Raw genomic sequence first — 57,671 nt, 5'->3', positions numbered from 1 at the left:
TCGGGAATAGCGCTATCAAACTGACAATAGCCATGACAACTGTAGTGACAACTCCCAGCAGTTTGTTGTTATTCTTTTTCATCATCTATCTCCTTTCTTGAATGTACCGGTAGCAATCAAATAGATAATGCTGATCACAAAGATGATAAGCATTAGTACGACACCAAGTGCAGCTCCGAAGCCCATGTCATTTTGCTGAATACCTTGCTGGTATATATAGGCCGCAATCGAAAGGCCGATGTTACCAGGAGATCCTACAGCCCAGAAAACATAACTTTCTTCGAACATACGGAAGCCGTTGATGATTGTAATCGTACTAACGAAAATAATGATCGGCTTCAGCATCGGCATCGTTATGAAACGGAAGCGCTGCAATCTGGTGGCGCCATCAATTTCAGCAGCTTCGTACATCTCATCCGGTACATTTTGTAAGGCTGCTAAGAAGTAGAGGATATTCACGCCGATCCAGCGCCAGCAGGCAAGCAAGACCATAAGACCGATTGCTGCCCATGGAGTAAACATCCACTTGAGTGGATCAAAGCCGAACACCCCAATGAGTTGGTTTGCGACCGCCCCTTGCTGCTCACTAAACATGAAGCGGAAAATCATACCACCGACGATCGTCGATGTAAGAGCCGGGATAAAGAGTGAAGCTCTGAAAAGCGTCCGGAAGCGGACATGCTTCGAGTTCAGGATAACCGCAAGTACCATCGGAATGATGGTCAGAATTATTACGGTAAGAACCACGTAAGCCGTCGTATTCGACACAGCCCGATAAAATGTCGGATTCAGTACTCGCTCATAGTTACTCATTCCGATGAATTCCACTTGTCCAGGAAGCACGCTCTGGAAACTCATGATTACTCCCTGAATAGCCGGATACACTGTGAAAAGGAGCAGAGACAGTACAAATGGCGATATGAAAACGAATGGTACTACCTTTTTTGAATTCAGAAACCGGAGGAACTTATTCTGTTTCTTCCGTGTTCTCACCGGTGATACTGGCGTAACTGTATTCATTACAATCCCCCCTCACCCTTAATTTGTTCTGGCTTTTTGCAGCCGGATAACATTCCAGGAAGTCCGATTCAATTGTGCCTTTAGTCTGCCGTCTACCAAACTTGATTCTCCTTTGCCATGCGGTGCAACGCGTGTCGTGTCCTTTGTATTGGCAGCCTTCAGATCGTGATGCTCAAGCACGATATGCTCTGCAATTTCATATCCTTCAAAACTCCTGACATCCACATCGAGCGGGATAGATTCTTCCAAGTGCTTATTTACTAGGAAAATCGTCAATGCTTCTTCCTGCTCATCATAGACAGCAGCACTATCAATGAACGGTACATCTGTAAAGTCTTTGCTATCATACTTAGGAGAAGAAAGGATTGGCTGCAAGCTGATTCCTCGACCGTAAACGGATGCGTGCAAATAAGGATAATAGATTGTCTGTTTCCAAGATTGGCCATTGTTTTCAGTCATAATCGGCGCAATGACGTTCACTAGCTGTGCCATGCAAGCCATCTTCACGCGATCAGCATGACGGAGCAAAGTGATGAGCATGCTTCCTACTAAAAGCGCGTCTTCGAAATTGTAGACGTCCTCCAGCTGTGGTGGTGCGACTGTCCATGGATCCAGCTTTTCATCATGCTCTCTGGAGTGATACCATACGTTCCATTCATCAAAGCTCAAGTTGATTGTTTTCTTACTGCGATGCTTTGCTTTAATGTAATCACAGGTAGCGGTTACAGTCTTGATGAAATGATCCATATCCATGTTCTTCGCCAAATAGTTGGCCGGGTCATTGGAGCTGTTTCCGTAATATTGATGCAGTGAAATATAATCCACTTCGTCATATGCGATATCAAGCGTTGTCGCCTCGTACTCCGGGAAAGTCGGCATATCCGTATTTGAGCTGCCGCACGCTACAAGTTCAATACTCGGATCAACGAGTTTCATAGCCTTGCCTGTCTCTTTGGCTATTCTGCCGTATTCAGCTGCTGTTTTATGCCCTACCTGCCACGGTCCATCCATTTCATTTCCTAAACACCAGGTCTTGATGTTATGCGGCTGCTCATATCCATGCTCCCTGCGCAAATCACTCCAGTACGTACCGCTCGGATGATTTGTATATTCAATCAGATTACGCGCTGCATCAATACCTCGCGTACCAAGGTTCACTGCCATCATGACTTCCGCTTGTGCTTTTTTCGCCCAATCCACAAATTCATTTGTTCCTATTTCATTCGTCTCTATTGTGCGCCAAGCCAGCTCCAGCCGCTTTGGTCGACTTTCCTTTGGTCCGACACCATCTTCCCAGTTGTAAGCTGATACCATATTTCCACCAGGATAACGAACGATAGGCACTTGCAGCTCTTTCACCAAGTCAATAACATCTTTTCGAAAACCTTGTTCATCTGCATCGGGATGGTCTGGCTCGTAAATACCGCCATACACTGCTCTTCCTAGATGTTCAATAAATGATCCGTAAATTCGCTTGTCGACTTCGCTTATTTGATAACTCTTATCTAAAACCATCTTCGCTTGCAATTTTTCTGCCATTTATCCCCACTCCTCTTTCTTTTTTTTGATAACGCTTACAATTAAGGTAAAAAAAGAAGGTGACACATATCGCATCACGTACGAACATATTCCACCTAATATCTCCACAACCAGAAATATGTACGTATAAGTTTATATATTCAGTATAGACAGATGTGTCTGTAAAAACAAGCGTTTTTTGCATTAGATGGAAGAAATATAAAAACCCCAAGCTGCTGAATTGCTGCTTGGGGTTTTAGAGTCCTAGTTATTACTTCATACTACTTTCAATTTTATCAGCAGCTTCTTTCATTGCTTCCTCAGGAGTCTTATTCTTCTGCCTCAGCACAGAATCTGCAATTATGGTATTATACTCCGTTGAAACATCCGGTGTATTTTCGGTAATATTCAGTGTGTTGATCTCATCCTTTATCTCCAAGAGCATATCGAAGATACCTTCACCAAAGAATTGATAATACTCGTTATCTTCTCTGACTGCTTCACTTTCCCATACATCCCAGCGAGGCGGGTCAAATCCGAGAACCTTCCATAGGTTGATGCTTCCCTCTTCCGAGATCTTTGTATAAGCCAGGAATTCCTTCGCCAAGTCCGGCTCTTCTGACTGATTGGTTACGACTGTTCCTGTACCACCCATACCAGCCGATCTTTTACCGCCTTCTTCCCAAGCAGGAAGCGGCTTGATGGCAATTTTACCTTCCATTTCCGGCATGTTATCAAGGAAACGTCCCATGTACCAAAGCGGCGCTAGGATAGCAGCTGATTTTCCTTCTGAATAATACTTATAGAAATCCTCTGATTGGTTCATTCCACCAGGAGTAAGTTCAGCAATTTTTTCTGTATAAATGGCATCATACAAGAATTGAAGGGTATTTACATTGGTTTCGTTATCCAATGTCAAATTTCCTTCCGTATCAAAGAAATCTGAATCCTGCTGTGAAACCATCGGCCACAAATCCATCAGAAAGTCACCTGTACCGACGTTCCACATAACTGCATCTGTCTTTTCCGTCACTTGTTTACCGGCTTCTACGAAGTCATCCCACGTCTGAATGGAATCGATATCCACTCCAGCTTGATCCATAATTTCTGTATTATAATACATGACAGTTGCACCTACATGAGTCGGAACGCCATAATAATCGCCCTCTTTAGCATATAGATCAAAACGAGCCTCAACGGAATCAGCAAGTACCGGCTCTACATATTCGTTCATTGGCTCAAGCTGCGGTGTTCCTTGTAAAAAGTTCGGAAACTTACTTAATTCGATATCCGCAATATCCGGTGCACCTTTACCTGATTGCAGACTAAGCAGCAGGTTATTATGCATATTATCGTATGGATACGTTTCAGCTACGAGTTTGATTGGTCGATCCGGAAATTCTTCATTCCAGCGTTCGGCTGAATCCTTGAATAAATCCATATGTTGACCAACAAATGTCCAATAAGTCAATTCTGTTGCATTCTCCAGATCTGCACCGACAACTTCTGTTTCATCCGCTTCACTGCCTCCACCACCACTGCCTTTGCTACAAGCAACCAGTACGATGATCATCAAACCGATCATCAGTGCCTTCAAGACCTTCTTCATAAAGCTACCCCCTCATTTTTAGACTCAACAAGCAGTATTTGAAAGCGTTTACTAAAGAGGTCATACCTCCCTTTCCGTACTCGGCCAACTCGGGAACAGTCTAGATGATAGCGCATACATTTTGGAGTGTCGGCCTATACGATGCGTGTTACATATATCCTATCACCGCTCCCCTAATCAGTCAATAAGTTTTACAATATTATCTTTACAACTTATACGAACAAGATTTTATAATGAGAAATGATACAGATTACTTATTCAACAAGTTATAAAAAAATGGAGCTGATTAACTCAGCTCCATCTGTTTACTTTATTTTTTCCAATGCATCTGCTTTAATGGCTTGGGTTGACTGCCTTGTTACTAGCTTTGTCGGGAAGACAACACTCTCAATCGCCCCTTCAGAGCCTTTGCCCTGATTACTCTCGATTAGATCCAGAATCAATTTACCAGCCGCCTTGCCAAGCTCTGCTTTCGGGTGTTCAACAGAAGTCAGTTTCACTTCCGATAATTCAGTCAGGAAGGAATTATCAAAGCCTACAATCGACATATCCTGCGGAATTTTCATATTACGTTCTCGCAGCACATTGATCAGTTTGATAGCCAGTTCATCATTATAGCATACCAATCCAGTTGGCTTGGCATCTGTTTGATTCAATAATGCTTCAAGCTCCTGTATTGGTTTGTCATGTTTCTCCTCCGTACTGTATGTCACGATATGCTTTGGATTAATTGGCACTTTATATTCGCGATGCGCCTTTAAATAACCTTTCATCCGCAGCGTTCCCTGCATGTCGTCCGTTTTGAAGAAACCGATAATATCCTGGTGTCCTTGCTTGATGAGATGCTCTGTTTGCAAAAAAGCACCACGCTCGTCATCGACAAGTACTCGATACGGCTCCAGAGCATCATAATAAGCATTAATCATAATATACGGAATTTGCAGCCGCTCCAAATTCAAATAATAGTTGATATTCGGGTTGGCAGATGCACTCTTGGTTGGCTCAATAATAGCACCGTCAAATCCTGTAGTGATAATCCGCTCTAAATACTCCCGCTCTTTTTCATGATCATTATTCGTATTGAACAGGCTCACATTATAGCCGCGATCACTTAAATACGCTTCTGCTCCGCGAATGATCGATGGGAAAATATAATCGGAGATATACGTCGTTACGATGGCAATATTTTTATTTTGCATAGCGTTCTGCTGCAGCTGATGTTTCGACCGATCAGCACAGAATGTACCAGCACCTTGTTCTCTGTAAAGCCAGCCTTCATTTACCAACTCACCAATTGCCAGCCGTACCGTATGACGGCTCACATCGAATTGCTTCATCATCTCGCTCTCAGACGGAATCTTTGCATGTGGCTCATACGTACCATCGAGGATTTTGGACTTGATTGCCTGTTTTACAATTGCATACTTTGTCTGCATAACTTACACCAGCTTCCTTCACATGTTCGTATAAGTTAGCATAACACATGAGAGAGGATTGGGCACTATGTTGCTATAAATACATTCCATCAAAAGCCAGGTGATGGTAAGGGGAAGATTTCTACCGTCTTTTGCCGATTAGATAACGATATGATACGATCGGGACATATGTCCTTTCCTTTTCAATCTACGTACATATAATATAAGTAAAAGGCAGGCCTGTGTATGCAACTTATACATGACGAAACGCTGCTAGAATTTTATATAGAGAAATATGGAATCAGGCAGCACTTCCCATCTGAAGTTATGAATCATTTTTGTTTATACAGCGCCAGTATCGGTGATGCTATCTGCGCACAAGGAGAACACGTAACGCAGCTGTATCTGCTCGTTAAAGGGAAAGCCACTGTATCCTATGTTGCAGAGAATGGCAAAAAACTGATTGTTTCATTCAAGCAAGCTTTTGAATTATTTGGTGATATAGAATATATCAAACAGATAGATGCATTACATACAGTAGAGGCTGCGAGTGTTGTCCATCTGATCGGGATACCAATTGATTCACTTCATACATACGCGGCTACATATCCGCCATTTCTGCAGCTCCTGCTCTGCGAAGTAACAGAGAAATTCCAGCTGAAATCAAGAGCGTTCAGTTTCAGTCTGACACACGGAGCACTCACTAGGTTAGCTAGCTATCTAATGCTTGTGATGACAGCAGATGACGGCAGACAGCTGACCGGCCCCTTGCCAACTAGCCGAACAAGCGATATTGCGGATCATATCGGGACGACCTCTCGGCATGTGAACCGTTTACTTTCTACATTAGCAAAGGAAGACATTATTGAACGCCGCAAAGGGGCAATATCTATAAAAGACTGGGAAAAGCTTGAGCAGCTAGCACATCAATCAATCTATTCCTAATAACTGGAGGAAGACAACATGACAAAACAATATGATGCTTTATTTTTTGACGTTGACAACACCATTCTAGACTTCACAAAAACCGAGCAAGAAGCTCTGCCGCTTCTATTCAACCAGCACGGTCTGCCATCAGATGAAGCAGCTATGACTGCGTACCGCACCATCAACCAGCGGTTGTGGAGTTCTTTTGAAAAAGGGGAAATCAATCGTGATACTGTTGTTAGTTCCAGATTCACAGAATTCTTCGCCCTCTATGACCAGCAAGTAGACGGAGCTGATTTGGATGCTGCTTATCGCGAGCTGCTCGCACAAGGAAGACATATGATAGCTGGCGCAGCAGAAGTGTTGGAAAAACTGTCCGAGCACTATCCCTTATACATCGTGACAAACGGCGTTTCTGAGACACAATTCCGCCGTCTGAAAGCGACCGGACTGCTTCCTTACTTCCAGTCTGTTTTTGTTTCTGAAGATACCGGATTCCAAAAACCGATGGCAGGTTTCTTTGATTATGTGTTTGAACGCGTTTCTGGAATTGAACCAGAACGTTCATTGATCATCGGAGATTCCTTAGTAGCAGATATCCAAGGAGGAAATATGGCTGGTATGGACACCTGCTGGTTCAACCCAGGCAGACTGCCGAATCACCTTCCGCTTCATCCGGATTTTGAAATAAACAAATTAGAGGATTTACTGGATATTCTAAAGTAAAAAAAGGTGTGTGCACTACTTTAATTTATAATCGAAATTTAACTAAAAAGAGTGCGACAAAAAAAAGGGGCTTCTACGCCCCTTTTTGGTTTTTTTTTCGATTTTATAAAGAATGACAAATTGATCTTATTTCCATACCAACTGGTTCCACTGCAACTCTTTCCGGAACTGTTTTAGGTTTGTATTATTATCAATCGTCACACATTCAATGCCGACCAATTCCGCAAAGTCCTCAAGCTGCTCTGCTGTGAGCGCAAACGACAACGCCGTGTGATGGGCACCACCAGCATAGATCCACGCTTCGGTTGCTTCGCTCAAGGACGGCTGCGGCTTCCAAAGTACTTTGGCAACCGGTAGATTCGGTGTTTCTTTTTCAGATTCGACAGCGTCCACTTTGTTGATAATCATGCGGAAACGTCCGCCGAGCTCGATAATTGAGACATTGACCGCTTCACCGGCAATACCGTCAAATACAATGCGAGCCGGATCTTCCTTGCCGCCGATACCGAGCGGATGCACTTGGATGGATGGTCGATTTGCTGCCACTGTCGGACAGACCTCCAGCATGTGTGATCCAAGAATTAGTTCATTACCTTCTTCTAAATGATACGTGTAATCCTCCATAAAGGATGTCCTATCATTATTTGCCATCGCCTTCAGCAAACGCACAAGTGCTGCTGTACGCCAGTCTCCTTCTCCGGCAAAGCCATAGCCCTGTGCCATTAGATGCTGGACAGCAAGACCTGGGAGCTGCTTCATACCGTGCAGATCTTCAAAGTTTGTGCTGAATGCCTGATAACCTCCGCGATCTAAGAAACGCTTCAATGCAACTCCAATACGCGCCTGCTCCCGAACAGAAGTTAGCTGATCTTCTTCTGTCGGAAGATCATAAACTTCCTTATACGTCGATATCAATTCATCAATGTCAGATTCACTAACTTCCTTCATTTCGGCAACAAGATCACCGATACCGTAATAATCAACAGTCCAGCCAAATTTAATCTGAGCTTCGACCTTATCACCGTCTGTGACCGCTACCGTGCGCATATTATCACCAAAGCGTGCTACTTTGATCTGCTGACTCTCATTAAATCCTACGGCAGTCGTCATCCAATCCGCGACCCGATTTTGTATGTCTTTGTTGCCCCAATATCCAACAATGACTTTTCTAGCTTTATTGAGACGCGTTCCCATGAAGCCATATTCGCGGTCACCATGAGCGGATTGGTTCAGGTTCATAAAGTCCATATCGATTGTATCCCATGGCACATCACGGTTGTATTGCGTGTGCAAATGCAGCAATGGTTTCTGTAATGTCTTCAATCCGCCAATCCACATCTTTGCAGGTGAAAATGTGTGCATCCAAGTGATCAGCCCTGCACATTCTGGATCCGCATTCGCTTCCAGACTTACACGCTGAATATCAGCTGCATTCGTCAGCACTTCCTTGAAGGCGATTGGAAACGGTAATGTTCCTTGTTCATTCAGTTTGTTTACTAGATCCTCGGAGTTCCCCTGCACTTGATTAAGCGTTTCTTCTCCGTATAAGTGCTGGCTTCCTGTCACGAACCAGAAAACATATGGCTTTACTTGCAACATCATAGCTCCCCCTTTATTTTTGTACTGTGAGTTTTCTTTCAGACTGCGACCTGATTGTTTTCAAGCGCTTCATCACGTCGTTGGATCCCCTGCCAAAGTAATCGTGCAGTGTGTTATATTCCTGATAAATAAGCTCATAGATCTCCACATTTTCCGGTATCGGCTGGATAACTTCTTCCTTCACTCTGGCCATTCTTTCAGCCGCATCAAGGATGCTGTCATATCCGCCTGCTTCTGCACCAGCAGCTACAGCACCGAACATTGCTGCACCGACAGCTGGCGTTTGCACGGAGTCAGCAATATAAATAGGTCGGTTCGTTACGTCTGCGAAAATTTGCATGAGCAATTTATTCTTCTGCGGCAAACCGCCGCATGCATAAAGCTCTTCTACCGCAACACCACTTTGATGGAAAGCGTCTACAATTTTACGTGTACCAAATGCTGTTGCTTCGAGCAATGCGCGATACACTTCTTCAGGCTTTGTCGCCAGCGTCAGTCCGAGCACCATCCCGCTTAATTCTGTGTCAACGAGTACCGAACGGTTACCGTTCATCCAGTCCAGCGCCAACAATCCTGTTTCTCCCGGACGATACGTACTAGCTCGCTCCTCCAGCCATTGATGCACATTCTGCCCGGCAGCTTCTGCCTGACGATAGACATAAGCCGGCACTTGCTCGTCGACGAACCAGCCAAAAATGTCCCCAACAGCAGACTGTCCAGCTTCATAGCCATAGTAGCCTTCGATAATGCCATCCTCGACAACACCGCACATTCCTTCAACAGTCCGCTCTTCTGTACCAAGCAGCATGTGACATATGGATGTGCCCATTGCCATAACAAGTTTTCCAGGAGTCACAACACCCATTGCAGGAACTGCTGCATGGGCATCGACATTTCCTACTGCAATTGCAATACCTGGTGATAGATTCATAGATGCTGCAAATGAGTTCTGGAGTTCTCCAGCTTTTGTTCCGAGAGGATAAACTTCTCCACGCAGCTTCGTATCAGCCAAATCCTGCATTGCTGGGTGCAGGCTTTCGAAAAAGTCTGCGGTTGGGTAGCCGTCCTGCTTATGCCAGATTGCTTTATAACCAGCTGTGCAGCTGTTTCGTTTCAGTTCACCTGTCAGCTGGGAGATGACCCAATCTGTTGCTTCGATAAATTGATCAGCAGCCTCATAAATTTCAGGAGCTTCATCAGCTATTTGCCATATCTTCGGTATCATCCATTCCGAGCTGATTTTCCCGCCATAGCGAGCTAAGAATTCCTCTCCACGCTCACCAGCAATGTCATTCAGCTTATTCGCTTCTTCCTGCGCAGCATGATGCTTCCAAAGCTTTACCCAGCTGTGCGGATTATCACGAAATGCCGGATCGAAGCATAGTGGTTCAAGATTTACATCCACCGGTAAAATTGTACAAGCAGTAAAATCTATTCCGAGTCCAATAACCTCAGCCGGATCTACTCCCACAGCCTGCATAACCGCCGGCACTGATTGGCGCAGTACATCGAGGTAGTCCATTGGATGCTGCAGCGCCCATTCATAGCCAAGTGCTTTATCCAAATGCGGCAGTTTTACATCCATTACACCATGACGATATTCTGTCACATGCTCTGCCATTTCCATTCCATCTTGAAGCCGGACGAGCACAGCTCTGCCGGATTGTGTTCCATAATCAATTCCAATCGAATATTTTTCCGTACCCATGGAATTCTCCTCCTAAGTGGTCTGGCCGTAGTATGCGTCAGCCCCGTGTTTTCGTAGATAATGTTTATCCAAAAGCTGCTGGTCCATATCCTCTATCTGCTGATCCAGCTGATAAGACAGATGTGCAATCTTAGCCACTTCTTCCAGCACTACAGCGTTATGTACCGCTTCGGCCGGTGTTTTTCCCCAATTGAAAGGAGCATGTTTGTGTACAAGCACACTCGGCACCTGATTTGGATCAAGCCCCTTCGTCCGGAATGTCTCTACAATCACATTACCTGTCTCCAGCTCATAGTCCTTTTGAATCTCTTGTCCGGTCATCGGCCGGGTGCAAGGGACAGTTCCATAGAAGTAGTCCGCATGAGTTGTACCAAGTGCAGGCACCCCTTTGCCTGATTGTGCAAAGGATGTTGCCCACGTAGAATGCGTATGGACGATTCCGCCAATATCTTCAAAATGCTTATACAAAACCAAATGAGTCGCGGTATCTGATGAAGGCTTCATGTCGCCTTCTACTACTTCGCCATCCAGGTTAACAACTACCATATCCTTTACCGTCAGCTTCTCATATGCCACACCACTCGGCTTGATAACCACCAGCCCGGCATCTCTATTGATACCGCTTACATTTCCCCACGTAAAAGTTACCAGCTCATGCTTTGGAAGGTCTAAATTCGCTTGCAGTACCTGTTCCTTTAATTCCTCCAGCATTAGGTCCACCTCTTCTTGTACGTATATTTGATTTCATATTGTGATTTTACCTCAATTGGTACGTACAATCAATCACTTTTTCTCAACATAAACGTACAAGTTGAATAATTGGCATAAAAAAAGAAGACATTTCCGAGGAAACGTCTTCTTGAACTTATTTTTTTCTTTTAATTGGAGCAGGTTTCGTATCGGATGGAATCAATGATCTATACGTTTCTCCGCCAAGATTGGTCTGGTGTTCTGCCTTTATTCCTTCGATTAGCTCAGGCTTCTCTAATAATTCTATAGCAGATGCAGCCAGCACCTTACCTGTGAACAGCATGCCTTTATGGGCAATAGATGTTTTTCCTTGCGTAACAAGCTGCCAGCTATGGAATGGTGTTGCATAAGCACAGGTAGTAACATAGATCTGACCGGTAGGGACAAGCCAGCTGACGTCACCTACATCTGTTGATCCTTTGAAGAAGCCTGGTACTGGAGGGAAGTCTAAGATACCTTGTGCGAGCACTTTATTATCATTTTTCTGTATTACAGCTTTTTCTTCTGCACTGAATGTCTGCTGTACCTCTTGGGCAAATGCAAACTCTTCTTCTGAATAGTTAGGAGCATCAGTTGCTACCAAATGCTTATGTATCAGCTTTCCTAGCATTTCATTTGGAATCAGATCTGCTGAAGCCGCATCGAATTGGATTTCCAATTTGGTTCCTGTCATCAAGGCTGCTCCTCTTGCTACGTCTTTGACCCGCTCTAGAATCTCTTCAACCTGACCCATTTTAGGAGCACGGATTTTGTAAAGTACCTCTGCATTAGCCTGTACAACATTCGGACTCAATCCACCAGTATCGGTAATCGCATAATGCAGCTGTCCTTCTGGAATGATATGCTCACGCAGGAAATTGGAACCGATGTTCATCAGCTCAACTGCATCCAACGCGCTTCTGCCAAGGTGCGGACTGAAAGCTGCGTGACTGCTTGTCCCAGTAAAACGGAAATATACTTGGCATGTCGCCAGCATTCTAGCATGATAGACTTGATTTTCATCCCATGGATGCCATGTTAGCGCCACATCTACATCATCGAAGAGACCCGCTCGAGCCATAAAGGCCTTACCGCCTCCGCCTTCTTCTGCCGGACACCCATAATAACGCACTGTTCCTTCCAGTCCGGTTTCTTCCATCAGCTGTTTCACTGCAATCGCAGCCGCCATCGCGCCTGTACCAAGCAGGTTATGTCCGCAGCCATGTCCATTGCCGCCTTCTTCTATCGGATCCTTCGTTGCGCTGTCTGCTTGCTGACTCAAACCAGATAATGCATCGTACTCGCCTAGGAATGCAATGACCGGCTTCCCGCTTCCGAAGCTAGCAACAAATGCTGTCTCAATATCCCCTGCATTTCGCTGCACCTCAAAACCTTCTTCTTCCAAAGTGGCCGCTAATATTTCTGCAGATTGGACCTCTTCGTATCTCGTCTCTGCAAAACCCCATATTCGATCGCTGACAGCAGTCAACTCTTTACTTTTACCTTCTAGAATTTCCGATATCCTCGTATACACATCGTGACTTGTTTGCAAGATAGGGTTCCTCCTGATAGTAGAATTGTTCACCCCTATTATAACATTTATAATTCTGAAAATTTAGTCGTTAATATCTCAATCGTAAATAGACTCAAGCATTGGCTTGAGTCTATTTTAGTCTTATTGATAAGTGTTCTGATGCTGCTCATTATTTTGAGTGTTGATCTATTTTGACGGGAAGCAATTCTGTACACAGTGCCAAAAACTCACTCGCCATTATCTTGATAGTTTCACTAGATAACATCTGATCCTCCGCATGTGCAAGAAGCAGTGAAAACGGCAGCATTTCCCCTGTGGCTTCTCGCTGAATAAAGGAAACATGCACCTTATGAATCTGGTTATATGCTTTATCTCCTGATGCCATTGCAGATTTTGCTCCCTCAAAATCTCTTCCTCTTGCCAATCGCATGGCTTCTACGTAATGACTGCGAGCATCCCCTGCATGCGCTATGATCTGGAAGGCTGCCTGCTGCATTTCTTCTAATGTCTCTTTCACCAGATCCCCTCCTATTGTCGCTGACTTGCTAACTGCAGCGCTTTTTCCAATAACTTCTCTCCGTCAGCAGTGCCGTACAATTTTACATCCATTACATCCACAGGAATACCATATGGTGCTGCTCGCTTTTCTGTCGCTCGTTTAGCAAATCTGACTTGAGGACCTAACATGATGACGACCACTTCATCGTGATGTGCTTGCAATTCTTCCTCTATTGCTCCTTCCGGGATAGCATAGATATAATACTCCTCTCCCCCTAAAGCATCTGCTGCCTTTTTCATCTTTGATACAACCATCGATGTTGACATACCTGCTGAGCAGGCTAGTAGAATTCGCTTCATACTGTTACCCCCTATTATTTGTATTCCATATCTGCACAGTTCAGTAACCTTGAATGGATGACTTGCTGATACGTCACATCTGCCGCCGTTTTTCCACGTAATCGTCAATCTGATGAATGACAGTAGAGCAAGATCTAGTAACTATCCTATCTTTGTACTACTTTCATCTTTGTTACCTTCATCTAGTCTGCGTGTGCGGTTCGCGATGAAAATGAAAGGCAGGTAGATCAAAATGGAAGCAGCTATACAAATCAACTGGGTAACAACCGCTCCCCAGCTGCCGCCTGTAGATAACCATGCGTTAATAATCGGCGGCGTTGTCCACGGAACCATGACGACAGCTTTATCTGCAAATCCGATAACAGTTGCAATATATCCAATTGTACCCGTAATTAGCGGAGTAATGATGAATGGAATCGCCAGAATAGGATTCAACATGACTGGTACACCGAAAATGACAGGCTCATTAATGTTGAATACACCCGGTCCTGCGGATAGCTTTGCAATACTGCGCATCTCCTGCTTTTTCCCTGCAATGAATATCGCAGCCAAAAGTCCGATTGTGACACCCGAGCCTCCAATGTTCATGTAAACATCCCAGAAAGGCATCGTGATGATATTTGGGATTTCCTCACCGGCAGCGTAAGCATTCATATTGACTGCTATAGACCCGAGTAAAAGCGGTTCCCGTATCGGCTTGATCATCTGGTTCCCATGAATACCGATTACCCAGAAGAATTGTGCAACGAACATTAGCAATAAGATTCCCGGCAAGCCTTGGATAGCAGACTCCAAGGGACGCTGTATCACGTTATAGACTGCTTCATGTAAATAAATACCTGTTAATCGATGGAATGCAAACCCAAAGCTGGCAATAATCGTTACCGTAATAATCGATGGAAATAAAGAAGCAAACGATGTCGTTACATTGGATGGAACACTGTCAGGCATCTTAATCGTAAGTTTATCCATCTTGGAAAACCAGGTGAACAGCTCTACAGATATGAGAGCAATGAACATGCCAAGGAAAAGACTTTTCGGATCTGAGAACTCCCTAGCTAATACATTGACCACTTCCTGCAAAGAACCGTCTACCTCTAGTAATACCGTTGTTGGTATGACGGAGATATACGAGATCAAGGCCATCAAGCCTGGGAATAATGATTTGTGACCATTGATTCTCCCAAGTTCTATCCCGATCAGTACCACTGCTGCAATGGTAATGAAATTCAATGTTGCATAATTTATTGCGCCCATGATTCCTTGTAATTCAGCCAAGAATGAAAACATACTGAAGGCTGCTAAACCAGTCTCCGGATCCAGAATCATATTCTCGACCAGGACTGCAAACGCCCCGACAATAATGACTGGCATCAAGGTTACGAATGATTGCTTAATCGCCTTTATGTGCTTCTGGTTGGATATGGTATAAGCTACGCTTTCCAAGGCACCTGTGAATTTATCCATTTTCTTGCCCATCTGACTCTCCCCCTTCGCTTATACCAGAGTCTATTATAAAAGCGCTTACATTTACATACATTGTTTTTCCTCATTCATAGGAAAACTATCAGCTTAACAGGGGGAGACAGGCTGCTAAATCCTGTGCGTGTATAAGCTGTTTCACTTTCTGTCTATCTTCGATGAAAACGACCATACTTTCGTAAAGCTGCTGCAAACCCTCATTATATTGTTTTGGTATACAGAAAAGGAATATGACTTGTACTTCATTTCCTCCCCAATCAATAGGCTGCTGCAGCGTACAACAGAGCACCACTGGTTCATCCATAACTGGATAAATAGGATGTGGGACTGCAACAAGGTTTTCCTGGAATGTCGGAGCCATCTCTTCTCGTTCCTTTATAAGTGCCAGTAGATTAGATGGGACAACGAAGCGCTTTTCCATTTGCTCAACCAGAAACTGCAAAACATCATCCCGATTCGTATAGGTTTGTTGTAAAAAGATATGATCTGCCCGGATATAGGCTGATAGGGTTTGCTTTCTATCCGTAAGTATACGTTCAATCTGACCTACATCAGACTCCCGAAGCAATGTATGAACATTTACAATTGGTGTAGACAAGGTACTCGTCAACGGCACTGTGCTGATAATAAGATCAATATCTTCAAGTGACCGTCTTTGTAAATCTGCAGCACTGCACGTACCTGCAACTTCCATCCTCCCGCTAAATCGTGCTCGCAGTTTATAGTACAGCAGCTGCGAACTAGCTATCCCAGTTGCACATACGACCAGAGCACGCTTCTTTACACGCTGACTTTCTTGTCTTGCCATCGCAGCTCCGACATGTAAAGCTAAGTAGCCTAGTTCATCTTGATTAATCGCTACATCTGTCAGTTCCTGCAATTTCTTACCCATCAATACGCTGGCATCAAACGCTTCTGGATATGCTTGCTTTATCTCTGAAAGCATTGGATTCCGAATTGTTAGTCCGTATTTGAAGCGGTTCAATGCTGGTTTAAGATGCAGAGCGATACCACAGAGCAGCTCATTATCCGTCGAAAGTGCAAGCTGCATATGGTTATCCACGATACGTAGCAGCTCTCTTGAGATTTCCATGACTCGGGGCTCTACAACTTTCGTAAAATCTTTCACTCCTTTTTCTTCATAAGAAACCGACTTAGCTCCTAGTATATGCATTGTCATGTATACAATCTCGTCTTTTGGCAGGTCTACTCCCAGTACAATCCCAACACTTTTCGCAAGCTTTTGTGCCACTTGGTATTCCTTCGATCGAGTAATAGATTCCTGATCTGATTGGGATATATCTGCAACTAAACCTGCATCCATCCGTTCGCTAGCAATCCAAATATGAATTACTAGATTATCCACACCTATATCCGTTACTAATGTATCTTCTTCCTTGAGTACTGAAACGACTAACTCCCGAAGCTCTTGATACCGTTTATCCTTAAGTCCAGGTATAATAGCATCTGCTTCAAGAAATGAACGATACACATTTCGCAGCTGTCGTTCAGATCCAATAATACGTATCCCATATTTCGGCTTTGTGATAACAGCCAGACCTCTGGATTCCAAATCTTTTTTTAGTACTCTCAGATCATTCTTAACGGTAGATTCGCTAACATACAGTGTTTCTGCAGCTTCCTCTAATTTCAAGAAAGTCTTTCTTTGTAACAGTAAAAGGGCTAACTTTACAACACGGTCTGATTGATCCTCCATCTCTTGCGTCTGCATTTTCATACGATTATAAGCTTCAGGATCATGCACGGTCAGTCTATAACCCTTGCCCCTTTTCGAATCGATGACCGCTCCGAAAGTTGATAAGGTACTAGACAACACGCGCATATCAGCCCTTACTGTTCTCGCTGTTACGCCTAGCATACCTGCAATCTGTTCACCAGTATACTCGTCCCCGAGTTCCATCAATTCAAGAATTCCAATCTGTCTCTTTGACAGCAAATTCTATCACCCCGATCTATTGAATCCGCTCATACAGTACGGATCCCGACACCATATTTTCTATTCCATAGAAAAGAGGCATACATAGTAAATGCCTCCTTATGCCACAGTAAAGCTGTCTACCTCGATGAAACAATAGAACCTTCTTTAAAAAACCTATACCATCTATCAATCTTCTCGTCTTCCCGTACAGCCAGCATTTTCAAGATATCTTGCGCAAATTCCAAAGGTGCGGTTCCATTAGCTGTAATCAAGTTTCCATCTCGGACTGATTGTGCATCAATATAATCTTCTTCCCCAGTATAAATTGGAGCACCTTCCTTCAGATATTCCAAGGTATTGCTTGTATGCTTCCGGCCTTCCAAGAAACCATACCTTCCAAGAAAAACAGTTGCATCACAAATGGCTGCCACAGGAATATTGTTTGCCACACAGTGTGCAACCAGCTCTTTTACTGGGACAGTTTCGGGCTGTCTCCACGTGTTGCCGCCTGGCAAGATAAGCATGTGAAAGTCGATAGTCTTTGTTTCTGCTAAACTATAATCTGGGAGAACCTTGAATCCTCCTATAGATGAAACTGGCTTTCCATCCAGCGTGACAGTCTTCACCTGATACTCTGAATGCGGTGCTTGCAGTTCTGCTGCTACATAGCTCACTTCCCAATCCGCATATTGGTCAGTAAGAAAAATAAGAACTGTTTTTTTCATTCATGCACCTCTTTTCTACTATTTTTAAACGTCCCTGCTCATGAACATAATTCTCTCAATCTCCTTGAACCCGTTTCGCTTATAAAAAGTTTCTGCTGGCAATCCACGGTCTGTCAGCAAGGAGATTGTCTCTGCATCTGTAGTTCCAATAAGGTACTCCATAAGAGCCTTGCCGACGCCTTTACTCTGCTGGTCAGTTCGTACACACATCTCGTTTATAAAGAATTCATCACCAGACCACCATTTCCTTTTCACACCGAAGAGAAAGCCAATCACTTTCTCATTTTCTGTCGCAACAATCCCTGTAAAACCAGGTGTTTGATAAAAATCAATCAAGTAAGAAAATGCAGTTTCTGTAGTCCAGGCTTCATTCCATGGAGCTTCATTGAAAACTTTGGCATAAGTATCACTGCATGCTTTCAAATCATCATCTTTACATAAACGTATTCCCATATGATTCCCACCTCAAAGTTTCTTTGTCTTCACCATTGATACCGTCTCATAACCTAGCCGACTATATACATGCTGCGCATCCGCGTTGTTAGCAAATACATTCAGTGCAATTGTGCCAATACCTTCTTTTTTCGCCACTTCTTCTAAAAGAGTCAGCGCAGCACTGGCATAGCCCCTCTTCCGGAATGTTTCAAATATGTAGATGTGGAAAATAAAAATCCTGTCTCTTTCTGGCTGAATGTTGTACCAAATGATACCAACATTCTCTTTCTTATCTTCGCAAACTACGTGCCCAATAAAATGATCTTTCTTTCTGTTTTCTTCTGTTAATAAACTGTGCAGCTGTTTGTCGGCATCTTTAAGAGCTGTCTCTTTTGGAATACCGAGATTAGCAGATACATTTTCCGCATAGTTAGGAATTTCAAAATCAATATACTGCTGTACTTCTTCAGTGTTCATTTCCTCGAATGTGACTGACATTAAGTAGGCCTCCTGAATTCCATATTTTTCTTTTTATTGTACAGGAATGACATATAGAAAAGAACCCACCCAAAAAATAGGCAGGCTTACTTAATTCCTTATCCATCTTGAAATAGATGCTTCAAATACCCTTCCGGATTCTGCAAAAACCCTCTCGTAATCTGATAATGCTCCGTCTCTTCATAATCCACAGACCGGATTCCTTCCTCACTGAAGTGCAAAATCTCCGCTCCCGGATAACCAAGCAAGATTGGTGAATGGGTAGCAATGATAAATTGCACTTCCCCTGTCTTCTCTAAATCATGGATGATACGGAGAAACGTAAGCTGGCGTTGCGGTGATAGTGCTGCCTCCGGCTCATCGAGTAAGTAAATTGCCTTGCCTCCAAAGCGATTCTGAAACAAAGAAAGAAAAGCTTCCCCGTGGGATTGATGATGCAGCGATTTTCCGCCGTAGGCATGAATGGAGCCGATGTCATCTATATGCGAAGCAAAATGATAGAAAGATTCTGCCCGCAGGAAGAAGCCCTTGGTCACCTTAGGCAGCCAGGATAGCCGAATATGATCAGAAAGCGCAGCTTCAGATGCTTCCAGGTCATATGTATTGTTACGCCCGCCCCCAGCTGTGTTGAATCCGCACAAATCTGCGATTGCTTCCATTAATGTCGATTTCCCGCTGCCATTTTCACCGACGAAGAAGGTGACAGGTTTCTTGAAATCCAGTTCATTCAGTTGCTGGAGAGCTGGTATGGTAAATGGATAGGCATTGGAATTATAGCTATTTTCCTGCAGCAGTTTTACTCTTTTCAAAAACATGACTTACCTCCTTATTAGAAAATGCCGTTTATCACCTCTATTCCATGATACGAAAATGAATAGAAACTATCCAGAGGTCTTGAGCATTCTGATCAAAGAAGATAGAGAACGAATTGACTGTAGATGAAATAGAGAGGACCAAAAAAAATTAGGCTGCCGTATACCATAAGGATTCGATAGCCTGGCAGCCTAACAAGCTTGTTTTCTTTATAAAATCTCCAAGTTAATGTTTCTTATGAATAAACAGTAGGAGTTGGATACTCCCCAGTCAACATCCAACGCCCTATGTTTTTCCGTTTGTATTCAATAGGGTTATGAAGGGAATGGGTGCGAACATTTCTCCAAAACCGATCAAAGTTGTTTTTCCTGGTAGCTGAACGAGCACCCATTACCTGAAAAATTTCGCTTGTCACGTGTAAGGCAACCTTGGTTCCAAAAGCATTCGCTGCGCCTGTGAAAAGAGCCGTTTCTCCCCGTTCTTCCTCTGTAAGCGAACGATCCTTTGCCCAAGCCTCGTCTACCTTTTCCCCGGCTTTTTCCACTAATTGAACTGCAGCTTGAACATCAATCCAAAGATCCCCATAGCTCCGTTGAATAAAAGGATCATCAATAGCTTCTTCATAATTTGTAAGATACCATGGTCGTGATTTCTCAATTGTGTATTTCTTTGCTTCTTCTAATGCTCCTTCAGCAGAACCAACAAAAACATTCGCTAAAATAATCTGCGATAAAATGGCATCAAAAGTGGCAAAAGGGGTTCCTTTAGATTCCGTGAAATCAATAACTTCATCTGCTTCCACTACAACATTTTCAAAGGTAACGGATCCGCTATCCGTTTGTCTTTGCCCCATACCGTCCCAATCGGTATTGATCGTGACACCTTGTCTAGAACTTGGAATAATTCCAAGATAGAAGGTTGTTTTTTCCGCATTATCGTACCATGTAATAGCCAAGCGATCAGAATCCTTAGCACCAGTGCTAAACGTGTTATGTCCATTCAGAGTAAAAGAGTCTCCTTGCCTTCTCCCGATTAAACTAGGCTCAATCGGGTTAGACGAGTTTCCCCAAAACCAATTGTTTTTTGCTGATTGCGTATAAAAATACTCTTTTTGTTTTGCAGTACCCGCAATATGCGGCAAAACTGTTTGAAAAGCATGGTAGCCATACAAATGTCCAAGAGCCGCATCCGTTTTGGCTAATTCTCGAGCAATTTTAAGAACAATAGACCAAGGCTGTCCTTCTCCTCCGTACTCTTTAGGAATAATAAGATTCAATAGTCCACTTTCCCTTAAAGCGTCTCGCTGTTCCTTAGCTGTACCGCCAGCTTTATCACGTTCTGCTGCGTCCTTCGAAAACTCCTGAGCTAAAGTTGCTGCTATTTTCACATATTGTGTGGCATCATTAGCAATTATAGTCTCCATTCAAATCTCCCTTTCCATAGTGTACTTCGGGCATTAAAAAAACCTCTTCTTTAAATAAGAAGAGGTAAAAAAACCGTTCCGTTATACTCCGCTTATCTTTCAAGCATACGCTTGCTGGATTTGGCACAGTGCTTAAAAAGTCTGCTGCCGAGGTATCCTAGGGCCAGTCCCTCCACCTCTCTTGATAAGTTTATTTAATTGTTAGTTGAAATATAAATTATGTATAAAATAAAGTCAATACTTTTAGAAAATTTAAATAATATTGCATGTTATTTATTTTAATGAATCTAATGAGAAGATACTACATGCAGTACGCAGCAGGCTCTCAAAGAGACTATTGGTATCATTCTTCCTACCGATGCCTCTTTTCCGAATTGTTTCACCATCTATACAATTACAGTACCAAGGGTTTAAATAATCTTCAAATATTTATTGGTCTAATTTCTATATGTCCGAAGCACCAATTATAGTTACTTAGCTGGTTCTTGCTGTCCGGTAAAATGTAGACAAGCATTACAAGGGAACAACCCCATGGATAAGTCAATCGCTTACCAATAGGACAGCAGTACATAAAACCGGTTTGACAAAGACCAATTACGGAAATGGATTAGTAAGCAGCATTTACTCCAATAGTCACATGACAATCCCTTCCAATTGCGTTACTATAATATTTGTGCACAGAAAAAGACCGATCGGTGCTGCCAACACCAATCGGTCTGTCCAGTAATAGCATGATTCCCTAGGGGATCTGCGCGAAAAAGAGGAAACATTACCACCCTTCTCGAGCTGCCAACTCAAGGGTGGTTATTTTTTCTCGTTCTTTTCCGACAAGATCGCAACAATCAACGTTCCAAATCCGATCATCAACGTCAACGCCTCAGCCACCGTCATCCGCTACACCACCCTCCGTTAAAGGAAAGAGTAATGCGCAAACCACCCTTGAGTCACCTATGCTATTGTCCTACTATTATATCAGAGGTTCCAGAAAGCCCATATATAACAAAAGTCCATATTTTACCATAAACTGCGTTACTATAGTACCTGGCAAAGCATCTTTTTTCAAAGAAAAAAGGTGACAAGCACCCTTTATAACAAGAGTCTTGCCACCTTTTCTTATCTCAAATTGGAAAAGTTTCAGCTATGAATATACAGTCGGCGTCGGATACTCTCCATTTAACACCCCGTGTCCTATGTTTTTCCGTTTATTAGAAATATAAAATATACAAAACTTAAGCCAATAATTTCTGAATATTTTTACACTTATTATTTAATGCCAGGTCCATATGTCTGCCATTCCTTTAAAAAACGGAACCTTCGATTTTAAGACAAAATGGATACTAAATCGTATTTATCACATCGCCTGCTTTGGGTTCATCTTCCATAAGAGAATCAACTGTGATTGCCTTGGCATAACCAGACCTAATACCCATTGCTTGGAATAAATAGAAAACGGCCAGATAAACGATTACAGAGCACACTACACCTAATATCGAAGGCACCATCCAAGGCTGTGCTAGGAAGGAAACTGGATCCAAGCCTGCGAAAGGCAATCCTGTAGCCATGAGTGTTATTAGGATTCCGCCAAATGCAGCAATGATGGCTGGAGCATTATACCTCGGAAGCTTTGTCAGATACTCCACTTTATATTTTGTACGGTGAACGATCCAGAAATCTGCTATCATCGGACCTGCCAAAGCGGGTACGACTGCCCCTATACCGTTGATAAAGGTGGAAAATTGCTCAAAAAAGCCTAATGCTCCTAAAAGGGTCCCGAGGACACCGCAAATGACGACAGCTACTTTAAATGGCCGCTTAAAGATTGATGCAACTTGACTGGCAGGTAGATATAAATTCGTATTGGAAGAAGTCCACATTGCCAGTGTCATAGCGATCAAGGCGACAATACCAATGAGCGGAGAAATTCCGCTAAGATAAATCGTAAAATCATAGGAACCGCTCGTAACTGCACCAATCGCTCCCATGACAATCAGAAGCACTTGGGTTAAAAAGAAACAACTAAACAGCATGCCGAGTGCCACCCACTTATTCCTGGCGAATCTGGTGAAATCAGAGGTGAGCACTGCACCTGTAATCCAGGAGCCGATCACCAAGTTGATAGCCGCTGCAAAGGTTACTGTTCCTCCATCAGAACTGGCTGCCATCGTTACGGTCTGATCATTAAAAGCAGTCCATCCGCCAGCTCTGTTTATATTATAAAAAATCGCATAGATACTTACGACGATCAGCAAGGCCATAGCCGGGTTCGATATTTTCTCGATCAAATCGATTCCTATATAACAAGTGACAGTAAACAATAGACCAAAAAACAGCGCTACCCAGAAAAAGGCCGGATGATCTGTTCCCTTCAGCCAGAAACTCGCTGTCCCTCCGACTACCACTCCTTGAAATCCCATAATGACAATTATCAGGAAGATTGCAGGTATCCTTCTGCCCATTTTGCCATAGGCGAATTGAAATGCCATGTCATTGGTACCGCCTAATTTATAGCCAACCATGCCTGTTAAAGCAGCAATCAAGAACAATACCAAACAGCCAATGAGTGTGGCAGGTATTGTGCCAGTGAAAAACGGTAGCTCCGGTCCGATTGTTCCGCCTATCAGCAGGCCTGTGACTAAGAATCCCCACGTAAACCCGAGAATCAAGAGCGGCCAGGCCTTTCTCCGCTTATCAAACGTAAGTGGCTCATGCACAGAATCAAGTGAATTTGCTTCTTTTGCTGGGTCATACCTCCACCATTCTTTTAAGCGATTCATACATTCCATACCTCCATTTTCTTAATTTTCTGAAATATATAGTCATACATGCTTTCACACATTATCCTGCCTAATCTCTTTTTCTCATAGTTGGCATACTGTTAATACCTATTTAACAAATTGCTATGTAAGCATATGTTACACAAGCTTTGTAATAATTGCGGTGTCATGTTATATTCTTTTGAAAATGAAGCCGGCTGCCATGTTTCGAAAAATTGGAGAAGGGGTGTTATAGTGAGCTCTAAAGTGCTAATTCTAAGTCATCCTAAATTAACGCATGTTGTCCAGCAGGTCATGGATTCTATGGATCAGCTGCCTGATGTAACAATCAGAGATGTCAGCTTCGGTGGTGTCGTCCATTTCCTGAACACGCATCTTCAAACAATCAAGCCGAATATGATCATCACAGGCGGAGCCCATTGGACCATGCTGGATAGAAGTAATTATCGATCCGATCTGCCCATCCTGCCTATACCGATCACTCGCTATGATTTGCTCCAGGCAGCCCTCCAAGCAAGGCAGTTCGGGAAAAAGATTGCGGTCGTGCATTATGGCGAGGAATTACAATCTTGTCAGGATGCACTCCTGACACTTGACGGAGAGTACGAATACTTCTCATACCGATCCCAAGAAGAAGCAGCTTCCTTGCTTTTATCTCTAAAGCAGTCAGGTACCGATGCGATTATAGGAGGCGGACTTATCTGCTCCCTTGCAGATGAAAACGAAATTCCTTCTGTTTTTCTGCACTCGAAGGATTCCATCATGAAGATTCTGGAGCATGTGGCACGCTTAGAGACCTCACGTCAGGAAATTGAACAGGTCACCCAAAAATGGGCAAAGGAGTTCATGCGGCATCCGCTGCACTCGTATGAAGTTTCTTCCTATTCTGCAGGAAACACTGCTATGCCGCTGCCGCAACACCCCATCCCAACCAAGTCAAAATCAGACATAGATATTGCTCTGGATAAGTTTATGTTCCATCAATCACTCGTAACGGAAAAAAGCACCCGCTTCGTTTCCAATAGTTGTTTTCCGTTTGCATTTGCAGGGATTTTTACCAGTGAAGAAGGCACGGAACATCTGACAACTACTATCAAAAAATTAGAAGCCAGCCGAGACGAACCTCTTTTCTATGCGATTGAAGATAAGGAGTGCCACGTTCTGTTTCTGTCAAAGCTGCCTTCATCCAATACGCTCTTGAACATTCCTTGCCCTGATAAACTAGCAGGAGGCATCAGTTCATCCAGCCCGACAGCAGATATGTTATCCTCTGAAACACTGCTCTCTGAAAAAGTTTGGGAGGCGCAAGTCGCGATGGAATTAGTAAACAGCCGTGCTGTTTCCGATTCCCTCTGTATTCTAGGCGAAGGCAGCCCGTTTCATATGCTGCTCCCTCTCCTGCGCACCGATTCATTGCCACAGATAAAGCTGATCAAGCCGCTTTTTGAGCTGAAGAATACGGCAAGATTGCTGCAAATACTCCGCCTCCTGCTTGACCATGGTTTATCCATCACTACGGTTGCCCACCATGTAGGCACCTCCAGACAAACCGTATATGGATATATGGACAGAATAGAAAGCGTGATTGGTCTGCTTTCAGACCCTGAAAAACGCTTCGCACTATCCCTGGAGCTGCGTATTTGGGCATTACAATCTGCTGTTGAGCAGCTAAGACAAAAGGACAGTCTTGCTTATGAAAAATCTGAACGAGTGAGTATTTGATCTCCTTTCTGTGGCCTGTTATATGAAGCCACAGCTTTTTCTCACATTTATAGTAAAGCGCTTTCACAAAACCTCAAAAACACACCTCTTAACTACTAAGAGATGTGCTTCTTGTTCAATCAACAGTTATTAGTATAAATTGCCTCTCTTATTATCCCAATCTCTCCTACGCTTAAAATCCATGTTGTATTAGCTTTTTCCCATAAATATCAAAGCGTAAGTCTGCCACATTATCAATGAATCTCCGATCATGCGAGACAAAGATAATCGTTCCCTTATAAGCCGTTATAAATTGTTCCAATGCCTCACGCGCGTGTATATCGAGAAAGTTGGTCGGTTCATCCAATAACAAAATGTTATACTCTCCCAAGAACAACTGACATAGATGTAATCTTATCGATTCACCACCGCTTAAAGCAGATACCTTCTTTGCCAAATCAGTGCCTTTAAACTGCATGTAATCCAGAACACTCCGCAAAAACCCCTCATCATGAACAGATCTTTTTCTGATAAACTGCAGCACAGATTCATCTGTTGTAAATTGATAACTCATTTGCTGGAAATAGCCGATTGTTGCTTTTGGAGAAAGTACCAGCCCTTCTCCACCATCAGCAATATGCTGCAATAAAGAACTCTTGCCAGAACCATTTCTTCCGGTAATGACAATCTTTTTACCGAGAGGCATTTGGAAGCTGACATCCTCCAATAACACTTGGCTTTTCACTTTAAGCGTAAGCCGGTCTGCCATAACCGGAAATTTATTATGCATCTCCAAATGCTTGGAACGTGGAAAAGTAATCGAGTGCTCCGCTTGCACAGGTTCGACTTCCTGCAGCTTCTCCATTCGGTTTTCTATCGCTTTGGCCGCACGCTGCATCGCTTTTTGGCTCGTGCCTTTTGATTTCGTTTCAATGATCCGATTTGCTTTTGACTTTGATTCCTTTTTAGACATGTTACCAGACTGCGCGATTTTTTCTGCCTTTTTCATTTTGTCATGGGCTGCTTTTTCAAGTCTGCTCTTTTCCTTCTTATATTGTTCATGCGCCTGCATCTGCTGTTCGCGTTCCAACTCTTTTTGAGCCGCATAATTACTGTAATTTCCTTGGTACACGCTCACTTTGCCATCAGACACTTCCCATATCGTCGTGACAAGTTCATCAAGTACAGCACGATCATGAGTGATGAGTACCAAAGCTCCATAATAATAGCGCAGTTCATCCAGTAAAAATGATATACCATCTTGGTCTAAATGTGTTGTCGGCTCATCAATTAATAGCGCCTCATAATAATGGGTAAACAATTGTGCGAGCTTTAATCTTGTCTGCTCTCCCCCGCTTAGTTGCTGCCTACCTTTCGGCACTGCCAGCTTTCCCATCAATGAAGGGTCAGCTTCTGCTGCTGCCGGAGCTTCCAGCTGCTCAAAATAGCCGCTATCCGCGTGCCGATGTATCGTTCCGCCCGTCGGCTGCTTGAAGTCTGCAAGCAGCTTTAATAGAGTACTCTTACCAGCACCATTCTTTCCTACAATGCCGATACGATCAAATTGATGGACCGCTAAACGTTCAATACGCAGCACATCTTTATCTAAATACGTGACCTCGATATTTTCTAATTCAAAACAGATTTTTTCCATCGTTGCTACCTCCCGAAATGTTTTATTCCGTATCGATAGCTAGGATCGATACGAGCCTTTAAATCAGACCCGTATCAAAAGAATAATAAAAATTGCATTGCCAGCACTCCCCAATCATTTAAAATGCAAAAAAACCACAGACGACTCGCCTGCAGTTTCAGAGTAAACGAAAAGATATCAGCTACCAGCTGGATTTCTCATTGGGATAAGTGGACACGAAAAAAGACATGTAATCGTCTTACTTCTCACGTCAACTATTCTATAAAGAAGATTATTAAAAAAGGACAGACTGATCCCGTTTACTCTGTTGTACAAACAGAGCCTTTGAACGTATTCAATTACTGGTTCAAAGCTGGGAAACGAAGTCTCATTGCGTGTGTCATTTTTTAATAATCCTCCTTAGATAATGGATTCATTTTTATTATATATACCTGATACGAGATAGTCAAAAACATGTAACCATTACCCTTTTGCCGTTATCCCTGCAAAGCTTTATAATATAATAAGCAGGAACTCATATTTGAGGTGGTCATTATGAACTTTAATCCAGTAACAAATAAAAGACTATACATACAAATTTACGAACAAATCGTCGAGCAAATGAAGTCTGGTGCTTTCAAGGTCGGAGATAAGCTGCCATCAGAACGAGAACTATGTGAACAATTTGGTGTAAGCAGAGCCCCGGTGCGCCAAGCGATGAGTGCATTGGAAATGAACGGATTCACCTATTCCAGACAGGGCGAAGGTGTGTTTATTAAGTCCTTGCCCGCAGATGAGATTTATTCCCCTGCTTTCTTATCAAATGTCTCTCCAGAGGATATCGTGGAAGCTCGGATGAACATCGAGCCGCTTATCGTACGATTTGCGGCCATGCGAGCCACAGAGGAAGATTTAAAAGAACTGAATGAAACAATCAAGCAGATGGAGAAGGAAACAAATGAAGGCGTGTATGTTCCAGAAACGGATGAAAAATTACATAATGGCATAGCAAAAGCTTCCCATAACGACCTATACATCCAGTTCATGGCAACCATCAGCAGCGCCATGAAGCAGCAGCAAATGTGGACTTTCATCCGTGATCGTACAGTAACAAGACCTGATTTTCGCGGCGTAAATTTCCATGAGCACAAGAATTTAATCGAAGCGATTGAGGATCATGACGCGAAAAAAGCAGAAGCCTTGATGAAGCTTCACATGGATAACCTGTATGAACGGTATTGGAAAGTATAAGAGGAGTCAGCAGATGCTGACTCCTCTTTTCATCATTGGGCTGTATTGCTATCGTCTGAGCATTCCGGGCAGACACCGTATAAAGTGCGACCGCCTTCCGGACTGACTGTCACATCAATCACATCATCGCAATCTTGACAAATAATCGTTTGCTTCGAATTTAATCTCTCTTCCATTTTCTTCGCCTCCGATTGATTTTTTGTCATGCATCTATCAGCTTGATTTACCGAGTTTCTTTTCAGCAATCCGAGAGACTGCTTTTCCGGACTGCTTCACTAGGAATATTATGATAAGCGAGCTTAGAATCATGCTTATACCAAGGAAAAACATACTCATTGTGAAAGAACCTGTTGTATCTCTGATATAACCGACGGCATACGGTCCGAAGAATCCGCCAAGATTCCCGATACTGTTGATCAAAGCAATCGCACCTGCAGCGGCTGATTCAGTAAGGAAGGAAGGTGGTATTGCCCAAAACGGAGAGTACGCTCCGAAAGCCCCGCACAATGCAATTGTGAGTAACACAAAGGAAAGAATGATATTCGATTCCGCCACATAACTGCTCGCAATCATAGCGATTGCACTTGTTGTTAAACAAGCAGCCACATGCCAGCGTCTTTCGTTCTTTTTATCTGAGTGATTCCCGACAAGTATCATTGCCACCATGGCGATAGCATACATGAGCCCGAGCAGCCAGCCCAGCCCCTGCGTACTGATAGACAAGGATTCAGACATAGACTCTGTTACGGTCGGCAGGAACATATTGATGCCGTAGTAGCCGAACATCCAGCAGAAGTAGCCCGCGGATAGAATCAGGACATCTCGATCCTTTAGTGCCTGCGCAAACGTATAATGCTTTACCTGCTGCTTCGCCTCCTTTTCTTTTTGTGTTACTTCCAGCAGCCAGTTCCTTTCTTCTTCCTTCAGCCATTTCACATCTTCCAAACGATCATCCAAATAGAAGAAGCAGATGATTCCTAGAATCATAGCTGGAACCGCTTCCAAAATAAACAACCACTGCCATCCTGCAAGGTTTAACCAATTAATCTGCATCAAGAACGTAGATAATGGTGCCCCAACTGCATTAGCTCCAGGTATGGCCAGCATGAAGGCAGCAATGGCCTTCGCATGGTGCTTCGATTGGAAGAACCCACTCAAGTAATACACCATACATGGATAGAAGCTTGCTTCAGCTACTCCTAAGAGGAATCTCGCAGTATAAAACTGCCAAGGTTCTGTTACAAATGCCATGAGGATCGCGATAATCGCCCATGAAATCATGATTCGACTGATCCAGCGCCGCGCTCCAATTCGGGTCATTATCGCGCTTCCCGGCACTTCCAGCAGGAAGTAACCTAAGAAGAATATACCCGCTCCGAGACCATATACAGCATTTGAAAAACCAAGATCTTCATTCATCTGTAAAGCTGCAAAACTGATATTCACACGATCCAGGATCGAGATGAAGAAACAAAGAAACAGAAACGGTATCAGACGTAATGTCACTTTCCGGGTAGTCGATTTCTCCAGCATGTGCTGCTCCAAGATTATTCCTCCAATCATTTCTGATGCAGGACGGGGCTAGGTGGCCCGCCCCAGTTCTTTAGTCCATATGTGAGCCACCATTGATATCGATTTCTTCCCCAGTGATATAGGAGGATTCTTCTGATGCAAGAAATGCAACAGCAGAAGCGATTTCCTTCGTCTCCCCTGGTCTGCCAAGCGGAATGCCAGAGATGACTTGCAAAGCATCTTCCTGCGGCAGTGATTTCCAAATATCCGTGTTCACTAATCCCGGAGCAACACAGTTTACGGTAATGCCATCCAGTCCTACTTCTCGTGCCAGGTTCTTGGAGAATCCAAGTACAGCCGCTTTGGATGCGGAGTAATGCGCACCACCGAACACACCGCCGCCGCGCTTCGCAGAAACAGAAGACAAACTGACGATGCGGCCGAATTTCTGCTTACGCATTGGTTCCAATACCGCTTGCGTGCAAAGAAACAGCCCGAACATATTGACGTTGAAAACCTTTGTGATGTCTGTGAGCGTCATTTCTTCTACTGTCACTTTTTGCGAGATACCGGCATTGTTAACGAGAATATCAATTCGGCTGAATGCATCCAGCGTTTTTTCTACCATAGCGTCAACAGAAGCTTTATCTGTTACATTGACTTCCACTCCAAGAGCTGTCCCGCCGGCTTCTGTTATGACAGCTACAGTCTCTTCGATACCTTCCTTATTCATATCGGCAATGACTACTTTCGCACCTTGCTCTGCCAATGTCAGTGCGATAGTTCGGCCGATTCCTTTTGCAGATCCACTACCTGTAACAATTGCGACTCGCTCATCCAATTTGAACATGTTCTCCAGACTCCTATGCTATTAGTTTGTTAGTAATTGATTTGCTTTTGCGATAATGTTTTCTACGGTAATGCCGTTAATTTCGAGTAGCTTTTCATAAGGTGCAGATTCACCGAATCTGTCCTGTACACCGATACGAGCTAACTGACCTTTCCCTGCTTCAGCTATAACTTCTGCTACTGCGCTGCCAAGACCATTAAGAATGTTGTGATCTTCAACAGTAATGATTCTGCCGATATCCAAACAATCTTTGACTGCTTCTACATCAAGCGGTTTGATCGTATGCATATCCAGCAGCTTAACGGAAACACCATTTTGCTCGAGCTGTTCAGCAGCTTCGATTGCTAGACGTACGGTATCGCCGTTTGCAATGATGGCAATATCCTCTCCGTCACGGAGCTGCTTTGCTTTGCCGATTTCAAATGTCTCATTCTCGTCATAAATCATTGGTACCGCATCACGCGTGAACCGCAGGTAAACCGGACCGTACATGGCAGCTGCTTCGGCAATCAATTTGCGAGTAGAATGATAATCCGCTCCCATAATGACTGTCATATTCGGGAATGATCGCATCACGCCCATGTCCTCAATTGCCTGGTGACTTCCGCCGTCATTTCCTGGTGTCAGCCCGCCGTGGGAGCAAGCAATCTTCACATTCAAGTTCGGATAACAGACTTCCTGACGAATTTGCTCTGCCATACGAAGGGAACCGAACACCGCATACGTACTGATGAAAGGAATCTTTCCTGTTGTCGCAAGCCCAGCCGCGATACCTGCTCCATTCTGTTCTGCGATCCCGACATTGATGTGCTGCATCGGGAATTTTTCGATGAATTTATCCGTTTTGCAGGATTTCCCGATATCAATATCCACGACGTAAATATCTTTATTTGACTCACCCAAACGGACAATCTCGTCTCCAAATGCAGCTCTTGTCGCTTTTTTCTCGACGGCTTTTTTTGTCACACTCATACCGGCAAGCCTCCTTCTAGTTCCTTGATTGCCAACTCGAATTCTTCTTTGTTAGGTGCTGTACCGTGCCATGCAGCTTGGTCCTCCATATAAGAAACACCTTTTCCTTTCACGGTATCGCAGACAATGCACTTCGGCTTCCCGTTCTTCTGCTTGGCAAAGGTATCCAATGTCTCGACTATCTGTTCCATGCTATGGCCGTCAATACGAGTTGTATCAAAACCGAATGCATCAAATTTCTTTTCCAAATCGAGCAGCGGCATTACGTCCTCACAGAAGCCATCTATTTGCAGTCGATTGTTATCCACGAATACGATTAAGTTATCCAGCTTATATTTAACTGCCGCTTGAATAGCTTCCCAAATTTGTCCTTCCTGGCATTCCCCATCGCCTACCATCGCAAATACGCGGTAGTCTTTTTCATCACGCTGTCCTGCAATCGCCATGCCGACTGCACAAGATAGACCTTGGCCTAATGATCCTGTTGATATATCAATACCTGGACATTTCTTCATATCCGGATGCCCTTGGAAAGGTGATCCATACTGGCGTAAAGTGTATACGCTTTCATTTGAAACAAAGCCTCGTAAAGCTAAAGCCGCATATTGTATTGGGGCTACATGCCCTTTTGATAAAACGAATCGATCCCGATCTTCCCATTTCGGATTGGTCGGATCTACATTCAATTCTCTGAAATATAAAGCAGATATAACATCCGCAGCCGACAAGGAACCTCCCGGGTGCCCAGACTGTGCTTCATACACCATCGTGACTGCTGTTTTGCGTAATTCAATCGCATGCTGTTTCAACTGTTCAACGCTTGTTTGCTGCATATGCCACACTCCTGTTCCTAAGTGATCCTCTTGTAAACTCATATACTTGTATACTTGTATTACAAGTGGTGTTGCACATATAATACCTCCATTTTTCCGTCGTGTCCAGTGAAAATGTTAAATTGTTGCATTTGCCTATCTTCGGTATGTTTATGGTAAACAAAAAAGACACCTCTAAAGGTGTCTCTCTTGTATCACATAAAACGATATAATTTATGCAAGTTCTTTTTTCATCACTAATTCATCCCACATAATTTCACCTGTCATCACAAATCCTGCACTTTCATAAAGCTTCTCGGCCGCAGCATTCCCCGGCACAATACTCGTATAAAAGGAAATTGCTCCATACCTGATTTTAATCAGCTCTAGCAGCATCATAAGAGCAGCTTTTCCATAACCCTTCCCCTGGTGCTGCTTATCTAGCATAAAACGGCATAATTCTATCCGTTTCGTTTCCTCATCTGTCCCGAACATCAAGAAACCGACTAGCGTATCCCCCGCATAAATAGCATGCGGATACCATTGCTTTTGATAAGCAGCTTGTGCAAGGGATTCAGCATTCTCAGCTACATACTTTTTTTGATCATCACTTACCGACAGCTTTATACAGCCATGCCAGTTATCCGCGTCTACCGCACGTAAAGTCATTTGCACGATTGCTCAATTCCTTCCCTATAGGTAAATTTCTTTTGACGTTATCCATTTCATAAATTGCTGGTATGGATAATATGTAGTTCCATTCAATTCAATTTTTGGAGCGTTGGGATGCTTAGACAACAAGTCCGCACCCTCCGCCTTATTAAGGTTCAAATATGTATGCAGATCCTTCTCCTTAATTAGGGTAGGATATTCGTCTTCAAATTGAAACGAAGCTTCTGGATTTTTAAAAATCTTAAGTCCATTACCTATGAAGTATCCGAATGCCGCTATTCCTAACCCGATCCAGAAAAAATCTATTTCCATGTTCGTTTATCTCCTTTATCCGTCAGCAAGAATGCTAATTCTCATTCGAACTTAAAAATCCTATAAAGCCTACAATAATAAGAGCTGCAGCCGAAGAGATTAACAATGCAATGCTAATACCTGTTATCCCCAATCCTTCCCAACCTCCGATAGGGAAACTAATAATCAACAAGACAATACTTAACACAGTAAACAAAGTAGGTATTAAAAACATTATAGGTTTCTTCTTTTTGAAAATCAGTGAAATACCTATGATAAGTGCAGCGAAGATAACTGTCGTTAACAAAAAGCTCATTTATGTATGCCCCTTCTAAGAATAGTATTCGTGATCAATATTAAAACCCAATGTCATACTCCTTATTACGAATTAGCTTACATAAAGTTCCTGATTTAAAGCAGATTGCTTTGCATACTGTAAGAATTTACATGCAAAGGAGGAAAGTATCTTTGTGATCGAATATAAAGAAACAGCTTCTCAACTTAAGAAGAAGCGGTATAACCATCTTTCTCACTCGTCACTTCGGCTGGCAATTCCTCAAGTGCTGGCTCAAAAAGGTTCCTGCCCATCACCACAGATATCAAGGCGATGACTGCTCCGGAAGAAATCATGATAACGGCGGGAGAAACATAATCAAACAAGACACCATAAACAATTATTCCAAACGGAGCCATTGCAGTAGCACCCGCCTGCATAATTGAAAAGACGCGGCCTTTGTAGGCATCCTCTATCTCCGTTTGCATCAGTACACCAATGGGATTATTGATAAAGATCAGGCTAGCCCCAACCATGAAAGTTGATACAGCTAAGATGATAAACTGCAGGACTGCTGGCAAAGGCAGCAGTCCAGGAAGCACAAAGAAAGCCAGCAAGACACCTAAGCTTATTAATCCGAGTGGGATAAGTCTGGCAGTAGAGCTTTTGAAACGGCTGAAGCTTAATGCCATTACAAGCATCCCAGCAGCCAGCATTGCCTCTACAAAACCAAGTGCCTGGGAAGACATCTCTAACTCCTGAACGATGATATAAGGCATTCCAACTTGAAGTGCAGCGGCAAAAAAGTTGATCCAGACTGCTATTGTCAGGATTTTCATAATTAATCTTTTTCCTGCCGCATACTTGAATCCTGATACAAAAGAGGTCCAAAAAGACTCAATTTTAGCGCTATTACCAGCCATACCGTCCTGCTTTTTGAACAACGTGAAATTAAGCGATGCATCCATAAAAAGCGCGACTATACTCGCAACGATCAATATTATCAAAAATACTTGGATGGAAAAGAAGCTGTAAAGCATACCGCCTATAACTGGGCCGCCAATAGCTGAAAGTGAGCTCGCAGATTGATTGTAGGAAACAGCCTTTTGAATGGATGCAGCTTCTACTAAGTTCCCGATAGAAGCATTTATTGTAATGCTGATGAACATGGAGGAAATGCTTAATAAAGACGATGATAGATAAAAGTAACCAGCAGCCACGGAACCCTCTTGTAATAAAAGAAATAACAAGCAGACAGTTGCAATTGCAAGGAGCTGAGAAGATACCACCAGTTTCTTTCGGCTGATTCGATCTGCCAGATAACCTGCAAACGGCGATAGTATAATTGTAGGTAGGATTCCAAAAAACAAATTAAGTGAGAAATTCAAAGATGAACCCGTCAGCTGGAGCAAATATAAACTAATACCAAATGAATACACACTGCTGCCGAAAGTTGCGATTATCTTACTGATTATAAAAGTCCATAAGTTCCTATTTGAATATTTTGATAATTCATCTTGTGTCAATATTTTTAACTCCTTTAACCAAAGTATAGTAATAAACTAAATTTTAACAGATTAAAGGAAATGTTTGTATGAAAAGTAAAAAAATCTTATATCAAACCAGTTTATCCAAGTAAATCACTAATGCCAGTTCAATTTTCTATGATCATCTGTCCTTCACACGCAGAATGAACAAAAATACTATTAAAAACGCAATAAAGTAATTCATCGGATTTCTTAGGATACTCATTTCCAGCAGCAGCTGCAATATAATCCAACATATAAAAATTATGATGATGGAAGGTAAGATGAACTTATTCATTAACTGACCACCTGCTATTTAAATTATTTAATGCCTTTGGCAGCCATCCTATCACCTATACTTTTATATGTCACGCTAGCTGATGGCCATTAAAAAACACATCTCTTTAAAAGAGATGTGTCTCCTATTTTTACAATGTAATCGGCGTTGTCTTCAATGCCTTCATGTATGCCCCCACCTGCTCCTTCGGCAAAACATCCGCATACCGTGCATTCACATCAAACAGATTCGCATCATGTGATTCCTTCGCCTGATCACCGACGCATTCCTCTGGCACGATTGTCTTGAATCCATAAGAGAATGAATCAATGATGGAAGCACGCACACAGCCGCTTGTTGTACAGCCTGTGACAATGACAGTGTCTATTTGTTTCGTCGTCAAGAGCGACAGAACCTCTGTGCCGAAAAAGGCGGATGGATATTTCTTCAATACTACTGGTTCGCCTGCAATCGGCTCCACCTCTGTGCTCACTTCCATGGCATGAGAACCAATCGTGATCCAGCCGATATCTGTCTTCCAATTGCCTGTATCCCAATCATCATCCCGGTAGCCTACAACCGTATATATAACAGGAATATCCTTTTCCCTTGCTAATGCCAGCAGCTCTGCGGTTTCAGCTGCAGCCTGCTTGATAAATGGATTCTTTCCTGTCGGGTATTGATCACTCGTGAACGCCTGCTGGAAATCTACCAATAGCAGCGCTGGTTTTTCTCCAAATCCTACCTGCTTCTGCCCATAACCTGCTTGCTGATAGACTGCTTGTTTATCTGTCATATGCATCCCTCCTGTTTTATGTAAGCAATAGAATACCACCGAAGATCGGCAGCAAAATAATAACTGTCCGCAGCACCTGCACTGGAGCAAGGCGCGTGAATTTCGCACCGATGAACGAGCCTATCATCGTACCTGCCACTACTTGCACTAAGAGTGTTATATCAACGAAACCAGCTTGCGCGAAACCGAAAGCACCGAGAAATGATATCGGAATCAGCACAAACATGCTCGTCGCTGCGGCCTGCTGGATGCTTAGTCCGAAAAAGATCATCAAACCCAATTGAATCAAGGGCGTCGACCCGATGCCGAAGCATCCGGACAGAAAGCCAGTGCTGCCGCCAACTCCCATTGCCAGCAGCAAATATTGCTTTCTGCTAAACACTTTCTCTACGTTTACTCTCCCGCTAAGCCTCGTACGGAAAAACAGCAGGATAGAAGAAACGAATAAAAGCAAGGCAGAGACAATAATAAGTGGTGTTTCCGGCAGCTGAGCCGCTACTTGTGTCCCAAAATAGGCACCCACTGCACCAAACGCTCCGACCATGGCGCCAGTTTTCAGCTTCATATTGCCTTCTTTAAAATGACTGATCGACCCGGAAATGACCGTGAAGATCATCGCAGTTGTAGACGTGCCGAGTGCGGTATGAATCGGGATCTGGAAGACACTGATCAATAATGCCAGCACAAACCCAGATCCTCCCCCACCGGCAAAGCCCAACAGCAGCCCTAATACAAACATCGTCGCCAGCATCATCATACGTTCCGACCTTTTCTGTTTAAATTAGCGAAGAGATTATACAACCTGTTCGATCGTCACACCTTCCAAAAGGCCCTCGACCGCCTGATCCAGTCTTAACTTGCAGTCCTCTCCCAGCTCAAAACTGTTGTCCTCCGTACGGACTACTTGCTTATCCTGAATGAATACACCCTGTTCGATTGCATTAGCACCCAGCACAGACAGCACCGGCTTCAAAGAGAATTCCAGCATCAGTAAGTGCGCTGTCGTACCGCCCATCGCAAGCGGCAGCACCTTTTTGCCAGCCAAACCTCTTTCCGGAACTAAATCCAGGAAGCATTTCAATACACCGGTATAGGAAGCTTTATACACCTGTGTCGCTACTACGACGACATCCGCATCTTTGACCTGCTGAGTCGCATGGATAATTGCATCACTTGTGAAATTGGCATACAGCAAGTCCTCTGCTGGTAAATCTGCCACAACAACATGTGATACGTCACAGCCCTTCAGTTCCAAATCAGCAATCACATATTCCACAGGACCATTCAATCGGGACGTTTTCTTCGGACTGCCTGTAATCACAACTGCTTTCGTCAAATTAATCGCCCTCCATTTGTGTGTTAGTTCAATACTTCCGTCTGATAGCGTTCATAGACTTCCGGTTTCCGATTAGCCATCCAATCAACGCGTTTTCGTGATTTCGCGAGCGTGGTCTTGCTGATTTCGGCAGCTACATGCTGCCACTCTTCGTCATCTGTAACCGTCACGACATCCCCGAAAGGACTGAGGATACAGGACTGGCCAAAATGGTGACGCAGCACTTCCTCGCCTTGCAGCGCTTCTGTACCAGCTTTATTCACACCCATAACGAATAAGTTATTTTCCATTGCCCTTACCCGGAGTTCTGCTACATACAAATCTTTTCGATAACCATATGTCGCAGTCGGTACGACGACCGCGTCCACATCCTGCATGCGTAATGAACGCCATGCTTCCGGGAATGACCGATCAAAGCAGATGAGGATGCCAATCTTCCAGCCATTGTCCAAAGTGATTGTCGGGAACGCATCCCCACCGCCGCCATATTGTTCGAAATAGAATTTCTCATCTGTCTTCATCGTCGCATCATCAACCTTTGGCACATGCACCTTGCGATAGCTTCCAATCAGTCCTCTTGTCGGAGAACAGACAAACGCCGTATTATAATAGTTCGTACTATCCCCTTCCTCCGCTTTCTCGAACACAGTACCAATCAGATGTGTATCTGTTTCCTTAGCCAACTCCACCATAGCGCTCACTGTAGGACCATTCATCGGTTCGGCAAAATTGAAGAACGTCTCATCCGGTGTCGTGACCGCCGCAAAATACGGCGCTGTCATCAGCTCTGCACAGACAAGCAAGTCTGGCTTATCTAACGCAATTACACGCTTGCACTCTGTCACGATTTTCTGCAAATTCGTTTCCACATCGCCCGCATAAGCACCATTCTGCAGCCCAGCAATCACCATACTTTCCTTCACTAAATCTCCCCCTTAACCGATGATTTCTTTTACGACTGTATTCCGAAGTCCTTTAGCATCCAACAATGGCACGATGTCACTTTCGAAGAAATTCATATCTGTCACAAAGTCAGGGAATGTGAACAGCAAGCCGTCGATCATCGTTTCCTTCTCAATTCTTTCAATCTGTTCGGCAATTGTTTTCGGGGATCCAACAAGCGTTGGTACAATAAAGATTTCACCGAGCAGTTCCATCGTCGAGCCTGTTTTATCGTTATCACGTGCATCCTGAAGCCCATCGAAGCCACCTTTATCTGTACCTTCGATAAAGTTCAAGTAGATGTCCTCCGCCTCTTCATCCGTTTCTGCAGAAATGATTGTATACACGGCGTAAGTCTTGATCGACTTGTTCATGCTCGCTGCTATTTCTTTCCCTTTAGCACTAAGCTCTGCAATCCTTTCAAAGTTACCTGCGACGAAATTGATATCACCGTGCTTGATCGTGAATTCCAAACCTTTATCAGACATACCTGCACAAACAATCGGCGGATTCGGCTTAGTTTTAGGTGTCGGCTGACACATGCAATCCTCCAGCTCGAAATATTTGCCCTTATGTGTCAGTCTCCCTTTATCCCACAGCTGCTTCACAACTGTCAGCCATTCATCGGCATAGTCATAACGATCGCCATAGAACTCATCACCCGGCCATAATCCCATTTGGGAATACTCATACTTATTCCAGCCCGCCACGACATTCAAGCCGAAGCGTCCGTCACTGATATCATCAATTGTCGCCGCCATCCGAGCTGCCATTGCCGGATTATATGTGAGCGGCTGCACCGACGCGTAAATCCCGATCTTGTCTGTGACAGCTGCCAGCCCTGCCATCAAATTGAAAGACTCCATCGCATAATCCCAATGCTCCGTCTTTCCGCCATACCCGCGATATTTCACCATCGACAACACAAAATCCAACCCCATATTCTCCGCCCGCAGCGCAATATCCTTATTCAATTCAAACGTTGGCATATACTGCGGTGAGTTATTCGACATGATCCACCCATTATTCGCTATTGGCAAGAAAATTCCGAAGTCCATTTGTATCGCTCCTTTTGTGTTGTGTATTTAACCTAATCAAATTGTATAATTATTCAGAAAATAAAAGGAGCTTACAAAGTGTTAAGCTGAAGTGACAAAGTGTAACCATTAGATACAACTTCTCGAATTAAGCTATAATGAATTCTCATTAAAGTATCGAAAAGGTGGGTATTCCATTGGTTAATCTCGCACAAGAACTCTCACACATCTATTGGATAGGCGGCTCTCCATGTGCCGGTAAAACAACCATTGCCCGAAAGCTTGCCGCTGAGTATGGCTTTGCTTACTATAAATGCGATGATTGCTATGATGACCATATGTGCCGCAGTACACCTGATCAGCATCCAAATATGTATAAAATAAAAGACCTGACATGGAATCAGGTCTGGTCTACACAGTTTTGTTTTTTATCTATTAAGGAGCAAATTGAAGATGTAGTTCGTGTGTATGAGGAGCAGTTTAGTTTGATACTGGAGGACTTGTTAGCCCGCCCTAAAACAACACCTATTATTGCGGAAGGAGCAGCACTGCTGCCTCATAAGGTAGCTCCACTTCTTACTGACTTGAACCATGCAATTTGGATGGTTCCGACACCAGAATTTCAGGTAGAGCATTATAAGAATAGAGAGTGGATTCATGGGATACTTGATCAGTATGAAAATCCTGATTTAGCTTTTTCTAATTGGATGAAGAGGGATAATGGATTTGCTCTGAACGTTGTAAGGGATGCAGAAGATATGGGTCTTCAGACATTAAACGTAGATGGTAGTTTCTCTATTCATGATAATCTTATGATAATAAAACAACAATTCGGATTATCATAAAAGGCTTTTCTTTAGATCTCTACTTAAGGAGTTAACCTATACATATAAAAAGCGCCAAACTAGACTGTTTGACGCTTTAAAAACTGATTACATTCTAGAACCTTAGTGAATATCACTCTTCCTAAAGGTACCACCCTTTACTTCCGCTACATCATAAATCGTAACAAAAGCTCCGTCATCAATATCATTGATGATTTCTTTCAGCTTACTTTCCTCTAGACGGTTAATAACACAAGTTATTTCCATGAATTTCTCATGTGTATATCCGCCGTATGCTTCCTTATAGGTTGCACTTCTTCCAAGTCGGTCGCGGATGGTTTCTACCATTAGCTTAGGCTCGGTTGTAATGATCTTGAAGGTTTTCGAACCGCTTAGACCTTCTTCTACAATGTGGATGACTTTGGATGCGATAAAGTAGGCGATTGCTGAGAGAATGGCTCCCGTCAGACCAAATACAGTGGATACAAAGATGAAGACAAACATATTAAGGAATAAGATCAAATCACTTGTTCCAAATGGTAATTTACGTGATAGAAGAACTGCCAGCATATCAATGCCGTCCACTGCTCCGCCATTACGCAATGCAAGACCCATACCTAAACCTAGGATAATACCTCCGACAACAGTGACGAGCAAAGTGTCTCCTTCAATAATTGCTGGAGTATGATGCATGAGAACCGTACCTATTGATAATGACGCGATTCCGATAATGGAATAAATCGCGAAGCTTTTCCCTATCTGTTTATAACCCAACCATACAAACGGAAGGTTGATAATAGCGATTAGTGCACCTAGCGGCAATCCGGCAAGTTGAGAGATGACGATACTGATACCAGTGACGCCTCCGTCTGATACGTTGTTTGGGATCAGGACGGTTTCCAAGCCGTATGCTGCGATGAATCCTCCGAGGATGACAAACAGTCCTCGTAACAAAATGAATAACTTACTTCGGTTACGCTTTCTGATTTTGCTCATACAAATACCTCATTCTAAAATTTTTAACCTTATAATTTTACCACAAGCAGTATGCCCTCTGCTAATCCCTAAGATCTTTGGATAGAAAGGACTGCCTCTGAGGCAGCCTCATTTCTCCCTTTTTCTCTAGTTGCATTCGAACAATAATCTTCCCACGTACATGATTACCTTTTACTTCATTCAACTTGTCTGGCAATTCCTCACGGGAAAGGACTTTGTTCACAATAGCATCCAGCTTGCCTTCAGCTACTTTGTCCAATTCAAAGATTTGAACTTCCAATTCTATCCTGTTTCACCACTTGGTCAGAAAGGGAAAAATAAGATACTATCAATTATGTAACTATTAAAATTCGATATAATGGCACAAATTCCACCTATACTTGCAAATTTATTTTATAATAGAAGAAGTAAAATTATGTAAAAGTTAGTAATTCTGAAAGGAGATACATAATCTTGAACACCAAATACTTAGACTTACTAGCTCAGAAATATGATACGGAAGAAAAAGTAGTCACTGAAATCATCAATCTAAAAGCAATTCTCAATCTCCCTAAGGGTACCGAGCATTTTGTCAGTGACTTACACGGAGAATATCAAGCCTTCCAGCATGTACTGCGTAATGGCTCTGGAAGAGTAAAAGAAAAAATCAGGGATATCTTCAGCGGCGTCATCTTTGAAAAAGAAATTGATGAGCTGGCTGCTTTGGTTTATTACCCAGAAGAGAAACTCCAAATCATAAAAAATGATTTTAATCAGGACGAGGATCTTAACGAGTGGTACAAAAAAACGATCAAGCGAATGATCAAGCTTATCTCGTACGCCTCTTCTAAATATACACGTTCTAAATTGCGTAAGGCATTGCCTAGTCAGTTTGCTTACATTATTGAAGAACTCCTATACAAAACGGAGGAGTCCGGAAATAAGGAGCAATATTACCACGAGATTCTCGAACAGATCATCTCGCTCGGCCAAGCTGACAAGCTCATCACAGGACTTGCATACAGCACGCACCAGCTTGTGGTGGATCATCTGCATGTTGTAGGCGATATCTATGATCGTGGACCTGAACCAGATAAAATCATGGAAGAACTCATCAACTATCATTCCGTTGATATACAATGGGGAAATCACGATGTGCTCTGGATCGGTGCCTTTGCTGGATCAAAGGTTTGCCTGGCGAATATCCTTCGTATCTGTGCACGCTATGACAACCTGGACATTATTGAAGATGTGTACGGCATCAACCTGCGTCCATTGCTGAATCTGGCGGAGAAATATTATGACGACAACCCTGCGTTTCGTCCTAAAACACAAGCAGATAAGAAAACATCTGAAGAAGAAATTATACAAATAACTAAAATGCATCAGGCCATTTCCATGATTCAATTCAAGCTGGAAAGCCCAATTATCAAAAGAAGAAAGTTTTTCAATATGGAAGAACGATTGCTGCTCGAAAGAATCGATTTTGACACAAACGAGATTACACTGAATGGCAAAGCTTACCCATTAGAAAATACATGCTTCACCACAATCAATCCTAAGCAGCCTGACATGCTGCTGGAGGAAGAACAGCAAGTGATCGACAAGCTGCTATTCTCTGTGCAGCATTCCGAAAAGCTGGCTCGTCATATGAACTTCCTTATGAGGAAAGGCAGTCTTTATCTGCGATATAACGGCAACCTATTGATTCACGGATGCATACCGGTAGATGAAAATGGCAACATGGAGAAAATGGAGATAGACGGTAAGAGCTACGCAGGCCGCGAGCTGCTGGATAGATTCGAGCAATATCTTCGTCACTCATTTGCTCATCCAGAAGAAACAGATGACTTGGCGACCGATATGGTCTGGTACTTATGGACAGGTGAATACTCTTCCCTATTCGGTAAAAGAGCGATGACAACCTTTGAGCGTTATTTTATCAGTGATAAAGTAACCCATAAAGAAATCAAAAACCATTATTACCACCTGCGCGAAAACGAGGAAACCTGTAAAAAGATCCTGATAGAATTTGATCTAGATCCGGAGCATGGCCACATCATTAATGGTCATACACCTGTAAAAGAGATTGAAGGAGAAAATCCGATCAAAGCGAACGGGAAAATAATCGTTATCGATGGCGGATTCTCCAAAGCCTATCAATCGAAAACAGGCATCGCCGGATACACATTATTGTATAACTCCTACGGCATGAAGCTCGTCGCCCATAAGCATTTCAACTCCAAGAACGAAGTGCTGCATGACGGAACAGATGTATTATCCGTTAAGCGACTGGTCGATAAAGAACTGGAGCGGAAAAAGGTTCTGGAGACGAATGTTGGAGAGGAATTATGCCAGGAGATTAATATACTTAAGGATTTGATGGAATATCGGTATATGAAGTAAGACATGACTCAAAGGCCCCTATTGGAAACATAGGGGCCTTTGATATTCCCTAAATTTAATGACCGCTTATACAATTACTTACTCCTAATAGTAATCCACTTCTCAAAGTGTAAAAACGTTAAATTTAGTAACTAATAGATATGCGGTATAAAGCATAATGCAAGTAGATAGAAAAGAAGCTAGCTTATTAGGAACTCTTAATAACTTAAAAAGTATAATTAATATTATTCCTACCCCTAGTAACGCCCCCATAAAGATCCCTAGTCTACCAGCCATCTCATTAATTATAGAATTATCAACACTTGAAAAATCCAATTTATCCATAAAACCCCTCCGCTCTATCTATCGGCTGAATTTTATGGTTCTTTAACTTTTCTACCTTCAACATATTATCTAATCAATAATCAAATGATCAATCTTAGATGCATCCTTGCTCCTCCTGAACTTACCGGCAGACATCCCCACTGCTTTACGGAAGACCTTATTGAAATAATTAGCATTGGCGTAGCCTACTTTCACAGCAATGTCGTTAACAGAATAAGTTGTCGCAAGCAGGAGATCGGCTGCTTTCTGCACTCTAATCTTGGTTAGATATTGAATCGGAGTCATATGCAGCTCCTTCTGAAACTGCTTCAGAAAATAATAACGTGAGTAGCCAGAAACAGCTGCAATATCATTCAGTGTAAGAGGGTCAGCATATTGCGTTTGGATATAGGAGAGCGTTTTCGCGATTTGGAAAGAAAGATCGTTTGGTGATTTTTCGATGTTTCTAATAAACCGGTACACTTCCATCATAAACTCATAGGCTTTTGCCGAGGCATGATAGACATCGGTAATCTTCTGATCTGCCGTATCCTGAAAAATACGGAACAATAGATGAATCAATTTTGAATCAGGGGAGATTTTTAACACAGAACCGCTTTGCGCTTTAGCAAATCTCCAGCATTCGGCTGCCTTGCTGCCTACTAGAGTAATAAAAATGAATTCCCATCCATCACTGTCCTTTGGCAGATAATAACGATGATCACTAGGTATTTCCACCATAAATGCTTCTCCTGGCTCCAACATGTAGTTAGTTCCCTCAATCTGAATTTGTCCTGTTCCTGATAATGTATATTGGAATACGTATGTTCCTACGTCCTCTCGCTTCATGCCGTACCAATCATAGACAGTTCCAGGCACTTTTTTATCTTTTCCAAGCAGTAAAATGTTTGCCATCTCATTAAAGAGTGCGTCGTAAAAGTGAAAACCATATACACCGTACCCTTCCTCACGCCGATTAACAGACATACTCCTCCTCCGATCTAACAATAAACACAAACAAAGCGACTGGAAAATAGCCGCTTTACTTTTGCTTGATTATGCATTTGATAAGACTCTTCCTTACCCTTTGACACTTCCCGCTGCAAGTCCTTCAATAAAGAAGCGCTGCAGGAACAGAAACAAGAAAACCATTGGCAGCGATGCAATCAGTGCAGCTGCTCCGACAAGGCCGAGCTGGCTGGTGTTTTGCCCGAAGAAGCTTGACAGGGCTACAGTCAATGTATGCATATCGGAATCTTGTAAGAAGAAGATAGCAAATTGATAGTCGTTCCAAATATATACACAGGACAGGATTAATACTGTTGCCGTAATTGGCTTCAGCAGCGGGAAGACTACGCGAAAGAAGATTCCAATCGTGCTGGCACCATCCATTTTCGCGGCTTCCTCCAATTCTTTCGGTACTGTGGAACGAATAAAACCTGCGTACAGGAAGATGGTTAATGGCAAAAATGCGGCCACGTTATTGAGTACTGCAACCAGGCGTGTATTCATAAGACCAACGTCTACGACGAGCTGATACAACGGAACAAGTGCTGTCAGCGGCGGGATGACCATCACTGCAACAAACAACATATACACATACTTATTCAGCTTTGTTTGACGCCTTGCCAGCGCATAGGCTGCCAAGGAACCGAACAATATGAGCATTGCTGCCGCAAAGAAGGTAATGACAAAGGTATTCATGAACGCATTAGACAAATTTGCCTGTTCCCAAGCATTTGTAAAGTTTTCGATGCTAAAGTAATCCGGGAACAGCCATTTTGATGAAAAATCGCCGGCTCGTTTAAACGAGGTTGTTAATAAAATGTAGTAAGGAATTAAGTGGAGCAAAGTTATCACTAAAGCCACAGCTGTTAAAAACCATTTAGCTCTTTTGGACACTTGATTCATTATGCTTCCACCTCTTTTCGTTTTAAGTAGAGAAGTGCTCCCAAACTAAGCACTAGGATAATCAGTGCCATTAATACCCCTTGCGTTGCTGCGTAACCAGCATCCTGCCGCGCAAAATAAAGGGAATACATAAATGTCGACATCGATTGAGAGGCATTTCCCGGCCCGCCATTTGTCAGCGAGACAATTACATCGAATAATTTCAATCCACCAATTATGTTGATAACCACATTGATGGTGATCGCAGGTGCCAGCAATGGCAGCGTGATATTTCTGAATTTAGACCAGCTTGACGCACCATCTATATTCGCGGCTTCATAATATTCCTTGGAAATACTCTGTAAACCCGCCAGATAGATGATCATCGCAACACCTACAAACTGAAATGTATTAACGAAAACGATAATGTATGGGTTCACCTCTGGGTTGCCTAGCGCATTGACTGGATCCAAACCAAGCCAGTTATAAATATCGTTCAGCGCTCCTCCTTGATAGGCAAAGAAGAAGTACCAGATGTAACCCATGACAAGCGGGCTGATAATAACAGGTAAGTAAATAATCGTGCGCGTTAAAGTCCGTACCTTCAGTTGCTGATTAAGCAATAATGCATAGCCCAGCCCGATAATATTTTGCAGTAATGTACTCCCAATTCCGTACAGCAGGGTGTTCTTTACAACAAGCCATGTGTCCGGATCTGCAAACATTCGCTTATATTGCTCAAGCCCAATATAATCATAGACTTGTGAAAATCCATTCCAGTTCGTTAAGGATATTCGGATGCCATCTAAAAAGGGATACACAATAAACAGCAGGACGAGCAAGACACTTGGCAGGTACATCCACCAAAGAGAGGATTCTTTTCTGCGTTTCTTCGTTTTTTTCGCTTGTGCAGTCGATGATAAAGGCTGATCCATTCTCTTCATCTCCTTTTAGTAAACAAAGGGAGCATCCGCTCCCTCGGTTTGTTATTTCACTAAGCGACTATATTCTTCGCTCATTTTCTTTGATACTTGTTCCGGCGTCATTGCTCCTGAGATAAGCTCCTGACCTGTTGCTCCCATTGGATCCCACATGCCGCTTGGCAGGTAAGCACGGTCAAAATAAGGCTCAATTCGTGTACCTTCATATTGGCTGTAGAAATCAGCAAAATAATTCTCGGCATCAACATTCGTTAACGCATCAGGCAGTGACGTTCCTTCCGCAAACTTTTTCGCTACTTCCGGCTGTGCAATATAATCGATGAATTTCTTGGCTTCTTCCTTATGCTCGGAGTCCTTAGAAATAGCTAAAGTAAAGCGTTCGCCGCCAATCCAGCTCGGCTTATCGTCTTCATGTATCGCTGGAACCGGCATCGTGCCCAGCTGCACATCTGGATTAAGCTCGGATACCTCACGCCCTATCGAACCACTCATCATAATAAAGGCCACTTTGTTCTGAGCTAGCAGCTCCGCAACCTGTGTTATTTGTGCCGTAACTGCATCCTTATTCAGCAATCCTTTATCATTCATCTCTTTCAGCTTCTCCGGCAGATACGTGTAATTTGACCAATCAAAGGATCCATCCAGCAAAGCATCACCATGACTGTTGGAAGGCGATGTGATCAACAGCGGAGTTGCGAACTGATCGAAGTACTGACCAAATTGGCTTTTATCTGAACCGCCCAGCCAGAAAGGTACAACTTCTCCATTACTCTTTTCTTTCACTGTTTCGAGTGCTGTCATAAACTCATCAAACGTTTCAGGCGGCTCGATTCCATACTCATCCAACAGATTTTTGTTATAGGTCAGTCCATCAAGTGCTTGGTTTATCGGGTAAGCATTCAGCTTCCCAGTCTCATCTGTTAAAATATCAGCCATCGCTTCATCCAAATTCTCTGTCCATTCCATTTCACTTAGATCCTCGGTATATTCGGCATAACGAGTAGTTGACCAGCCATGTGTATCAAATAGGTCTGGCATATCGTTTGCTGCCATCTTGACGCGTGCCATCTCTTCATATCCATCGGTTGGATACGTATCTTCAATATCGATATCCGGATTTTCCTCTTCAAATTCAGTTACGATTTCCTTGAAGATTTCTTGGTCTGCCTTATTCGTTGCTGTTGACATGAGCGTTAATTTCGTTTGTCCATCCCCACTCGCACCGTTTCCGCACGCTGACAGTACAAAAGCCGCTGATAAAGAAACTAGAAGTAATGTCATTTTCTTATTCATGATATCCCTCACATTTCTATTTTTGATAGACCACCATTATTAAAGCGCTTACATTTATATTCAGAAACTAACAGCCTTTAATTTCTAAGGCTGACCGTTTCATTTTCAGAATGATACGCTGGCAGCATCTCACCATGTGCCTCAATTAAATCATCACACATACTGATAATATCCTCCATAGAAAGCTCTGCAGCGGTGTGCGGATCAAGCAGCGCTGCCTGATAGATTTTTTCTTTTGATTTTGTCATTGCAGCTTCAATCGTTACGAGCTGTGTATTGATATTTGTGCGATTTAAAGCCGCCAGCTGTTCCGGCAATTCGCCCATATAGGCTGGTGTAATTCCATTCCGGTTCGCTATACAAGGCACTTCTACAACCGCTTTTTCAGGTAAGTTGCTGATCAGTCCACCCGTATTCACGACATTCCCGCCAAATACAAACGGTTCATTTGTTTCCATGGCTTCAATGATCCGCGACCCATATTCTCGTGAACGCTTATGGGTTAAACCTTGATTGTTCATCAGCTCGCTTTTGGTTTTCTGCCAATTGTTAATCTGTGCCTCACAACGACGCGGGTACTCATCCAGCGGAATATTTAGCTGATCAATCAATTCCGGGTATTTATCTTTGATAAAATACGGATGATATTCCGCATTGTGCTCAGAGGATTCCGTTACGTAATAGCCGAATTTATCCATTAACTCATAGCGAACCATATCATGATGCTTTTCTTTTTGTTTTGCTTTAGCACGCTTTTTGATCTCAGGGTACAAGTCCTTGCCATTCGATTTGATCTCAAGCAGCCAAGCCATATGGTTAATACCGGCGATTCGCTCCTCAATATTATCGTGCGGAATATTAAGATCCTTCAGCAAATCCCTCGTACACACCTGTACACTATGACATAGCCCGACCATTTTCACATTCGTAAAACGAGAAACCGCACCTGTAAGAGCTGCCATTGGATTCGTGTAATTTAATAGCCAAGCATCTGGACAGACTTCCTCGATATCCTTGGCGATATCAAGCATTACCGGAATCGTCCGCAGCGACCGGAATATTCCCCCTATCCCAACCGTATCGGCAATTGTCTGCCGGAGCCCATACTTCTTCGGAATCTCAAAGTCGATTACAGTACTCGGCTTATAACCGCCCACTTGAATCGCGTTAATAACGTAACTCGCATGCTTTAGCGCTTCTTTTCGATTTGTATATGCCTTGATGGTGACATCTGCCTGCAATGAAAACTTCAATGCATTTAACAACAGCTCAGACTCCTCTAACCGCTCCTCGTTGATATCGAATAAAGCAAATTCGAATCCTTGCAGTGCAGGAGACAACATGCAATCACCTAATACGTTTTTTGTGAAAATTGTACTCCCCGCTCCGATAAACGTAATTTTTTTCATCTGACAGCCTCCTGGGTAATGAAGAGATTCACTTTTTAAAAATCATTGCCTTAGTCAATGTTAAAGCGCTTACACATTAAGTGGCAATGGTAAATAAAATCGAGAAAAGGGTAAAATATTGCTTTCTATATTTCTTGATACTTTTCACAATATTTATTTCACCCTCTATAGAAAGTCTATTTTGCTTGCTTCATAAAATATAATCAGTTAAACTGATTATATAATCAACTGACTAATTTAGGAGGTGAAAAACAATGAACAAATGGAATCAATCTTATGGCTTTTTACTCGGAAAAGCACTGCAGCAGATGGAGGAGAAGTTCGCAGAAGGCCTTGTTCCCTTTCATATTAACGCTCGACAATACGGTGTCTTATTATACATTCAGGAAAATCCTTATTGCTCTCAAAAGGACATTTCGGATAACCTGCAAATTGACCGGACAACAATGGTTAGTCATATCGATCATTTAGAGAAGCTGGGTTATGTGGAGAGGACAAAGAATCCGAATGACAGAAGATACCATAGCCTTTTGATCACGGAGAAAGGCGATGAGCTATTGGCTTCACGCTGGGAATACTTAACCGATGTGGAATCAGAAGTTCTTACACCCTTAGATCAGCAAGAAAGAGAATTACTTAAAGATTTTCTCATTAAGATCTGGAAATCACTATAAAAGAGGAGACTAAAAAATGAATGCACTTGATTACTTTAATGCACGACTGGAAGCTACGATAAGCCCCATGGATTACCTGAGATCAAATCAAGCCAATCCGGAAAAATACTTTCTAATCGATGTACGGAATGGTCCAGAACATGTAAGGAATGTAACGATTCAGGGTGCTGCTGTAATCCCTGAACAAGAAATAGTAAACCGTATAAATGAAATACCAAAAGATAAAGAAATCATACTTTTTTGCTGGGATGTATGGTGTAATACAGCGGCCAAAGCAGCAAAATCGCTACTTGAGAAAGGGTATAATGTGAAAGAATTAACCGGAGGAATTGCGGCCTGGAAGGAGATGAACTTTCCCGTCACAACAGCGGCCCAAGATAATGTAGCTAATAATTGCGGATGTTAAAGAAAAAAAGCTAATTCATAGAAATAGAAAATAGAAAAAAAGGAGATATGCTTGCTGAATTCAATGAGGCACTTTTCTTGCCTTTCCTCGATTTTGCAGCTATATCTCCCTATTCCCTCAATAAACCTTGATTTCTTCCCTTCCGCATTCCTATCTTTATTAGTTAAACCTTATATAGAAGCCTATGTCCTATCTCAGGAAATCTACTGATATTATTTCACATAGAGGTGCCTTAATAGTGTAAATAATTCCCAACACACAAAGCGACAATAGTTGGTAAAATGGAATTATATTAATTTAAGGAGCCCTGCACTATGAGTCGAAACAGTACTGAACTTATCGACATTGCAGCTCGCTTGGAAAACTGGTCTGTCAGCATTCGACTGGATAAGAAAGAAGCTGCTGCCAGTATCCATAAAGAACTGCAAAACCACATCGACGAATACAATCATGATTCGAGGCTTTCGTACTTCCTGCTGGAAAGCCGACATTACATCATTCAGAATGACTTGATGAAAAGTATTGCCTCATTAGAACAAGCCAAAAATCTCTATGAATACTTCTCAGACACCCACCGCTATCACCTTCATTTAGCAGAAGCTATGATTTTTTATGAAGAAGAACATTATCAAGAAGCACTGGATTGTTTTGAAAAAGCCGAAAAATATCTGCATAAGCTGCGTGACCCTGTAGACGTTGGCGAGTTTCATTTTCGGAAGGCCATGGCTTATTTCTTCCTAGAGATCATAGCCCTATCAGTTGTACATACAGAAAAAGCCATTCAATTATTTACACCGCATCAACCGTTTCATTTTTTACTTGCTCGTTCAGAAATGCTGCAGGGGTTGAATTTTATAGAGCTCTCTAATTTTGATTTAGCAGAAGAATATCTTCATAACGCCCTAACACATGCCAGAAAAACAGAAGAACAAGCATTGATTTCCTATATTCATCACAATTTAGGCGGCCTTTATGCAAGACGAAACTTACCCGCTGCAGCAATTCGTTATTTGGAGGAAGCCTATAAAAATAATCAACAGCGTACAAAGTTAAAAGTCTTATTTTTGTTAGCAGATTGCTATTGGAAGACGAATCAACGATCTAAGGCGATAAAAGCATATAAAGAAGGATTCCAAGCTAGTATGGAAGAAGATAACATGAAAATGAATTGGGAATTTGCCATGCTTCATAAGAAATATGAAGATAGATTAAATTTTGAAAGCGTTTGGCAAGAAGGGATAGACTACTTCCAAAGAATCAACGATAATTACAATGTAAGACATTATGCAAAAGAGTTAGCAGACTACTATTCATCCAAGAGGAATTATGAACTTGCAAATCGGTACTATGCTCTTGCTCTACAATAAAAAGGAGGGCTTTATATGAAAAAAGTAACTTTTACTTTGATTCTGGCTATCACAATTATTGTAAGTGGATTAACAGGATACGCTGACCATGGCTCTACCGCAAGTAACAAAAACGATCCGGGTGGTGGCGGTTTTTCCATCATCTTAGATAAATAAGCACAAAAAAGAAGATCACCGAGTGATCTTCTTTTTTGTTTGTATGATAGCCTGATGACGACTTATTTTTCACCCGTAGATTGTGCACCAAAGGAGATTTTTTGATTCTTACCTGCAATCGTCCCAAAAAAGGCGATGCATAAAGCGGCAATCATAAGAATAATCAGCGGTACCATCCATCCGTTTGTCTTTTCAGCGATGGTACCAAGCAGAAGCGGCCCCATTGCAGCAACCAAATATCCTACCGATTGCGCCATACTGGATAGCTGAGAAGATTCCGCAATCGAATTGGTCCGCAGAACAAAGAACATCATCGCTAAGCTGAATGCTGTTCCTGCACCAACCCCCGTTAAAATAAGAGGTGCAATGATAAGATGAGAGGATATAAACGTAACCCCTAACAAGCCAAAGAAGAATAATAAACCTGCAATGCAGCCAATCAGCCGCTGGTTGTGCATTCTGCCAGCAATGATAGGTGCGATGAATGTAGTCGGAATCAGCCCTAGCTGATAAATGGCAATGAGCCAGCCTGCTTCACTTTCATCGAATCCTTTGGTCATTAATATATCCGGCAGCCAGGTAAACAAGCTATACGGTATGAAGGATTGCAAACCCATAAATAGCGTTACGGCCCACGCAATCTTAGATTTGAATATAGCCCGAGAGGCTTTGCTCTCTACTTTCACAAATACCTTTTTCTCCGCACGTGCTGCCGGCAGTCGAAGCAATAAGATAACAATTGCTATTAAGGAGAGAACACTCCATATTTGCATCGCATTCCGCCAGCCAAAGCTAGGTACAGAAGCTATCGGAACGGAAATACCCGAAGCAAGCGCACCGAAAATATTCATGGAAACAGAATATATCCCAGTCATCAGCCCGATTTGATAAGGAAAACTAGACTTGATCAAACCCGGCATCAATACATTCCCAAAGGCAATCGCCATGCCAAGCAATACCGTTCCAAATAACAAGAGCGGAAGACCGCTTAAAGCGCGAATAAAGATGCCTACTGTCAGCATGCACATAGCAGCTAACAGCGTTAACTCCATGCCGAATTTACTTGATATTTTAGGTACCAACGAAGAAAAAACACCAAAAGCGAGCAGCGGCAGTGTATTTACCAGACCAATCATGGAGTTGGAAACATCCAGTTCTTCCCGGAAAAATGGAATCAGCGGCCCGACAGAAGTGAGCGGTGAACGTAAAGTAGCAGCAATGAAAAGAATTGCGAGTATCAATAAAAATGTATAATAACGTTTTTGCGAATTTGTTGCAGATCTGTTCACATAAAATATCCTTCCTATGTAAGATGCAATAACTCATCATAACAAATATCTTCAATCGGAAGAAGAAGTTTATGCAACAGTTATTAATTTTAAGGAAGCTAGCATCTTCCTATAGGCATTCGCACAATCCATTAGGCAATGACCTACATATCGTACATGGAAAACAATGGAGGTATGCATATGACCAATTTCTATTCCTTCCATGGAACTGTAACGATGATTAGTGATTTCCAGGGAAATGGCCGAGCGGATGGCTGTTATAAATTCTTCACCGTAGAAAATGAATCTGGATCAATCGTGAATTTTGTTGTATCACCTACTACCTACTTCGTGGATCATGCAATGGTATCCGTAGGCGATCGCGTGACTGGCTATTATGACGGAGATGCACCTGCGATTCTTATTTATCCTCCCCAGTTTCCAGCGCTTGTTATGGTGAAGGAAAACCAAAATCAAAATGTAAAGGTCAGCTTCTTCGATAATCAGCTGTTGAGCAGTGATGGGCAATTGAAGTTGAATGTATCCCAATTTACGCCGCGGCTATTAACGAACGGGCAAGCTTTTACTGGTAACCTAGGTAACCGGGATTTGATTGTTGTTTATGGACCCACTACGAAAAGCATCCCTGCTCAGACCACGCCTTATTGGGTCATTGTTTTGTGCAAGAGTTTATAATAAAGTTGATGATGTGATCGGTAAACCATCAGCTTATTACATTCAAAAAATCCAGGAACACTTAAATGTTTCAAAGGAAAAATGCTTATTCATTAGCGACCGGTTAGAAACGGATATCTTGATGGGCAAAAGCTATAACATACCTACCTTGTCTTGACTGGTATCTCTGTCTGCATGTTTTAAAAAAATAGAACAACATTATATAATACAGAATCTATTAGAGCTGTTTGAAGATGTTGTACCGTCTGTGATGCAATTAATAGTAGAAGCTTGGTTTGGGATAAGGACGATTGAATTTAATAGCTTAAATACACCTATAACATATTCCGATAAAAAAACATCAAACCCTAGTGTATCAAGGTTTGATGTTTTTTTGAGAAAAGATATTACATCATGTAAGGTAAGGACTGCTGCCAGCTGTTTCTTCTGACTTGTCAGCTACTTCATAGTACTTGTCAGCTACTTCATAGTACTTGCTAATATAAAGATCCCCTCTCCTATAACCCAGGAGAAATGGTTAGAGAGTGGAACAGAATCTTACAATTATACTTGTACTACTGCCGTCTTCATAAATAAGTCTAAGTGTTCTTTTAAGAATCCAACATAACGGTCGACTTCTTCTATTGTCGTGTATGGCGAGATTGCAAAAAATTTATGCGCATATACGGATATTCGATTGTTTGAGTTTGCAGCTTCCACGAGACGCTGCTTTTTTGTAAATCCAAAGTAGACGGTATCTCGTTCGGCTCCAATCATCTCTGCAAACCCGTCATTAAATTGATTAATTTCCGTCAGTTCTTCTATAGTTAGCAGTCCATTCAATTCACCATTCCATTTATTCTTCTCGGGATAAAAACGGAATGTTGTAATAGGAGAAACCTCATTCGTGATTGCCACATTCGGAAATTCCCTTTTTAGTGTCTCTCTAAATGCAATATTAACATGAATATAATTGGCTAAAAGCTTTTGATAGCCTTCGATTCCAAATGCTAGTAAAGATGCATAAATCGCCAAAGCACTTCCCATTCGCGAGCATTCGAGCGTGTAGCCTGTATGATAACTACCATAACCGCGATTCCCAACATACGGCGTTTCTACTGCATCTAAATCAACATTCTTAAGATACTCTTTGTTTTTGATTAAAAATAAACTTGTGATATATGGCGTTTGTCCAAGCTTATGGAAATCAAAAACCATACTATCTGCAAGCTTTATATTTTTAAATTTCTGTTGATAGGATTTCAATACCTCAATAACGTTCTCTGTAAATTGCAAAGTATTGCTATCAAAGCTGTAATTATTAAAGAAAGTATACATGCCCCCCATAGCAGAGTCTGCATGGATATAAATTGGATCTATGCCATATGTGCGTTCCATTTCTACCGCTATATGCTTAATCCCCTTAATGTCATCAACCCCAAATGTATCAGTAGTTCCCATTGTGGCAAGGACATAAAGCGGAACACCGCCTTTTGCAATAATATGCTCCATTTTTTCTTTTAAATCTTCTAGATTGATAGAATGATCAGCATTAACTTTCACTCGAATCATGTTTTCTATGCCAATCCCAGTTGCTTCTACAGATTTAAGCAGACTGTAGTGTGATAGCTCTGAACAGAAACAATAGAGATTTTGCGGTACACCATTATGATTAGAGGTCGGCTCGTAACGGGCAATGGCAAGACGTAAAGAGTTAAAGACAGCCCCTTGTCCTCCCCATGTTGTATATCCTGCGCTGATGCTTTCATCGTATCCGATAAGTTTGGATAGCATTGCAGCTACTTCGACTTCTGCTTTTGCTGCTGCTGGTCCCTCCACATCCCATAGATTATTACCATTAACTAGAACCATCACCAGATTACCAAGGATACTAGCAATATTGGGAAGGGGAGCTGCATTGGCTACATAGTTCCGATTGACGAACCGGTGCCCTTCTACTAATTTTAGAAGCTTTTGAACCACTTCCTCCATCGACACTCCTGTATTCGGAACAGACGCCTTTTGAATAACGCGATTATAGTAATCCTCTGTGTACTCAGGCATTTCTCCTAGCGTTAATTTGTTAGGATCTTTTAATTCATCTATTTTTGTTAAAATCGACTTAAAAAAGGACAATAATTCCTCTCTTTGAAAGTCATTCCCGTCCATACTAGGATATAATTTTTGAATTTCCTTCATTATTTTACCTCCTAATGTCTAAATATTTATAGAAATTACTGATTGCAATTTTATGTTTTAGGTAGAAAGGGGGAATGTTAGCTATAAGAACAAATTAAGACAAGCGCAAGTAATTTTCTCATAAGAAAAAGATCCCCTCCTTTAAACAGATCAGAATGCTCTCTTTAATCTGTTTACTAAAAGGGGATCATCCCATATTAGATAAATTATGGAGAAGCCAAATATTTTCATTCGGTAAGGCGAATAGTCAAACTGCTACCTTGACCTTTTATTCTGGCATTTTAACTCGCTTTTACTTCCTTTGCTTTAACATCATCATTCTCTTTTAGTAGTTCGCCTACTACGTTTTTGTGGTTTATAAGATTTCTTGCTTTCTCAACAAGGTTTTGTATCGTATGAAGTTCCTCATCATTAATCTCAATTAGTTCCTCAAACATCTCCACCGATTCTCGTGAGATAGATGCAATCTCAACGATTGTTGTCATGATCTGTTGTGAAGCAGTAGATAATTCTTCTGTGTTTGCAGAAGAGTTCTCGTTGTTTTCAGCAATAATTTTTGTAGTAGATAGTATCTTTTCGAACATATTTCCAACCTCTAAAATGTCTGCATTCGTATCTTTAAATTCTTCGGTCCCCTGGTTCATTGACTTAACCACTATAGCTGTTTCTTCTTGTATATTTTTCACGATATGTGATACTTCTGAAGTAGATTGGCGAGTTTGTTCCGCTAATTTTCTTACCTCATCTGCAACAACAGCAAATCCTTTACCATTTTCGCCTGCTCGAGCAGCTTCTATCGCTGCATTCAGCGCCAGCAGATTAATTTGTTCAGAGATCTCTGTAATCACCTTAACAATACTGCTGATTTCATAAGATTTTTCTCCAAGTTTGTTTATTGCATTAGAGGTTGTATTAACTGTTTGATTAAATTGATCCATCTTTACCAAGGAATCTTTTAGTTTCTCATTTCCTTGCTGCGTCAATTCTAGCGTAGTAATGGATTGTTCTGAAATCTGATTAGATCTAACTGATAAATTTTCTATCGCTTGTGTCATTTCTTCCATGGAGGCAGCACTTTCTTCTGTGGCTACTAATTGTTTCTCTAATCCTCTGCCTACCTCGTCAATTGCTGCTCTCACAATATCAGCTTGTTCAGAAGCATATTCACCTGTTTCCGCAAGATTTACGCCTTTTTCATTCACATCTTTTGATAACGACAGTAGTTCCTTTTCTATATGGCTGCAGTTCTCAAGCTGCTGCTCATTCCCAAC

60 protein-coding genes and 1 riboswitch (2 of these 61 running past the window's edge) are annotated in these 57,671 nt (G+C 42.5%); of the genes, 12 read left to right on the top strand and 48 right to left on the bottom strand.

From position 1 onward, the window contains the following. From ACH6C1_RS16020 to ACH6C1_RS16000, 5 genes are all read right to left on the bottom strand, one after another. Positions 1 to 82 carry the start of a carbohydrate ABC transporter permease gene (locus ACH6C1_RS16020; protein WP_305852009.1) on the bottom strand. The gene continues 758 nt to the left of window position 1, outside the view, so the window shows 82 of its 840 coding nt (coding positions 1-82); the start codon lies at positions 80 to 82; its stop codon lies off the left edge, out of view. After that, complete coding sequence (locus ACH6C1_RS16015; protein WP_175074108.1) at positions 82 to 1,020, bottom strand: carbohydrate ABC transporter permease; 939 nt, start codon at positions 1,018 to 1,020, stop codon at positions 82 to 84. The genes ACH6C1_RS16020 and ACH6C1_RS16015 overlap by 1 nt, the downstream gene beginning before the upstream one ends. An 18-nt stretch (positions 1,021 to 1,038) precedes the next feature. Next, complete coding sequence (gene arfA / locus ACH6C1_RS16010; protein ID WP_095218938.1) at positions 1,039 to 2,559, bottom strand: arabinosylfuranosidase ArfA; 1,521 nt, start codon at positions 2,557 to 2,559, stop codon at positions 1,039 to 1,041. 250 nt (positions 2,560 to 2,809) lie between these two features. Further along, on the bottom strand, positions 2,810 to 4,147 hold the full coding sequence (locus ACH6C1_RS16005) for an ABC transporter substrate-binding protein (protein WP_374078831.1): 1,338 nt from the start codon (positions 4,145 to 4,147) through the stop codon (positions 2,810 to 2,812). Positions 4,148 to 4,452: 305 nt separating this feature from the next. Then, on the bottom strand, positions 4,453 to 5,583 hold the full coding sequence (locus ACH6C1_RS16000; protein ID WP_175074107.1) for a GntR family transcriptional regulator: 1,131 nt from the start codon (positions 5,581 to 5,583) through the stop codon (positions 4,453 to 4,455). Positions 5,584 to 5,808: 225 nt separating this feature from the next. Between ACH6C1_RS16000 and ACH6C1_RS15995 the strand changes: the two genes are divergently transcribed. Continuing rightward, on the top strand, positions 5,809 to 6,507 hold the full coding sequence (locus ACH6C1_RS15995; RefSeq protein WP_175074106.1) for a Crp/Fnr family transcriptional regulator: 699 nt from the start codon (positions 5,809 to 5,811) through the stop codon (positions 6,505 to 6,507). Positions 6,508 to 6,525: 18 nt separating this feature from the next. Then, complete coding sequence (locus ACH6C1_RS15990) at positions 6,526 to 7,215, top strand: YjjG family noncanonical pyrimidine nucleotidase (protein WP_374078827.1); 690 nt, start codon at positions 6,526 to 6,528, stop codon at positions 7,213 to 7,215. Positions 7,216 to 7,341: 126 nt separating this feature from the next. Here the strand turns inward: ACH6C1_RS15990 and araA are convergent, their stop codons facing one another. The 15 genes from araA to ACH6C1_RS15915 form a co-directional block, all read right to left on the bottom strand. After that, positions 7,342 to 8,814 carry an L-arabinose isomerase gene (gene araA, locus ACH6C1_RS15985; protein WP_374078824.1) on the bottom strand — a complete coding sequence of 491 codons (1,473 nt, stop codon included), beginning with the start codon at positions 8,812 to 8,814 and terminating at the stop codon, positions 7,342 to 7,344. Positions 8,815 to 8,827: 13 nt separating this feature from the next. After that, positions 8,828 to 10,522, bottom strand: a complete 1,695-nt coding sequence (locus ACH6C1_RS15980) for a ribulokinase (RefSeq protein WP_374078821.1) — start codon at positions 10,520 to 10,522, stop codon at positions 8,828 to 8,830. Between the two features lie 12 nt (positions 10,523 to 10,534). Further along, positions 10,535 to 11,233 (bottom strand): L-ribulose-5-phosphate 4-epimerase, encoded by a 699-nt coding sequence (gene araD / locus ACH6C1_RS15975; protein ID WP_374078819.1) that lies wholly within the window; start codon positions 11,231 to 11,233, stop codon positions 10,535 to 10,537. Between the two features lie 154 nt (positions 11,234 to 11,387). Continuing rightward, positions 11,388 to 12,803 carry a M20 family metallopeptidase gene (locus ACH6C1_RS15970; protein ID WP_374078817.1) on the bottom strand — a complete coding sequence of 472 codons (1,416 nt, stop codon included), beginning with the start codon at positions 12,801 to 12,803 and terminating at the stop codon, positions 11,388 to 11,390. Positions 12,804 to 12,954: 151 nt separating this feature from the next. Beyond that, complete coding sequence (locus ACH6C1_RS15965) at positions 12,955 to 13,302, bottom strand: PTS sugar transporter subunit IIA (RefSeq protein ID WP_245840342.1); 348 nt, start codon at positions 13,300 to 13,302, stop codon at positions 12,955 to 12,957. Positions 13,303 to 13,313: 11 nt separating this feature from the next. Then, a complete protein-coding gene (locus ACH6C1_RS15960; protein ID WP_095218946.1) occupies positions 13,314 to 13,643 on the bottom strand; it encodes a PTS sugar transporter subunit IIB in 330 nt (109 codons plus the stop codon). 141 nt (positions 13,644 to 13,784) lie between these two features. After that, positions 13,785 to 15,122 (bottom strand): PTS sugar transporter subunit IIC, encoded by a 1,338-nt coding sequence (locus ACH6C1_RS15955; protein ID WP_254593542.1) that lies wholly within the window; start codon positions 15,120 to 15,122, stop codon positions 13,785 to 13,787. 88 nt (positions 15,123 to 15,210) lie between these two features. Next, on the bottom strand, positions 15,211 to 17,082 hold the full coding sequence (locus ACH6C1_RS15950; RefSeq protein WP_374078814.1) for a BglG family transcription antiterminator: 1,872 nt from the start codon (positions 17,080 to 17,082) through the stop codon (positions 15,211 to 15,213). 119 nt (positions 17,083 to 17,201) lie between these two features. Further along, positions 17,202 to 17,789, bottom strand: coding sequence for a type 1 glutamine amidotransferase family protein (locus ACH6C1_RS15945; RefSeq protein WP_374078812.1), 588 nt, complete (start codon positions 17,787 to 17,789; stop codon positions 17,202 to 17,204). Positions 17,790 to 17,813: 24 nt separating this feature from the next. After that, positions 17,814 to 18,242 (bottom strand): GNAT family N-acetyltransferase, encoded by a 429-nt coding sequence (locus ACH6C1_RS15940; protein WP_374078810.1) that lies wholly within the window; start codon positions 18,240 to 18,242, stop codon positions 17,814 to 17,816. A 12-nt stretch (positions 18,243 to 18,254) separates the two neighbouring features. Further along, entirely contained in the window at positions 18,255 to 18,722 is a 468-nt protein-coding gene (locus tag ACH6C1_RS15935) for a GNAT family N-acetyltransferase (RefSeq protein ID WP_374078808.1), read from the bottom strand. A 98-nt stretch (positions 18,723 to 18,820) separates the two neighbouring features. Further along, positions 18,821 to 19,537 (bottom strand): AAA family ATPase, encoded by a 717-nt coding sequence (locus ACH6C1_RS15930; RefSeq protein WP_374078806.1) that lies wholly within the window; start codon positions 19,535 to 19,537, stop codon positions 18,821 to 18,823. Positions 19,538 to 19,770: 233 nt separating this feature from the next. Beyond that, entirely contained in the window at positions 19,771 to 20,958 is a 1,188-nt protein-coding gene (locus tag ACH6C1_RS15925; RefSeq protein ID WP_374078804.1) for an acyl-CoA dehydrogenase family protein, read from the bottom strand. An 89-nt stretch (positions 20,959 to 21,047) separates the two neighbouring features. Continuing rightward, positions 21,048 to 21,149, bottom strand: a riboswitch (SAM riboswitch). Between the two features lie 613 nt (positions 21,150 to 21,762). Further along, positions 21,763 to 21,849 carry a putative holin-like toxin gene (locus tag ACH6C1_RS15920; RefSeq protein ID WP_255212168.1) on the bottom strand — a complete coding sequence of 29 codons (87 nt, stop codon included), beginning with the start codon at positions 21,847 to 21,849 and terminating at the stop codon, positions 21,763 to 21,765. 446 nt (positions 21,850 to 22,295) lie between these two features. After that, positions 22,296 to 23,732 (bottom strand): cytosine permease, encoded by a 1,437-nt coding sequence (locus ACH6C1_RS15915; RefSeq protein WP_374078802.1) that lies wholly within the window; start codon positions 23,730 to 23,732, stop codon positions 22,296 to 22,298. 234 nt (positions 23,733 to 23,966) lie between these two features. Here ACH6C1_RS15915 and ACH6C1_RS15910 point away from each other — a divergent pair, with 234 nt between their 5' ends. Further along, the gene (locus tag ACH6C1_RS15910; RefSeq protein ID WP_374078800.1) at positions 23,967 to 25,454 is read left to right on the top strand and encodes a PrpR N-terminal domain-containing protein; all 1,488 of its coding nucleotides are present in this window, start codon (positions 23,967 to 23,969) and stop codon (positions 25,452 to 25,454) included. 172 nt (positions 25,455 to 25,626) lie between these two features. Here ACH6C1_RS15910 and ACH6C1_RS15905 read toward each other — a convergent pair whose 3' ends face one another. Both ACH6C1_RS15905 and ACH6C1_RS15900 read right to left on the bottom strand, forming a co-directional pair. After that, positions 25,627 to 27,087 (bottom strand): Msr family ABC-F type ribosomal protection protein, encoded by a 1,461-nt coding sequence (locus ACH6C1_RS15905; RefSeq protein ID WP_374078797.1) that lies wholly within the window; start codon positions 27,085 to 27,087, stop codon positions 25,627 to 25,629. 338 nt (positions 27,088 to 27,425) lie between these two features. After that, positions 27,426 to 27,470: an erythromycin resistance leader peptide gene (locus ACH6C1_RS15900; RefSeq protein WP_108721263.1), complete on the bottom strand. Its 45-nt coding sequence runs from the start codon at positions 27,468 to 27,470 to the stop codon at positions 27,426 to 27,428. A 142-nt stretch (positions 27,471 to 27,612) separates the two neighbouring features. Between ACH6C1_RS15900 and ACH6C1_RS15895 the strand changes: the two genes are divergently transcribed. After that, entirely contained in the window at positions 27,613 to 28,317 is a 705-nt protein-coding gene (locus tag ACH6C1_RS15895; protein ID WP_374078795.1) for a FadR/GntR family transcriptional regulator, read from the top strand. A gap of 32 nt (positions 28,318 to 28,349) precedes the next feature. On the opposite strand, the gene ACH6C1_RS15890 is transcribed toward ACH6C1_RS15895, so the two are convergent. From ACH6C1_RS15890 to ACH6C1_RS15820, 15 genes are all read right to left on the bottom strand, one after another. Further along, a complete protein-coding gene (locus ACH6C1_RS15890) occupies positions 28,350 to 28,562 on the bottom strand; it encodes a hypothetical protein (protein WP_374078792.1) in 213 nt (70 codons plus the stop codon). Then, positions 28,531 to 29,862, bottom strand: coding sequence for an MFS transporter (locus ACH6C1_RS15885; protein WP_095270622.1), 1,332 nt, complete (start codon positions 29,860 to 29,862; stop codon positions 28,531 to 28,533). Before ACH6C1_RS15885 ends, ACH6C1_RS15890 begins: the two co-directional genes overlap by 32 nt. A 58-nt stretch (positions 29,863 to 29,920) precedes the next feature. Further along, positions 29,921 to 30,679 carry an SDR family NAD(P)-dependent oxidoreductase gene (locus ACH6C1_RS15880; protein WP_374078789.1) on the bottom strand — a complete coding sequence of 253 codons (759 nt, stop codon included), beginning with the start codon at positions 30,677 to 30,679 and terminating at the stop codon, positions 29,921 to 29,923. A gap of 21 nt (positions 30,680 to 30,700) precedes the next feature. Further along, the gene (locus ACH6C1_RS15875) at positions 30,701 to 31,651 is read right to left on the bottom strand and encodes a transketolase family protein (RefSeq protein ID WP_374078787.1); all 951 of its coding nucleotides are present in this window, start codon (positions 31,649 to 31,651) and stop codon (positions 30,701 to 30,703) included. Further along, positions 31,648 to 32,484 (bottom strand): transketolase, encoded by an 837-nt coding sequence (locus ACH6C1_RS15870; protein ID WP_170937623.1) that lies wholly within the window; start codon positions 32,482 to 32,484, stop codon positions 31,648 to 31,650. The genes ACH6C1_RS15875 and ACH6C1_RS15870 overlap by 4 nt, the downstream gene beginning before the upstream one ends. Before the next feature lie 213 nt (positions 32,485 to 32,697). Beyond that, entirely contained in the window at positions 32,698 to 33,132 is a 435-nt protein-coding gene (locus ACH6C1_RS15865; RefSeq protein ID WP_374078985.1) for a GNAT family N-acetyltransferase, read from the bottom strand. A gap of 24 nt (positions 33,133 to 33,156) precedes the next feature. Then, positions 33,157 to 33,447 (bottom strand): DNA-binding protein, encoded by a 291-nt coding sequence (locus tag ACH6C1_RS15860; RefSeq protein ID WP_095218964.1) that lies wholly within the window; start codon positions 33,445 to 33,447, stop codon positions 33,157 to 33,159. Positions 33,448 to 33,481: 34 nt separating this feature from the next. After that, entirely contained in the window at positions 33,482 to 33,742 is a 261-nt protein-coding gene (locus ACH6C1_RS15855; RefSeq protein WP_095218965.1) for a YesK family protein, read from the bottom strand. Between the two features lie 185 nt (positions 33,743 to 33,927). Continuing rightward, positions 33,928 to 35,226: an MFS transporter gene (locus tag ACH6C1_RS15850; protein ID WP_374078783.1), complete on the bottom strand. Its 1,299-nt coding sequence runs from the start codon at positions 35,224 to 35,226 to the stop codon at positions 33,928 to 33,930. A gap of 142 nt (positions 35,227 to 35,368) precedes the next feature. Beyond that, complete coding sequence (locus ACH6C1_RS15845; RefSeq protein WP_374078780.1) at positions 35,369 to 35,524, bottom strand: hypothetical protein; 156 nt, start codon at positions 35,522 to 35,524, stop codon at positions 35,369 to 35,371. Positions 35,525 to 35,654: 130 nt separating this feature from the next. Beyond that, the gene (locus ACH6C1_RS15840; RefSeq protein ID WP_374078778.1) at positions 35,655 to 36,299 is read right to left on the bottom strand and encodes an isochorismatase family protein; all 645 of its coding nucleotides are present in this window, start codon (positions 36,297 to 36,299) and stop codon (positions 35,655 to 35,657) included. Between the two features lie 16 nt (positions 36,300 to 36,315). Further along, on the bottom strand, positions 36,316 to 37,056 hold the full coding sequence (locus ACH6C1_RS15835; protein WP_374078776.1) for a sulfite exporter TauE/SafE family protein: 741 nt from the start codon (positions 37,054 to 37,056) through the stop codon (positions 36,316 to 36,318). Between the two features lie 36 nt (positions 37,057 to 37,092). Beyond that, a complete protein-coding gene (gene ssuE / locus ACH6C1_RS15830) occupies positions 37,093 to 37,635 on the bottom strand; it encodes an NADPH-dependent FMN reductase (protein ID WP_095218969.1) in 543 nt (180 codons plus the stop codon). 23 nt (positions 37,636 to 37,658) lie between these two features. Next, complete coding sequence (locus tag ACH6C1_RS15825; RefSeq protein ID WP_374078774.1) at positions 37,659 to 38,558, bottom strand: carbon-nitrogen hydrolase family protein; 900 nt, start codon at positions 38,556 to 38,558, stop codon at positions 37,659 to 37,661. 12 nt (positions 38,559 to 38,570) lie between these two features. Next, entirely contained in the window at positions 38,571 to 39,635 is a 1,065-nt protein-coding gene (locus ACH6C1_RS15820; protein WP_374078771.1) for an LLM class flavin-dependent oxidoreductase, read from the bottom strand. A gap of 176 nt (positions 39,636 to 39,811) precedes the next feature. Here ACH6C1_RS15820 and ACH6C1_RS15815 point away from each other — a divergent pair, with 176 nt between their 5' ends. After that, the gene (locus tag ACH6C1_RS15815; protein ID WP_374078768.1) at positions 39,812 to 40,459 is read left to right on the top strand and encodes a nucleoside/nucleotide kinase family protein; all 648 of its coding nucleotides are present in this window, start codon (positions 39,812 to 39,814) and stop codon (positions 40,457 to 40,459) included. A gap of 102 nt (positions 40,460 to 40,561) precedes the next feature. Here ACH6C1_RS15815 and ACH6C1_RS15810 read toward each other — a convergent pair whose 3' ends face one another. Both ACH6C1_RS15810 and ACH6C1_RS15805 read right to left on the bottom strand, forming a co-directional pair. After that, positions 40,562 to 41,434 (bottom strand): YitT family protein, encoded by an 873-nt coding sequence (locus ACH6C1_RS15810; RefSeq protein WP_095223322.1) that lies wholly within the window; start codon positions 41,432 to 41,434, stop codon positions 40,562 to 40,564. Between the two features lie 61 nt (positions 41,435 to 41,495). After that, a complete protein-coding gene (locus ACH6C1_RS15805) occupies positions 41,496 to 41,714 on the bottom strand; it encodes a hypothetical protein (RefSeq protein WP_374078765.1) in 219 nt (72 codons plus the stop codon). Between the two features lie 173 nt (positions 41,715 to 41,887). Between ACH6C1_RS15805 and fbp the strand changes: the two genes are divergently transcribed. Then, positions 41,888 to 43,819, top strand: a complete 1,932-nt coding sequence (gene fbp / locus ACH6C1_RS15800; protein WP_374078763.1) for a fructose-1,6-bisphosphatase — start codon at positions 41,888 to 41,890, stop codon at positions 43,817 to 43,819. Positions 43,820 to 43,921: 102 nt separating this feature from the next. On the opposite strand, the gene ACH6C1_RS15795 is transcribed toward fbp, so the two are convergent. The 6 genes from ACH6C1_RS15795 to melA all read right to left on the bottom strand — a co-directional run bounded on the left by ACH6C1_RS15795 (position 43,922) and on the right by melA (position 49,655). Continuing rightward, positions 43,922 to 44,143: a hypothetical protein gene (locus tag ACH6C1_RS15795; RefSeq protein WP_374078760.1), complete on the bottom strand. Its 222-nt coding sequence runs from the start codon at positions 44,141 to 44,143 to the stop codon at positions 43,922 to 43,924. Positions 44,144 to 44,212: 69 nt separating this feature from the next. Continuing rightward, a complete protein-coding gene (locus ACH6C1_RS15790; protein ID WP_374078758.1) occupies positions 44,213 to 45,109 on the bottom strand; it encodes an AraC family transcriptional regulator in 897 nt (298 codons plus the stop codon). A gap of 93 nt (positions 45,110 to 45,202) precedes the next feature. Then, positions 45,203 to 46,033 (bottom strand): carbohydrate ABC transporter permease, encoded by an 831-nt coding sequence (locus tag ACH6C1_RS15785; RefSeq protein ID WP_374078756.1) that lies wholly within the window; start codon positions 46,031 to 46,033, stop codon positions 45,203 to 45,205. Then, complete coding sequence (locus ACH6C1_RS15780) at positions 46,033 to 46,947, bottom strand: carbohydrate ABC transporter permease (protein ID WP_374078754.1); 915 nt, start codon at positions 46,945 to 46,947, stop codon at positions 46,033 to 46,035. The genes ACH6C1_RS15785 and ACH6C1_RS15780 overlap by 1 nt, the downstream gene beginning before the upstream one ends. A 51-nt stretch (positions 46,948 to 46,998) precedes the next feature. Next, positions 46,999 to 48,246, bottom strand: coding sequence for an ABC transporter substrate-binding protein (locus ACH6C1_RS15775; protein ID WP_374078751.1), 1,248 nt, complete (start codon positions 48,244 to 48,246; stop codon positions 46,999 to 47,001). Between the two features lie 77 nt (positions 48,247 to 48,323). Further along, positions 48,324 to 49,655, bottom strand: a complete 1,332-nt coding sequence (melA, locus tag ACH6C1_RS15770) for an alpha-glucosidase/alpha-galactosidase (RefSeq protein WP_374078748.1) — start codon at positions 49,653 to 49,655, stop codon at positions 48,324 to 48,326. 254 nt (positions 49,656 to 49,909) lie between these two features. Between melA and ACH6C1_RS15765 the strand changes: the two genes are divergently transcribed. From ACH6C1_RS15765 to ACH6C1_RS15750, 4 genes are all read left to right on the top strand, one after another. Further along, positions 49,910 to 50,329: a MarR family winged helix-turn-helix transcriptional regulator gene (locus ACH6C1_RS15765; protein WP_374078746.1), complete on the top strand. Its 420-nt coding sequence runs from the start codon at positions 49,910 to 49,912 to the stop codon at positions 50,327 to 50,329. Positions 50,330 to 50,345: 16 nt separating this feature from the next. Further along, entirely contained in the window at positions 50,346 to 50,735 is a 390-nt protein-coding gene (locus tag ACH6C1_RS15760; RefSeq protein ID WP_374078744.1) for a rhodanese-like domain-containing protein, read from the top strand. A gap of 314 nt (positions 50,736 to 51,049) precedes the next feature. Then, a complete protein-coding gene (locus ACH6C1_RS15755; protein WP_374078742.1) occupies positions 51,050 to 52,102 on the top strand; it encodes a tetratricopeptide repeat protein in 1,053 nt (350 codons plus the stop codon). A 15-nt stretch (positions 52,103 to 52,117) separates the two neighbouring features. After that, positions 52,118 to 52,258: a hypothetical protein gene (locus ACH6C1_RS15750; RefSeq protein ID WP_175074793.1), complete on the top strand. Its 141-nt coding sequence runs from the start codon at positions 52,118 to 52,120 to the stop codon at positions 52,256 to 52,258. 62 nt (positions 52,259 to 52,320) lie between these two features. Here ACH6C1_RS15750 and ACH6C1_RS15745 read toward each other — a convergent pair whose 3' ends face one another. After that, the gene (locus tag ACH6C1_RS15745) at positions 52,321 to 53,547 is read right to left on the bottom strand and encodes a CynX/NimT family MFS transporter (protein WP_374078739.1); all 1,227 of its coding nucleotides are present in this window, start codon (positions 53,545 to 53,547) and stop codon (positions 52,321 to 52,323) included. Positions 53,548 to 53,727: 180 nt separating this feature from the next. Here ACH6C1_RS15745 and ACH6C1_RS15740 point away from each other — a divergent pair, with 180 nt between their 5' ends. Both ACH6C1_RS15740 and ACH6C1_RS15735 read left to right on the top strand, forming a co-directional pair. After that, positions 53,728 to 54,222: a hypothetical protein gene (locus ACH6C1_RS15740; RefSeq protein WP_374078736.1), complete on the top strand. Its 495-nt coding sequence runs from the start codon at positions 53,728 to 53,730 to the stop codon at positions 54,220 to 54,222. Then, positions 54,149 to 54,379, top strand: coding sequence for an HAD-IA family hydrolase (locus tag ACH6C1_RS15735; protein ID WP_374078734.1), 231 nt, complete (start codon positions 54,149 to 54,151; stop codon positions 54,377 to 54,379). Before ACH6C1_RS15740 ends, ACH6C1_RS15735 begins: the two co-directional genes overlap by 74 nt. Positions 54,380 to 54,765: 386 nt before the next feature. Here ACH6C1_RS15735 and ACH6C1_RS15730 read toward each other — a convergent pair whose 3' ends face one another. Both ACH6C1_RS15730 and ACH6C1_RS15725 read right to left on the bottom strand, forming a co-directional pair. Continuing rightward, entirely contained in the window at positions 54,766 to 56,400 is a 1,635-nt protein-coding gene (locus ACH6C1_RS15730; RefSeq protein WP_374078732.1) for a pyridoxal phosphate-dependent decarboxylase family protein, read from the bottom strand. Between the two features lie 281 nt (positions 56,401 to 56,681). Then, positions 56,682 to 57,671 carry the 3' portion of a methyl-accepting chemotaxis protein gene (locus tag ACH6C1_RS15725; RefSeq protein WP_374078730.1) on the bottom strand. The gene runs 135 nt beyond the window's last position, so only the last 990 of its 1,125 coding nucleotides appear in the window; its start codon lies off the right edge, out of view — the gene reads right to left on this strand; it ends in the stop codon at positions 56,682 to 56,684.

The sequence above is a fragment of the Terribacillus sp. JSM ZJ617 genome (genome assembly GCF_044383785.1).
GTDB lineage: Bacteria > Bacillota > Bacilli > Bacillales > Amphibacillaceae > Terribacillus.
The sequence above is the reverse complement of the archived record's forward strand: the minus strand, read 5'-3'. Positions and strand labels throughout refer to the sequence as shown.

Excerpts from the sequence above, each read along its gene's own strand:
- ACH6C1_RS16005 (WP_374078831.1), bottom strand. The coding sequence starts at position 4,147 with ATGAAGAAGGTCTTGAAGGCACTGATGATCGGTTTGATGATCATCGTA.
- ACH6C1_RS15780 (WP_374078754.1), bottom strand. The coding sequence starts at position 46,947 with ATGGATCAGCCTTTATCATCGACTGCACAAGCGAAAAAAACGAAGAAA.
- ACH6C1_RS15870 (WP_170937623.1), bottom strand. The coding sequence starts at position 32,484 with ATGCAGCAAACAAGCGTTGAACAGTTGAAACAGCATGCGATTGAATTA.
- ACH6C1_RS15915 (WP_374078802.1), bottom strand. The coding sequence starts at position 23,732 with ATGAATCGCTTAAAAGAATGGTGGAGGTATGACCCAGCAAAAGAAGCA.
- ACH6C1_RS15875 (WP_374078787.1), bottom strand. The coding sequence starts at position 31,651 with ATGAGTGTGACAAAAAAAGCCGTCGAGAAAAAAGCGACAAGAGCTGCA.
- ACH6C1_RS15930 (WP_374078806.1), bottom strand. The coding sequence starts at position 19,537 with ATGTTTTTGAAAAGAGTAAAACTGCTGCAGGAAAATAGCTATAATTCC.
- ACH6C1_RS15990 (WP_374078827.1), top strand. The coding sequence starts at position 6,526 with ATGACAAAACAATATGATGCTTTATTTTTTGACGTTGACAACACCATT.
- ACH6C1_RS15820 (WP_374078771.1), bottom strand. The coding sequence starts at position 39,635 with ATGGACTTCGGAATTTTCTTGCCAATAGCGAATAATGGGTGGATCATG.
- ACH6C1_RS15750 (WP_175074793.1), top strand. The coding sequence starts at position 52,118 with ATGAAAAAAGTAACTTTTACTTTGATTCTGGCTATCACAATTATTGTA.
- ACH6C1_RS15740 (WP_374078736.1), top strand. The coding sequence starts at position 53,728 with ATGACCAATTTCTATTCCTTCCATGGAACTGTAACGATGATTAGTGAT.
- ACH6C1_RS15835 (WP_374078776.1), bottom strand. The coding sequence starts at position 37,056 with ATGATGATGCTGGCGACGATGTTTGTATTAGGGCTGCTGTTGGGCTTT.
- ACH6C1_RS15795 (WP_374078760.1), bottom strand. The coding sequence starts at position 44,143 with ATGGATAAATTGGATTTTTCAAGTGTTGATAATTCTATAATTAATGAG.
- ACH6C1_RS15995 (WP_175074106.1), top strand. The coding sequence starts at position 5,809 with ATGCAACTTATACATGACGAAACGCTGCTAGAATTTTATATAGAGAAA.
- ACH6C1_RS15755 (WP_374078742.1), top strand. The coding sequence starts at position 51,050 with ATGAGTCGAAACAGTACTGAACTTATCGACATTGCAGCTCGCTTGGAA.
- ACH6C1_RS15735 (WP_374078734.1), top strand. The coding sequence starts at position 54,149 with ATGGACCCACTACGAAAAGCATCCCTGCTCAGACCACGCCTTATTGGG.
- ACH6C1_RS15730 (WP_374078732.1), bottom strand. The coding sequence starts at position 56,400 with ATGAAGGAAATTCAAAAATTATATCCTAGTATGGACGGGAATGACTTT.
- ACH6C1_RS15760 (WP_374078744.1), top strand. The coding sequence starts at position 50,346 with ATGAATGCACTTGATTACTTTAATGCACGACTGGAAGCTACGATAAGC.
- ACH6C1_RS15840 (WP_374078778.1), bottom strand. The coding sequence starts at position 36,299 with ATGACAGATAAACAAGCAGTCTATCAGCAAGCAGGTTATGGGCAGAAG.
- ACH6C1_RS15845 (WP_374078780.1), bottom strand. The coding sequence starts at position 35,524 with ATGAATAAGTTCATCTTACCTTCCATCATCATAATTTTTATATGTTGG.
- ACH6C1_RS15925 (WP_374078804.1), bottom strand. The coding sequence starts at position 20,958 with ATGGAGACTATAATTGCTAATGATGCCACACAATATGTGAAAATAGCA.
- ACH6C1_RS15865 (WP_374078985.1), bottom strand. The coding sequence starts at position 33,132 with ATGACTTTACGTGCGGTAGACGCGGATAACTGGCATGGCTGTATAAAG.
- melA (WP_374078748.1), bottom strand. The coding sequence starts at position 49,655 with ATGAAAAAAATTACGTTTATCGGAGCGGGGAGTACAATTTTCACAAAA.
- ACH6C1_RS15785 (WP_374078756.1), bottom strand. The coding sequence starts at position 46,033 with ATGAATCAAGTGTCCAAAAGAGCTAAATGGTTTTTAACAGCTGTGGCT.
- ACH6C1_RS15980 (WP_374078821.1), bottom strand. The coding sequence starts at position 10,522 with ATGGGTACGGAAAAATATTCGATTGGAATTGATTATGGAACACAATCC.
- ACH6C1_RS15790 (WP_374078758.1), bottom strand. The coding sequence starts at position 45,109 with ATGTCTGTTAATCGGCGTGAGGAAGGGTACGGTGTATATGGTTTTCAC.
- arfA (WP_095218938.1), bottom strand. The coding sequence starts at position 2,559 with ATGGCAGAAAAATTGCAAGCGAAGATGGTTTTAGATAAGAGTTATCAA.
- ACH6C1_RS15960 (WP_095218946.1), bottom strand. The coding sequence starts at position 13,643 with ATGAAGCGAATTCTACTAGCCTGCTCAGCAGGTATGTCAACATCGATG.
- ACH6C1_RS16000 (WP_175074107.1), bottom strand. The coding sequence starts at position 5,583 with ATGCAGACAAAGTATGCAATTGTAAAACAGGCAATCAAGTCCAAAATC.
- ACH6C1_RS15860 (WP_095218964.1), bottom strand. The coding sequence starts at position 33,447 with ATGGAAATAGATTTTTTCTGGATCGGGTTAGGAATAGCGGCATTCGGA.
- ACH6C1_RS15940 (WP_374078810.1), bottom strand. The coding sequence starts at position 18,242 with ATGGGAATACGTTTATGTAAAGATGATGATTTGAAAGCATGCAGTGAT.
- ACH6C1_RS15935 (WP_374078808.1), bottom strand. The coding sequence starts at position 18,722 with ATGTCAGTCACATTCGAGGAAATGAACACTGAAGAAGTACAGCAGTAT.
- ACH6C1_RS16015 (WP_175074108.1), bottom strand. The coding sequence starts at position 1,020 with ATGAATACAGTTACGCCAGTATCACCGGTGAGAACACGGAAGAAACAG.
- araA (WP_374078824.1), bottom strand. The coding sequence starts at position 8,814 with ATGTTGCAAGTAAAGCCATATGTTTTCTGGTTCGTGACAGGAAGCCAG.
- ACH6C1_RS15920 (WP_255212168.1), bottom strand. The coding sequence starts at position 21,849 with ATGACGGTGGCTGAGGCGTTGACGTTGATGATCGGATTTGGAACGTTG.
- araD (WP_374078819.1), bottom strand. The coding sequence starts at position 11,233 with ATGCTGGAGGAATTAAAGGAACAGGTACTGCAAGCGAATTTAGACCTT.
- ACH6C1_RS15905 (WP_374078797.1), bottom strand. The coding sequence starts at position 27,087 with ATGGAAAAAATCTGTTTTGAATTAGAAAATATCGAGGTCACGTATTTA.
- ACH6C1_RS15855 (WP_095218965.1), bottom strand. The coding sequence starts at position 33,742 with ATGAGCTTTTTGTTAACGACAGTTATCTTCGCTGCACTTATCATAGGT.
- ACH6C1_RS15765 (WP_374078746.1), top strand. The coding sequence starts at position 49,910 with ATGAACAAATGGAATCAATCTTATGGCTTTTTACTCGGAAAAGCACTG.
- ACH6C1_RS15775 (WP_374078751.1), bottom strand. The coding sequence starts at position 48,246 with ATGAATAAGAAAATGACATTACTTCTAGTTTCTTTATCAGCGGCTTTT.
- ACH6C1_RS15880 (WP_374078789.1), bottom strand. The coding sequence starts at position 30,679 with ATGTTCAAATTGGATGAGCGAGTCGCAATTGTTACAGGTAGTGGATCT.
- ACH6C1_RS15945 (WP_374078812.1), bottom strand. The coding sequence starts at position 17,789 with ATGAAAAAAACAGTTCTTATTTTTCTTACTGACCAATATGCGGATTGG.
- ACH6C1_RS15810 (WP_095223322.1), bottom strand. The coding sequence starts at position 41,434 with ATGAGCAAAATCAGAAAGCGTAACCGAAGTAAGTTATTCATTTTGTTA.
- ACH6C1_RS15955 (WP_254593542.1), bottom strand. The coding sequence starts at position 15,122 with ATGGGCAAGAAAATGGATAAATTCACAGGTGCCTTGGAAAGCGTAGCT.